General features: G+C 66.7%; 53 protein-coding genes (2 of these 53 only partly in view). 16 read left to right on the top strand and 37 right to left on the bottom strand.

What is annotated here, in order from left to right; all coding sequences use genetic code 11:
* On the top strand, positions 1-1208 hold the 3' portion of the coding sequence (locus EPL00_RS15225; protein WP_135853567.1) for a PQQ-dependent sugar dehydrogenase. 694 nt of this gene lie to the left of the window's left edge; 1208 of the gene's 1902 nt are visible here — the last part of the coding sequence; its start codon lies off the left edge, out of view; it ends in the stop codon at positions 1206-1208.
* 148 nt (positions 1209-1356) lie between these two features.
* Here the strand turns inward: EPL00_RS15225 and EPL00_RS15230 are convergent, their stop codons facing one another.
* The gene (locus EPL00_RS15230; RefSeq protein WP_135853566.1) at positions 1357-3222 is read right to left on the bottom strand and encodes a cation:proton antiporter domain-containing protein; all 1866 of its coding nucleotides are present in this window, start codon (positions 3220-3222) and stop codon (positions 1357-1359) included.
* Between the two features lie 183 nt (positions 3223-3405).
* On the opposite strand from EPL00_RS15230, the gene EPL00_RS15235 reads away from it, so the two are divergent.
* The gene (locus tag EPL00_RS15235; RefSeq protein WP_135853565.1) at positions 3406-5790 is read left to right on the top strand and encodes a DNA methyltransferase family protein; all 2385 of its coding nucleotides are present in this window, start codon (positions 3406-3408) and stop codon (positions 5788-5790) included.
* A 25-nt stretch (positions 5791-5815) separates the two neighbouring features.
* A complete protein-coding gene (locus EPL00_RS15240) occupies positions 5816-6538 on the top strand; it encodes a hypothetical protein (protein ID WP_135853564.1) in 723 nt (240 codons plus the stop codon).
* A gap of 111 nt (positions 6539-6649) precedes the next feature.
* Here the strand turns inward: EPL00_RS15240 and EPL00_RS15245 are convergent, their stop codons facing one another.
* The 4 genes from EPL00_RS15245 to EPL00_RS15260 all read right to left on the bottom strand — a co-directional run bounded on the left by EPL00_RS15245 (position 6650) and on the right by EPL00_RS15260 (position 12504).
* Positions 6650-7516, bottom strand: coding sequence for a halocin C8-like domain-containing protein (locus EPL00_RS15245; protein ID WP_202932656.1), 867 nt, complete (start codon positions 7514-7516; stop codon positions 6650-6652).
* A gap of 250 nt (positions 7517-7766) precedes the next feature.
* On the bottom strand, positions 7767-9755 hold the full coding sequence (locus EPL00_RS15250) for an AMP-dependent synthetase/ligase (RefSeq protein WP_135853563.1): 1989 nt from the start codon (positions 9753-9755) through the stop codon (positions 7767-7769).
* Positions 9756-9846: 91 nt separating this feature from the next.
* Positions 9847-11124, bottom strand: a complete 1278-nt coding sequence (locus EPL00_RS15255; protein WP_135853562.1) for a Gfo/Idh/MocA family protein — start codon at positions 11122-11124, stop codon at positions 9847-9849.
* 465 nt (positions 11125-11589) lie between these two features.
* Positions 11590-12504, bottom strand: a complete 915-nt coding sequence (locus EPL00_RS15260) for an MBL fold metallo-hydrolase (protein WP_135853561.1) — start codon at positions 12502-12504, stop codon at positions 11590-11592.
* Positions 12505-12956: 452 nt separating this feature from the next.
* On the opposite strand from EPL00_RS15260, the gene serS reads away from it, so the two are divergent.
* Positions 12957-14315, top strand: coding sequence for a serine--tRNA ligase (gene serS / locus EPL00_RS15265; protein ID WP_135853560.1), 1359 nt, complete (start codon positions 12957-12959; stop codon positions 14313-14315).
* 22 nt (positions 14316-14337) lie between these two features.
* On the opposite strand, the gene EPL00_RS15270 is transcribed toward serS, so the two are convergent.
* Positions 14338-14511 (bottom strand): hypothetical protein, encoded by a 174-nt coding sequence (locus EPL00_RS15270; RefSeq protein WP_162224237.1) that lies wholly within the window; start codon positions 14509-14511, stop codon positions 14338-14340.
* Between the two features lie 50 nt (positions 14512-14561).
* Positions 14562-14981, bottom strand: coding sequence for a nuclear transport factor 2 family protein (locus tag EPL00_RS15275; RefSeq protein ID WP_135853559.1), 420 nt, complete (start codon positions 14979-14981; stop codon positions 14562-14564).
* 108 nt (positions 14982-15089) lie between these two features.
* Here EPL00_RS15275 and EPL00_RS15280 point away from each other — a divergent pair, with 108 nt between their 5' ends.
* Positions 15090-16166 carry a DNA primase large subunit PriL gene (locus tag EPL00_RS15280; RefSeq protein WP_135853558.1) on the top strand — a complete coding sequence of 359 codons (1077 nt, stop codon included), beginning with the start codon at positions 15090-15092 and terminating at the stop codon, positions 16164-16166.
* A 436-nt stretch (positions 16167-16602) separates the two neighbouring features.
* Here EPL00_RS15280 and EPL00_RS15285 read toward each other — a convergent pair whose 3' ends face one another.
* Entirely contained in the window at positions 16603-16803 is a 201-nt protein-coding gene (locus EPL00_RS15285; RefSeq protein ID WP_135853557.1) for a DUF7472 family protein, read from the bottom strand.
* A 494-nt stretch (positions 16804-17297) separates the two neighbouring features.
* Here EPL00_RS15285 and EPL00_RS15290 point away from each other — a divergent pair, with 494 nt between their 5' ends.
* A complete protein-coding gene (locus EPL00_RS15290; RefSeq protein ID WP_135853556.1) occupies positions 17298-17993 on the top strand; it encodes an SWIM zinc finger family protein in 696 nt (231 codons plus the stop codon).
* Positions 17994-18293: 300 nt separating this feature from the next.
* Here the strand turns inward: EPL00_RS15290 and hjc are convergent, their stop codons facing one another.
* A complete protein-coding gene (gene hjc / locus EPL00_RS15295; RefSeq protein WP_135853555.1) occupies positions 18294-18788 on the bottom strand; it encodes a Holliday junction resolvase Hjc in 495 nt (164 codons plus the stop codon).
* 164 nt (positions 18789-18952) lie between these two features.
* Here hjc and EPL00_RS15300 point away from each other — a divergent pair, with 164 nt between their 5' ends.
* Entirely contained in the window at positions 18953-19798 is an 846-nt protein-coding gene (locus EPL00_RS15300; protein ID WP_238398215.1) for a formate/nitrite transporter family protein, read from the top strand.
* 11 nt (positions 19799-19809) lie between these two features.
* Here EPL00_RS15300 and EPL00_RS15305 read toward each other — a convergent pair whose 3' ends face one another.
* The 10 genes from EPL00_RS15305 to EPL00_RS15355 all read right to left on the bottom strand — a co-directional run bounded on the left by EPL00_RS15305 (position 19810) and on the right by EPL00_RS15355 (position 30767).
* Positions 19810-20778 (bottom strand): alpha/beta fold hydrolase, encoded by a 969-nt coding sequence (locus EPL00_RS15305; protein WP_162224238.1) that lies wholly within the window; start codon positions 20776-20778, stop codon positions 19810-19812.
* Positions 20779-20904: 126 nt separating this feature from the next.
* The gene (locus tag EPL00_RS23600) at positions 20905-22062 is read right to left on the bottom strand and encodes a hypothetical protein (protein ID WP_202932657.1); all 1158 of its coding nucleotides are present in this window, start codon (positions 22060-22062) and stop codon (positions 20905-20907) included.
* Between the two features lie 218 nt (positions 22063-22280).
* On the bottom strand, positions 22281-23564 hold the full coding sequence (locus EPL00_RS15320; RefSeq protein ID WP_135853553.1) for an adenosylhomocysteinase: 1284 nt from the start codon (positions 23562-23564) through the stop codon (positions 22281-22283).
* Between the two features lie 225 nt (positions 23565-23789).
* Positions 23790-24071 (bottom strand): hypothetical protein, encoded by a 282-nt coding sequence (locus EPL00_RS15325; RefSeq protein ID WP_135853552.1) that lies wholly within the window; start codon positions 24069-24071, stop codon positions 23790-23792.
* 129 nt (positions 24072-24200) lie between these two features.
* A complete protein-coding gene (locus tag EPL00_RS15330; protein ID WP_135853551.1) occupies positions 24201-24671 on the bottom strand; it encodes a DUF7384 family protein in 471 nt (156 codons plus the stop codon).
* A gap of 428 nt (positions 24672-25099) precedes the next feature.
* Positions 25100-25543, bottom strand: a complete 444-nt coding sequence (locus tag EPL00_RS15335; RefSeq protein ID WP_135853550.1) for a GNAT family N-acetyltransferase — start codon at positions 25541-25543, stop codon at positions 25100-25102.
* Positions 25544-25622: 79 nt separating this feature from the next.
* A complete protein-coding gene (locus tag EPL00_RS15340) occupies positions 25623-27434 on the bottom strand; it encodes an LEA type 2 family protein (protein WP_135853549.1) in 1812 nt (603 codons plus the stop codon).
* Between the two features lie 136 nt (positions 27435-27570).
* Positions 27571-28602, bottom strand: coding sequence for an ABC transporter ATP-binding protein (locus tag EPL00_RS15345; RefSeq protein WP_238398216.1), 1032 nt, complete (start codon positions 28600-28602; stop codon positions 27571-27573).
* Between the two features lie 28 nt (positions 28603-28630).
* The gene (locus tag EPL00_RS15350; RefSeq protein ID WP_135853548.1) at positions 28631-29683 is read right to left on the bottom strand and encodes an ABC transporter permease; all 1053 of its coding nucleotides are present in this window, start codon (positions 29681-29683) and stop codon (positions 28631-28633) included.
* Between the two features lie 4 nt (positions 29684-29687).
* Positions 29688-30767 (bottom strand): substrate-binding domain-containing protein, encoded by a 1080-nt coding sequence (locus tag EPL00_RS15355; RefSeq protein WP_135853547.1) that lies wholly within the window; start codon positions 30765-30767, stop codon positions 29688-29690.
* A gap of 66 nt (positions 30768-30833) precedes the next feature.
* Here EPL00_RS15355 and EPL00_RS15360 point away from each other — a divergent pair, with 66 nt between their 5' ends.
* Positions 30834-31550: a TOBE domain-containing protein gene (locus tag EPL00_RS15360; RefSeq protein WP_135853546.1), complete on the top strand. Its 717-nt coding sequence runs from the start codon at positions 30834-30836 to the stop codon at positions 31548-31550.
* Between the two features lie 259 nt (positions 31551-31809).
* Here EPL00_RS15360 and EPL00_RS15365 read toward each other — a convergent pair whose 3' ends face one another.
* Together EPL00_RS15365 and EPL00_RS15370 are read right to left on the bottom strand one after the other, a co-directional pair.
* A complete protein-coding gene (locus EPL00_RS15365; RefSeq protein WP_202932658.1) occupies positions 31810-32910 on the bottom strand; it encodes a hypothetical protein in 1101 nt (366 codons plus the stop codon).
* Positions 32911-33117: 207 nt separating this feature from the next.
* The gene (locus EPL00_RS15370) at positions 33118-34416 is read right to left on the bottom strand and encodes an amidohydrolase (RefSeq protein ID WP_135853545.1); all 1299 of its coding nucleotides are present in this window, start codon (positions 34414-34416) and stop codon (positions 33118-33120) included.
* Positions 34417-34555: 139 nt separating this feature from the next.
* Here EPL00_RS15370 and EPL00_RS15375 point away from each other — a divergent pair, with 139 nt between their 5' ends.
* A complete protein-coding gene (locus EPL00_RS15375; protein ID WP_162224240.1) occupies positions 34556-35191 on the top strand; it encodes a CPBP family intramembrane glutamic endopeptidase in 636 nt (211 codons plus the stop codon).
* Between the two features lie 4 nt (positions 35192-35195).
* Here the strand turns inward: EPL00_RS15375 and EPL00_RS15380 are convergent, their stop codons facing one another.
* The 8 genes from EPL00_RS15380 to EPL00_RS15405 form a co-directional block, all read right to left on the bottom strand.
* On the bottom strand, positions 35196-36455 hold the full coding sequence (locus EPL00_RS15380; RefSeq protein ID WP_135853543.1) for a YcaO-like family protein: 1260 nt from the start codon (positions 36453-36455) through the stop codon (positions 35196-35198).
* Positions 36452-37549 carry a TOMM precursor leader peptide-binding protein gene (locus EPL00_RS15385; RefSeq protein ID WP_162224241.1) on the bottom strand — a complete coding sequence of 366 codons (1098 nt, stop codon included), beginning with the start codon at positions 37547-37549 and terminating at the stop codon, positions 36452-36454. The genes EPL00_RS15380 and EPL00_RS15385 overlap by 4 nt, the downstream gene beginning before the upstream one ends.
* Positions 37550-37747: 198 nt before the next feature.
* Positions 37748-37894, bottom strand: coding sequence for a hypothetical protein (locus EPL00_RS15390; protein ID WP_162224242.1), 147 nt, complete (start codon positions 37892-37894; stop codon positions 37748-37750).
* 87 nt (positions 37895-37981) lie between these two features.
* Positions 37982-38107 carry a hypothetical protein gene (locus EPL00_RS24090; protein ID WP_274381003.1) on the bottom strand — a complete coding sequence of 42 codons (126 nt, stop codon included), beginning with the start codon at positions 38105-38107 and terminating at the stop codon, positions 37982-37984.
* An 87-nt stretch (positions 38108-38194) separates the two neighbouring features.
* Positions 38195-38320, bottom strand: coding sequence for a hypothetical protein (locus EPL00_RS24095; RefSeq protein ID WP_274381004.1), 126 nt, complete (start codon positions 38318-38320; stop codon positions 38195-38197).
* A gap of 95 nt (positions 38321-38415) precedes the next feature.
* Positions 38416-38553 (bottom strand): hypothetical protein, encoded by a 138-nt coding sequence (locus EPL00_RS15395; protein ID WP_162224243.1) that lies wholly within the window; start codon positions 38551-38553, stop codon positions 38416-38418.
* 89 nt (positions 38554-38642) lie between these two features.
* A complete protein-coding gene (locus EPL00_RS15400; RefSeq protein WP_135853541.1) occupies positions 38643-39518 on the bottom strand; it encodes a SagB/ThcOx family dehydrogenase in 876 nt (291 codons plus the stop codon).
* A gap of 405 nt (positions 39519-39923) precedes the next feature.
* Positions 39924-40988: a phosphotransferase family protein gene (locus EPL00_RS15405; protein WP_135853540.1), complete on the bottom strand. Its 1065-nt coding sequence runs from the start codon at positions 40986-40988 to the stop codon at positions 39924-39926.
* A 136-nt stretch (positions 40989-41124) separates the two neighbouring features.
* On the opposite strand from EPL00_RS15405, the gene hisG reads away from it, so the two are divergent.
* Positions 41125-41991, top strand: coding sequence for an ATP phosphoribosyltransferase (hisG, locus tag EPL00_RS15410; RefSeq protein ID WP_135853539.1), 867 nt, complete (start codon positions 41125-41127; stop codon positions 41989-41991).
* Between the two features lie 27 nt (positions 41992-42018).
* On the opposite strand, the gene EPL00_RS15415 is transcribed toward hisG, so the two are convergent.
* The 3 genes from EPL00_RS15415 to EPL00_RS15425 form a co-directional block, all read right to left on the bottom strand.
* Complete coding sequence (locus EPL00_RS15415; RefSeq protein ID WP_135853538.1) at positions 42019-42363, bottom strand: DUF7473 family protein; 345 nt, start codon at positions 42361-42363, stop codon at positions 42019-42021.
* Positions 42364-42479: 116 nt separating this feature from the next.
* Complete coding sequence (locus tag EPL00_RS15420) at positions 42480-43202, bottom strand: hypothetical protein (protein WP_135853537.1); 723 nt, start codon at positions 43200-43202, stop codon at positions 42480-42482.
* Between the two features lie 162 nt (positions 43203-43364).
* Positions 43365-43925 carry a TATA-box-binding protein gene (locus tag EPL00_RS15425; protein WP_115797963.1) on the bottom strand — a complete coding sequence of 187 codons (561 nt, stop codon included), beginning with the start codon at positions 43923-43925 and terminating at the stop codon, positions 43365-43367.
* A gap of 149 nt (positions 43926-44074) precedes the next feature.
* Between EPL00_RS15425 and EPL00_RS15430 the strand changes: the two genes are divergently transcribed.
* The gene (locus tag EPL00_RS15430) at positions 44075-45109 is read left to right on the top strand and encodes a methyltransferase domain-containing protein (RefSeq protein WP_135853852.1); all 1035 of its coding nucleotides are present in this window, start codon (positions 44075-44077) and stop codon (positions 45107-45109) included.
* 1 nt (position 45110) lies between these two features.
* Here the strand turns inward: EPL00_RS15430 and EPL00_RS15435 are convergent, their stop codons facing one another.
* The 5 genes from EPL00_RS15435 to EPL00_RS15455 all read right to left on the bottom strand — a co-directional run bounded on the left by EPL00_RS15435 (position 45111) and on the right by EPL00_RS15455 (position 50414).
* The gene (locus EPL00_RS15435; RefSeq protein WP_135853536.1) at positions 45111-45548 is read right to left on the bottom strand and encodes an acyl-CoA thioesterase; all 438 of its coding nucleotides are present in this window, start codon (positions 45546-45548) and stop codon (positions 45111-45113) included.
* 82 nt (positions 45549-45630) lie between these two features.
* Entirely contained in the window at positions 45631-46284 is a 654-nt protein-coding gene (locus tag EPL00_RS15440; protein ID WP_135853535.1) for a DUF7504 family protein, read from the bottom strand.
* Positions 46281-47177 (bottom strand): GAF domain-containing protein, encoded by an 897-nt coding sequence (locus EPL00_RS15445; RefSeq protein ID WP_135853534.1) that lies wholly within the window; start codon positions 47175-47177, stop codon positions 46281-46283. The genes EPL00_RS15440 and EPL00_RS15445 overlap by 4 nt, the downstream gene beginning before the upstream one ends.
* A 114-nt stretch (positions 47178-47291) precedes the next feature.
* On the bottom strand, positions 47292-48308 hold the full coding sequence (locus EPL00_RS15450) for an AAA family ATPase (protein WP_135853533.1): 1017 nt from the start codon (positions 48306-48308) through the stop codon (positions 47292-47294).
* A 222-nt stretch (positions 48309-48530) separates the two neighbouring features.
* Positions 48531-50414 (bottom strand): DUF7282 domain-containing protein, encoded by a 1884-nt coding sequence (locus EPL00_RS15455; RefSeq protein ID WP_135853532.1) that lies wholly within the window; start codon positions 50412-50414, stop codon positions 48531-48533.
* 224 nt (positions 50415-50638) lie between these two features.
* On the opposite strand from EPL00_RS15455, the gene rnz reads away from it, so the two are divergent.
* The 5 genes from rnz to EPL00_RS15480 form a co-directional block, all read left to right on the top strand.
* On the top strand, positions 50639-51565 hold the full coding sequence (gene rnz, locus EPL00_RS15460; RefSeq protein WP_135853531.1) for a ribonuclease Z: 927 nt from the start codon (positions 50639-50641) through the stop codon (positions 51563-51565).
* A gap of 179 nt (positions 51566-51744) precedes the next feature.
* Entirely contained in the window at positions 51745-52374 is a 630-nt protein-coding gene (locus EPL00_RS15465; protein ID WP_135853530.1) for a PKD domain-containing protein, read from the top strand.
* Between the two features lie 133 nt (positions 52375-52507).
* Positions 52508-54604 (top strand): bifunctional metallophosphatase/5'-nucleotidase, encoded by a 2097-nt coding sequence (locus tag EPL00_RS15470; protein ID WP_135853529.1) that lies wholly within the window; start codon positions 52508-52510, stop codon positions 54602-54604.
* Between the two features lie 110 nt (positions 54605-54714).
* Complete coding sequence (locus tag EPL00_RS15475) at positions 54715-56724, top strand: DUF460 domain-containing protein (RefSeq protein WP_135853528.1); 2010 nt, start codon at positions 54715-54717, stop codon at positions 56722-56724.
* Positions 56725-56837: 113 nt separating this feature from the next.
* Positions 56838-57671, top strand: the 5' portion of a protein-coding gene (locus tag EPL00_RS15480) for a tyrosine--tRNA ligase (RefSeq protein ID WP_135853527.1). Its footprint extends 147 nt past the window's final position; 834 of the gene's 981 nt are visible here — the first part of the coding sequence; the start codon lies at positions 56838-56840; the stop codon falls past the right edge of the window.

The raw sequence follows: 57671 nt of genomic DNA on the forward strand, positions 1-57671 counted from the left end.
CGCATCCGCAGTACAACCACGACGCCGGACCGATGGCGTTCGGTCCCGACGGCTACCTCTACGTGCCGATGGGCGACGGGGGCGGCGCGAACGACAACATGTACGGCCACGTTCCCGACTGGTACGACCGGAACACCGGCGGCAACGGACAGGACATCGTCCACAACCTGCTGGGCGACATCCTCCGCATCGACGTGGACAGCGAGGGCGAGAACACGCCCTACGGCATCCCGGACGACAACCCCTTCGCGGGCGACGCGCCGGGCCGCGACGAAATTTACGCCTACGGGTTCCGCAACCCGTTCGGCATCTCGTTCGACAGCGACGGCAACATGTTCGTCGCGGACGCGGGCCAGAACCTCTGGGAGGAGGCCGACGTGGTAGAGCGCGGGGGCAACTACGGTTGGAACGTCAAGGAGGGCACTCACTGCTTCAGCACGGAGCAACCGGGGAGCGCGGACGCCATCACCGACTGTCCGCAGAACGCGCCCGACCAACCGCACGGCGGCGGCCCGCTTCTGGACCCCGTGGTGGAGTTTCCCCACCAGTACCAAAACGAGTGGGTCGGCATCACCATCGTCGGCGGGCATCGCTACGAGCAATCGACCATCTCCGGGATGCAGGGCAAGTACGTCTACGGCGTCTGGACCGAGGACCCGACCCGACAGGAACCGCAGGGCCGGATTCTGACCGCGGACCCGCCGGAGGACTTCGGGCAGGGCGGCGGGACCCAGACGACTGCGGCGGCAGAAGAGACCACTACGGCAGGAAACGAAACCACCGCGACGGGCGAACAGACGACGACCCAAGAGGCCGCACTCCAAGACCAGACCACGACCGAGGGCGGCGAGACGACCACGGCGGACGACGGGCAGGTCGTCCCGCGCGACGAACTCTGGGAGATGCGAGAACTCCGGATTACCGGCGGATTCGACTGGTTCGTCCGGCAGTTCGGACGGGGTGCCGACGGGGAAATCTACGTCCTCGTGAGCAAGCGCGGCGTCCCCGAGGGCGACACCGGCGCGGTACTGAAGTTGGTGCCGCCGGGCGAAGGCGACGGCGAACAGACGACCACGGGAGGCGGCGAGACGACTACGGCCGCCGACGAGACCACGACGGTCGATACCGACGAGACCACCACGGTCGATACCGGCGAGACCACCACGGTCGATACCGGCGAGACCACCGCGGCCGCACAGGACCGCTAAACCCAGTCGTCACAGAGAGCGACGGTCGTCACGTAGGGTGACTGTCGTCACCCGAGACCGGCAAGTGCTACGCGGAACCGGAAAATGACCGCACTCGCGGTCACGCCGCGAGCGCGGGGAGGAAAATCGGCTGTCGCCTCGACCGGCGTCAGGCCCGCGGGTGACACCGATTGATGGCCTGCCGGACCGACTCCTTCCGGCCGAGGAAGGTGATGTGGTCGCCGTGCTGGAGGGTGAACTCCTCGTTCGGCACCTCGCTCTCGCCGTCCCGGCCGACCAGCGCGATGAGGACGCCGTTCGGGAGTTCGTCGTCGAGTTCCGCGATGGTCTTGCCGACCATGTCGTCGGCCGTGACCTCTATCTCCTGTACGTCGCCCGACCGGCCGAGTTCCGTCATCCAGTCCGATAGCGCCGGGCGCTCGATGACGTTGTCGATGGCCCACGCGGTCGCCGACGAGGCGTCGATGGTCTTCACGCCGAGGTCCTCGAAGGCGTCGACGTTGTCGGGGTTGTTGGCCCGCGCAATGACAGTCTCGGCGTCGAACTTCGAGTTCGAGAGCTGTGCGACGAGCAGGTTCGCGTCGTCGTCGCCCGTCGCGGCGACGACGATCTTCGCGTTGTTCGCACCCGCGCTTCTGAGGACTTCGGTGTCGGTTCCGTCCCCGTGATGGACGGTGAAGTCCTCACTGCGGGCGAGCTGTACCATCTCTTGGTCTCTCTCGATGATGACCACGTTTTCGCCGCGATCTTCGAGGCGTTCGGCGAGCGAGCGGCCCACCTTCCCGCCTCCTACGATGATTACACGCATGGGTATCACGTCTAAGTACTCCGCGATGTGTCGAGCGAATCCGCCCTCGAACACGACCGTCGCCAAGATGACGAGGAAGACGGTCCCGACGAGGACGTTCGCAGTTTCGTTCAGGCCCTGATTCTGCAGTTGGACCGCGAACAGCGTGGCGACCGACGCCGGGATGATGCCCCGCGGTCCGACCGCGCTCATGAAGATGCGCTCGTTGATGGTGTAACGGTCGCCGGTCGTCGAGAGGAGGACGCCGAGCGGCCGGATGAGGAGCGCCACGGCCGCGACGACGACGAGGCCGCCGAGTCCGAGCGCCAGCAGGTTCTCGAACTGGAGCAGGGCCGCCAGCGCGATGAACACGAACGAGAGGACGAGCAGGGTGATGTCGCCCTTGAACGCCTCGATGTCCTCCTTGTACGGAACGTCGGCGTTACCGAGGACGATACCTGCCGTGGCGACCGCCGCGATTCCGGCCTCGGCGGCCAGCGTGTTGGCGCTGCCGAACGCGACCAGCGCACCCGCCAGCGTGATGAGTCGCGCGTTCTGGGGGGCGTTGGTCGGCGAGAGGTCCACGTACCGGAGCAGGTACCAGACGATTGCGGCGACGACGAGGCCGACGAGGACGCCGATGCCGAGCCGTCGGACGAAGTCGGAGACGACTGCGTTGACCGTCGGGTTCTCGAGGACGACTACCTCGAACGTCACGACCGCCAGAATCGCGGCGGTCACGTCGTTGACGACGCCCTCGGTTTCGAGCGCGATTTCGACGCGGTCGCGGGCGGGGACCACTTCCAAGATGGGCGTGATGACCGTCGGACCGGTCGCGACCAGCAGCGACCCGACGAGCATCGCCACGTCCCAACCGACCCCGAGCGCGAACCGGACCACGGCCGCGGTGCCGACCAGCGCGACGATGGCACCGATGGTCACGAGTTTCACCGTCTCCCGAGGAGCCTCACGAAGCTTCTCGACGGTGAGGTGGAACGCTCCCTCGAAGACGATGATTGCGACCGAGAGGCCGACGATGGCCGACAGCGCACCACCGAACGCTTCGGGCGTGATTATCCGTAGACCCTCGGGGCCGATGATGATACCCGCGAGGATGAGAAACAGCACGCTGGGCACTTGAAAACGGTCGGCTAAGACCTGCGCTCCCACACCGAGACCGATGATTGCGGCGACGATCGGGACAAGTGCGCCACCTTCTGCTGCCACTTTGTAATCCTCCGTATCCGTGTAAAGTGGCGAAGGGTGTTTAAACTGGTCGGTCGCGGCCGATGCTGGCGGTCGAGTTCGTCACTGTCGATAGTTGAGTTTCGGTCGGTTCGGTAGTCGGCCTCGTATCGGAGCGTCGAACCAGTGTATAAATAACCCGACCGCCCGACCGTCCCATCAGTAATGACGGACGCCGGACTCGCCGAGCGGTGGGGCCGCGAGAGCGCGCTGTACGAGGAGTACCGCGACGCCGCACTCGACCTGCTGGCGACCGACGAGGAGTTCCGGGCCGCCCGGTCGGAGTGGGGCCGGTTCTTCGTGACCAGCCACGGCGACGCGCTCGCGGACGGAGACCGACCGAACGCCGGGAGCGACCGGTCGAACGCCGCGACCGACCGGCCGACCGCCCCGAAAGACGAACTGTTCGTGGACTCGCTGTACTACGACTTCGTGGTGGACCGCATCGTCGCTGTCGCCGAGCGCGAGTTCGAGTTCCGACTCGTCAACCGGGAACCGCGGGCCAACACCGACGCGCTCTCGTTCGCGTTTCGGGCGTTGCACGACCGCGTGGCCGACGAAATCGACTCGCTCGCCAGCGACGCGCGAGCCGCTGGCGAGCGCGGAGCAGAGACCGACCCCATCGCGGCGTCGCTCACGGCCGCCGACCTCCGGGCGGCCGACGCCGACTTCCTGCGGACCCTCTACGAGAACGTCGTCTCCCGCGAGTTGCGACTCGCACTCGGGGAGTACCACACGCCCCGAGGAGTCGCCCAACTCGCGGTGGACGCCCTCGACGTGGCCGACTACGAGGCCGCGACGTTTCTGGACCCCGGATGCGGGTCGGGGGTGTTCCCCTCGGTCTGCATCGAGCGGAAAATCGCCGCGATGGAAGACACCCACTCGCCCGACGAGATACTGGCGAACGTCACCTCGACCGTCGTCGGCATCGACTTGAACCCCGTCGCGGTCACGAGTACGAAGTTGCACTACCTGCTGTCGCTGGTGGACCTCCTCGACGCCGCCGACGGTCCCCGCGAACTCGAACTGCCGGTCTTCCTGACCGACGCGCTCGGCCTGACCCGCGAGGACCCGATTCGGTTCCGGGGCGAGGAGTTCGACCCCGACGCCGACCACCTCGTCGGGAACCCGCCGTGGATTCCGTGGAGTCGCCTCCCCGAGCGCGTGAAGGCTTGCTGGCGCGACCGCGACGCCGACCCCGACGCGCCCGACCTGCTCCCCCACGACGGCGCGGCGTCGCGCCTCGGGTTCGCCAACGACGACGTGTCGCTCCCGTTCGTCTGGACCTGCATCGACCGCTACCTGACCGACGGGGGCGGCGCGAGTTTCGTCCTCAAGCGCGCCGTCTCGAAGGGTCCCGCCGGGAAACTCCTCCGGACGCTCCGCGTGGGCGACCGACCGCTCGCGCTCGAACGAGTCCACGACTTCAACGGTCTCCGGCCCTTCGGCGAGGAGGTCGGGGCGAACGCCGCCGTCTACGCGCTCCGGGCCGACGCCGACCACGAGTTTCCCGTCGAGACGACTTCGTGGACCAAATCCGAGGAGACCGACCGCGCGCCCGACTTCGCCACGCGCGAGGCGATGGCCCGGAGCCTCGACCGCGAGGAGACCGCGCTGGTCCCGGTGGACGAGGCCGAACCCGCGTCGGCGTGGGTCCGCGCGGACGCCGAACGCGCCGCGCTCGGCGACTGCGCCCACGAGATTCGCCACGGGGTCAAGGACGACGCCCAAGCCGTCTTCTCCATCGACCGCGAGCGGGTGGCCGACCTCGAAAACGAGTTCGTCTACCCCTACGTCAAGTCGCGCCACGTCGTCAAGTACGGGCTGTTCGGCCACGAGTTGCGCCTCGTGCCGCTCCGGAAGGCCAACGAGGACAACGAAGCCGAGTTGCGCGAGGAGTGTCCGAACACCTACGACTACCTCGAATCCCGCCGCGACGAGTTGGAAGCGCGCTCCTCGTCGTGGCTCGACAAGGGGCCGTTCTACAACGTCTTCGGTCTCGGCGAGTACACGTGGAGCGAGTACAAGGTCGCGTGGTGTCGCCTCGGGTTCAAACCGCACTTCGCGGTCGTCTCAACCGTCGAGGACGACGACTTGGGCGAGAAGCAGGTCGTTCCGGGCGACCACTTCATGTTCGTCGCGGCCGACAGCGAAGAGGAGGCCCACTTCCTCTGTGCCCTGCTCAACTCCGCGCCGTACCAGCGGTCGCTGAAACACGTCGCCTCCGAGGGGAAGGCAAGCCTCTCGAAGTCGGTCGTCTCGAACCTCGCGCTCCCCGAGTACCGGGGCACCGAGAGCCAGCGACGGCTCGCCGACCTCTCGATGCAGGCTCACCAAATCGTGCCCGAACACACCGACACCTCCAAGCGCGCCTACAATGCGACGACGATTCCGGAGTTAGAGTCGTTACAGGCCGAAATCGACCGGCTCGTGGAGGAGGAGCTGGCCGAGGCCGACGGCGGGAGCGAAGCGGACGACCGAGAAGACTGGGGCGACCGGACCGAGGACGACCCGACCGCCGGGACTTTCTTCCAACCCGAACGTTCTTGAGACGGAGGGGCGAACGCTCGCGTACGTGCTACTCTCGATACTCGGCGGCGTCTTCCTGCTCGGGGGCGTCGCGTTCGGCTGGTACGGGCTCCGACCGCTCGCGGTCGTCCCGCGTCTGTTGGGGACCGAGGTGGACGGTCCGGCCACGGTGAGTTCCGACGACGACTTCGTGGTCTGTCGGGGGCATACTCAATCGGTCGGCGAGACGCTGAACGCGCCGTTCTCCGGCGCGGAGTGCCTCGGTCTCGAATACGAAATCGGCGAGCGCCAGCTCACGGCCGACGAGATTCCGCTGACGTGGAGCCACCTCGACGACGGCGTGGCGACGGTCCCCTTCGAGTTGCGCGACGACGGCGGTCGAATCCGGGTCGAACCCGAGTCCACGCACTTCCGTCTCGACACCGAGAGCGAGACCGTCACCGTCCCGGCTGGCGACGACCCGCCGGAGCGAATCCGGTCGTTCATGGAGTCGCGCGGCGAACTGTCGCCGACCGCGGGCGGATTCCTGTCGTCACTCGGTATCGGGACGCGCCGGTACACCGAGCGCCGCGTGGACCCCGAGGAGTCCCACGTCGTCGCGGGCCGACCCGAGTACCGGGACGGACGGGTCGTCCTCTCGGACCCGGCCGTCATCGCCGACCGGTCGCCGCGTGGGGTCGTCCGGCGTCGCCTGCGCGCGGCGGCGTTCCCGCTCGTCGCGGCGCTCGCGTTCCTGCTGGCTGGCGCGGGACTCCTCGCGCTCGCGTGAGTGTCCGCGCTCGCGTGAGTGTCCGCGCTCGGACTGCTCGCGCTCGTGTGGCCGGTCCGACCGTCGTCCGCGTCGAAAAAGTACTCGACAGGTCTCGGCCGCAGGCTCCGGTTACAGATACGGAATGTCTACGTCTACGATGTCCCCGGAGGCGTCGTCGTCGCAGACGTTCAGGCCACCCTTACAGATGGTCGCGCCGAGGTCGTCGCCACAGCCGCTGACGTAGTTGACGACGTAGCAGACCGCCTTGACGAAGGTGACACAGGAGACGGCACCGACGACGGTGACGCCGAGCGCACCGCAGGCGAAGGCACCGACCGTGCTACAGAGGAGCCGACAGGTCTTGTTCGCCGCCCAGTAACAGCCGCTACAGTAGCTGATGTTCAGGAAGTCGGGGAAGTCGGTCCAGTCCGCGGCGCTCACGTCCTGCCGTGCGAACGACTTGAGCGCGTCGCCGTCCGGTTCGATGGTGGTGTGGGAGACGCCGCTGTCGGTCGTGGCCGCGCCGAGTTGGGTCGCCTCGACCGAGGTCGCCGCCTCGTACCGCTCGGTCTTCTGGTAGACGCCCTCGTCGTCGTACTGCTCGAAGTCGAGTTGCGCGAGTTCGACGTTGCGCGTATCGAGGTCCCGACCGACGACGACCGCCGCGCGCTCGCCGTCGGCGGTGTCGAAGTTGTACGCGACCAGTTCCCGCCGGAAGTCGCCCGCTTCGACGCGCGCGGCGTCGAGGTTGTCGAGGTGCCACGAGAACTCGTAGCCCTCCTCGTTGGCGACTTCCATCAGGGTATCGAACTGCTCGGTCCGCGCGAGGTCCCGCGCGAGAGCCATCTTCCGGCCCTTCTCCAGCATCGTGATGGGGTCCTCGTCGGGACCCTCCGCCGCCGCGACCGACGCCGAGAACATCCCCGCGATGCCGGTGACGCCAGCGCCGCCCATTCCTTTCAGTACGCTTCGTCTACTTGGTCCGTTGTCAGACATACGATTTTTCAGAACTACTACGATAAAATAAATCTTGATATTTTATATTTTATTTAATATAGAGAATACGTAATATATTCGGGTCGGTTCGCTCGGCGGCGCTATCGGCGCATCGGCTACGAGTGAGTTACGACCACGATGTCACCGAAAACAGGACCGTCGAGAACGACGGACGGTCGAGGGGAAACGAGGACCGTCGAGAAAAACGAAGACCGTCGAGGAGAACGGCGGACCGCCGCGAGCGCGCCGGTCAGGCGCTCTCGTACTCGCGCTCGTAGATCTCGTCTATCTCGTCGGCGAACCGCTCCAAGATGTTGCGGCGCTTCTTCTTCATCGTCGGGGTCAGCAGGTCGTTGTCCTCGGTGAACTCCTCGCCGACCACACGGAACTGCTTTATCTGCTCGTGGGACTCGAACCGTCCGTTGACCGACTCGACTTCTTCGTCCATCCACTCCCGGACCGTCTCGTTCCGAGTGAGTTCCCGGTCGTCGTCAGGCAACTCGATTCCCTCGCTGTCGGCGCGCTTGCGGACGCCCTCGAAGTTCGGCACGACGAGCGCGGAGACGAACTTGTGGCCGTCGCCGACGACGACCACCTGCTCGACCACCTCGCTGGCCGCGAAGGCGTCCTCGATGGGACCCGGCGCGACGTTCTTCCCGGTCGAGAGGACCAGCAGTTCCTTGGCGCGCTCGCGGAACTCGATGTAGTCGTCGGGCCGCAGTTCCACGATGTCGCCGGTCCGGAACCAGCGTTCCGACGAGTCTTCGGCTTCGGTAAACGCGCGGTCGGTCGCGTCGGGCATCTCCCAGTAGCCGTCGGTGACGTTCGGTCCGCGGACGAGCAACTCGCCGACCTCACCCTCCGAATCCTCGAAGGTCTCCGCGGAGACGACCGAGCTATCGACCCGGACCTCCTCGTCCACCACGGGGGTCCCGATGGTGCCGACCTTGGGCTCCTCGGGCGGGTTGACCGCGACGACCGGGGCGGTCTCGGTCAGCCCGTACCCCTCCAGAATCGGCAGGCCCATCCCGTGGTACAGCGCACAGAGGTCCGGCGAGAGGCTCCCGCCGCCGCTGATGAGGAAGTCGATGTTCCCGCCGAGTCCGTTCCGGACCTTCCGGAAGACGAGTTTGTCGGCGACCGCGCGCTTGGCTCGCAGTCCGAGACTCGGGGTCTCGGTCTCGAAGTACTCGCGGCCGACCTCGGTTGCCCACTCGAACAGGCGCTCGGAGACCGGCGAGGACTCGGCCTGCTCGCGGATGGCGTCGTACATGCGCTCGTAGACGCGCGGGACGCTGGTCCCGGTGGTCGGTTCCACCTTCTGGAAGTCCTCCTGTAGGGTCTCGGGGTCCTCGGCGTAGGCCACCGTCGCGCCCGCGGCGAACATCAGGAAGTGGCCAGCGAGTCGTTCGAGGACGTGGGCCAGCGGGAGGAACGAAACCGTACTGGCGCTCTCGTCGATGACCGGCAGGTCGCCCTTGTCGGGCCGGGGACCGAACCGCTTGTAACACTGATTGACGTTCGCCCGGAAGTTCCAGTGGGTGAGTTGGACGCCCTTCGGTTGGCCGGTCGTGCCGGAAGTGTAGATGAGCGTCGCGAGGTCCTCGGGGTCGCGCGAATCGAGCCACGACTCGTACTCGTCGGGGTCGAACGCCTCGCTCCCGCGGTCGTAGAGGTCCCCGAGCGTGTGGACCTCGAAGGCGGCCTCGTCGGCGGTAGCTTCGCCCTCTCGGCCGAGTTCGTCCATTACAACCGCGAATTCGAGGTCCAGCGAGTCCTGCACCTGCACGACTCTATCGAGGAGTTCGCCGTTCTCCACGACCACGCCGTCGGCGTCGGGGTCGCCCAGCAGGTACTCGACCTGACGGGGCGACGACCCCCGGTAGACCGTGGTCACGACCGCGCCAGCCGCCAGCAGGCCGAAGTCCGCGTGCGCCCACTCCATGCGCGTGTCGGCGAAGATGCCCACGCGGTCGTCCTCCTCGACGCCCAACTCGCGGAACCCGGCCGCCAGTGACCGGACGATATCGCGCGTCTCGGCGTACGAGAGCGAGCGAAACTCCCCGTCGGCGGCCGCGCTGATGGCCGCCCCGACGAGCGACCGGTCGTACACCCCGCCCTTGTACTGCTGGGCCGGACGGTTCTCGTGTCGGGCCGCGCTCTCCTCGAACAGCCGCGACATCGTGGACCGGCCGACCACTTCGTCCTCGTACTCCCGTTCGGCGTCACGCCACTCCATACCATTCCATCAGAAGCCCGTGACATTAAGGTACTCCCGAACTTCGAGGGCGTTGAACCGCGTTTATTCCGGGCGTTCGAGACGTAATTTCTCACTCCTCGCTCCCGTCGGGCCGCGTTATCTCGTCGCGGGAGACCTCCCGGCCGAGGTCCGCCGAGCGGTAGATACCGTCGAGGAGAACCATCGACTCCAGCGCGATGTCGGCGGTCGGCGGAGCCTCGCGGTGGCCCAGCAGGTCGGCGACCCAGTGGTAGAGCGGGTCGGCCCACAGTCCCGCGTCGTAGGCCGCTTCGCCGCGCTCGCCCCGCAGATACTGCTGGCGAAAGAGGTACTCCTCCAAGTCGGCGCTCGCCGTCATCTCCACGTCGCCGACCGTCGCGTAGTACTCGAAGGGGTCCAAGCGGACGCCCCCGCGAGTGCCGACGAGGGCACTCGACTCTCCCTCCATGTAGCGCGACCAACTCGCCCGGACCGAGAGGACCGACCCGTCGGCGAGGGTGGCGAACGCGACCGCCACGTCCTCCACGTCGTAGTCGGTCTCCTCGATGCGGCGTTGGTACTCGGTTCCCTCCTCGAATCGGTCGGGCACGGTCCGGAACGTCTCGGCCCGGACGCGCTCGACTTCGGGGAGGTCGAGAGACTGGGGGTGGCTCGCGGGCGGCCCGTCGGCGCGCGGCGGGTCGCTCACCGGCCCACCGCGCGCCGACTTCGCCGCCCCTAGCAGGTACAGCAGTTGCCCGACGGTGTAGCTCCCCAAGTCGAGGACGACGCCGCCGCCCGCGGCCTCCTCGTCGAGGAAGGCGGGCGAGCCGTAGCCGTCCACGTAGGGCGTGCCGCGGCGGCGCGCGCCGAGGGGCGTCTCCTCGGGCCAGCCCTCGCCGGTGAACGCCAGTCCGGGCGACCGGGCCGCGGTGGCGTGGTAGACCTCGCCGAGCGCGCCCGCGTCGGCCAGCGACTTCGCGGCCAGCGTCTCCTTGGTGTAGAGCAACTGGTTCTGGACCGCGAGCGGGTTGCCGGTCCGGTCGGCGGCGTCGGCGATGCGCTTCGCCGCGGCGTAGTCGTCGGCCATCGGCTTCTCGCAGAAGACGGCCGCGCCCGCTTCGAGGGCGTCTACCGCGATGTCGGCGTGGAGGGTCGCGTGGACGCAGACGTTCACCGCGTCGAGGGCCGCCGCGTCGAGCATCGCGCCGTGGGCGGCGTAGCTCTCCGCGCCGCACTCCTCGGCGAGTGCCTGCGCTTTGGGTTCGTCGATGTCGGCGACGGCGACGACCTCCGCGCCGGGAATCCCGTCGTAGCGCGCCGCGTGATTCTGGCCGCGATTGCCCGCGCCCACGATGCCGATTCGGACTGGCTCGGTTTGCACTCCCATCGAAGAATCAACGAGTCGGACGATGTGAGCGCGTAAATTGCTGGTGGCTACTCGGGATTCGTGGGAGAGCGAGGGCGATTCTCTCGACAAACCGCCGCGACGCGGAGGTGACCTTTTGCAACCCGGCGCGTGCTGGCGCGGCCCGTCAGTGGCCGCGCCAACTCGCGCGAGGGATGAGTAGCGCAGGTCGGAGCGAAGCGGAGACCGAGCAACGCAATCGGTTGGGGAGGACGTGGCTATTGCTGTGCGGTGGCGGGGCGGTGACTCCTCGTTGTCGGCGATAGCGCGGTTCGCGGTCGCGGTGCTGTCGGCGGTCACGGTACGGTTCGCGGTCGCGGTGCTGTCGGCGGTCACAGTGCGGTTCGCGGCCGTAAGTCGTCACCGAACCCGTTACAGTAACTCGGCTGAAAAGGCAATCAAACCCGTTCTAAAACAATTGTACTTCGGTCTCAAACAATTCCATACCTATTCTTTCTGCCGGTCGAGATAGGTCACGACGCCCCGGACGTTCAGGCGGGCCTCCTCGCTGGCCTTCCGCTCGCCCCACACGTCCACCAAGTCAGCGTTCTCCGCGAAGTAGTCCTCCACCGCTTCCGCGTCACCCAGTTCCTCGTACTTCTCCTCGACCTCCGCGACCCACTCGCGCAACACGGCGGCGTACTCGTCCATCGCCTCGTCGTCGTACTCCCGCGGGCCGAAGTGCGGATAGAGGAGGGCGTCGGGGTGCAGGTCCCGAATCGTGTCGAGGTCGGCCAGACACTCCTCGAGGTCGAAGTTCGGCGGCGGGGAGGTCTGGCGAATCTCCTCGACGGTCGGCACCCAGATGCCCGCCGCGTCGGCGGTGAACACCGCGTCGTCGTCGCGGTCGTGAAAGAGGACTTGGTGGGGCGCGTGGCCCGGCGCGTGGTACACGTCGAGGTGGTGGTCGCCCAGATTGATAGTGTCGCCGCCGTTGAGTTCGACCACGCGCTCCTCGGGGACGGGCTTGGGTTCGACGTAGAACTCCCACTGGTCGCCGACCGCGGCCTTCGTCCCTTCCACGAGTCGTGTGGGGTCCACGAGGTGCGGCGCGCCGATTTCGTGGACCATCACCTCGGCGTTGGGGCAGGCCTCCGCGAGGTAGCCCGCGCCGCCCGCGTGGTCGAGGTGGACGTGGGTCGGCGCGATGACCGCGACCTCCTCGGGGGCGATGTCCAACTCGTCCAAGGCGTCGAGGAGGACCTCGTGGTGGGTCCCGATGCCGGTGTCCACGACGGCGGGCCGAGCGGCGTCGTAGATGTACACCGCGCCGTACTCGTCGGTGTCGTACATCCCGGTATCGACGTAGTAGAGGTCCGAACAGTCGCCGACCGTGACTTCCCGGAGGTCTCCTCGGGTCATGGTTGGTGGGTGGTCTCGGCGGGGTAAAAGGTGTTCGGCGTCGGAAATTTGGGTTCGGAAGGAGGAGCGGTTCGAGTCCGGTACTGGGGTTCGAGAGCGTTCTACCGTCGTAGGTGTCGGTCAAAGCGGGGCTAGCTCATGCCGACTCGAAGGAGTCACCGCACCGCTCCGCACAGCATCAGCCTCACACCTCCCCAACCGCTTGCGCTACTCGGCCTGCGGCCTGCGTTGCTCATCCCTCGCGCGCTGATGGCGCGACCACTGGCGGGTCGCGCCAGCGCGCGCCGGAGTGAGAAGTCGATGCGAACGCGTCGAGATAGAACGCCCGGCCTTCGCTTCGACTCGAACGGGCGTCGGGTTCGTTTCTCCCCGATCCCCGACTCATCGCCCTGCCAACCACTGCCCCACGAACGATACGGTTTTTTGCCGGGAGCAGAATTGAGAGAGTAGGAATGCTAGACCGGAACTACATCCGCGACAATCCGGAGGAGGTCCGCGAGGGACTCCGCGAGCGCGGGGCCGACGACGTGGACCTCGACGTGATTCTGGAGAAAGACGAGGAGTGGCGCGACCTGAAAGCCCGTGGCGACGACCTACGCCACGAGCGCAACGAGGTCAGCGACAAAATCGGCGAGTTGAAGCAGGCCGGAGAACACGAGGAGGCCGACGAGGCCATCGAACGCTCGCAGGAACTCAAAGAAGAAATCGAGGAGGTCGAAGACCGCGCCGCCCAACTGGAAGACGAACTCGAAGACGCCCTGCTCCGCGTGCCCCAAGTCCCCCACGAGAGCGTCCCCGAGGGCGACGACGAGGAGGACAACGTCGAGACGCGCCGCGAAGGCTTCGAGGACCTCCGGAACCTCCCCGACGAGGTGACGCCCCACTACGACCTCGGCGAGGAGTTGGACATCATCGACGAGGCCCGCGCCGCCAAGACCACCGGGAGCGGCTACTACTTCCTCAAGGGCGAGGGGAGCCAACTCGAACACGCCCTGATGCAGTTCATGATGGACGTTCACCGCGAGCAGGGCTATCAGGAGATTTTCCCGCCCATCCCCATCAACAGCGAGTCGATGACCGGGACGGGCCAACTCCCGAAGTTCGCCGACGACGCCTACAAACTGGAGGACGAAGACCTCTGGCTCTGTCCGACCGCCGAGGTGCCGGTCACGAACATGTACCGCGACGACATCCTGCTCAAAGACGACCTCCCGCTGAAACATCAGGCCTACACCCCGAACTTCCGGCGCGAGGCGGGCGAACACGGCACCGAAACTCGTGGTATAGTTCGTGTCCATCAGTTCAACAAGGTCGAGATGGTCAACTTCGTGGAACCCGACGAGAGCTACGACCGACTCCACGAACTGCTGGACGAGGCCGAAGAAGTTCTCCGACGACTCGACCTGCCCTACCGCGTCCTCGAACTCTGTACCGGCGACCTCGGGTTCAAGGCCGCCAAGCAGATCGACCTCGAAGTGTGGGCACCCGGCGACGACATGGACGACGGTCCCGACGAGGGCGGCCGCTGGCTCGAAGTCTCGACGGCCTCGAACTTCGAGGACTTCCAAGCCCGGCGCGCTGGCCTGCGCTACCGGCCCGAGCGCCACGAATCGACCGAGTACCTGCACACGCTCAACGCCTCGGGACTGGCCCTGCCTCGCGTGATGGTCGCGGTTCTGGAGTACTACCAGAACGACGACGGCACCGTCACCGTTCCCGAAGCCCTCCGGCCCTACATGGGCGGGAAAGAGGTTATCGAAGGCCACGAACCGGTCGGCGAGAGCGCGCTCGGCGCGGGCGAGAAGGAGTAGTCGGCCGGAGACGAACCGCGTTCTACGCTTCGAGTGCAACTACGTCGTTGCCGTTACACTCCGGACAGGTCTCCGGTTCGGTGAAGAACCGCTCGCCGCAGTCCCGACACTCGTGGCTCGCTTCCTCGTCGGCCGCGGCCTCGGAGGCCTGCTTGAACTCCTCGACTTTCTTGCCGAGGTCTCGAAAGAGGCTCATCGTGCATACGACTAGCAGAGTAGCGGGATAAGTCTTGGTGACGGCTCGATTCAGTTCGTGTACGTTCTGATTCGAGCGATTCGCCTGCGCTCGCCCTCACTTCCGCCGTCGCGCTCGAACTCGAACGCGTCCACGAACCCGAACATCCGGTTCCCGCCGGCGTCGCGCAGGCGGCCGCGAACCGCTACCTTCGGACCCGCTTCACCCGGACCCGCTTCCCCCTTACCCGTTTTCCCCGCGTCGCGGTCCTTGACGTAGACCGCCTCGATTTCGTGTGACGTGTCTTTGTTCGGCCTGCCGTCGCGCACGAACTCGACCAGCGTCTCGCGGCCCTCAAAGGTCCGGTCCGGGCGCTCGTGGACGACGTTCGCCCCGAGGAGGTCGGCGAACCGCTCGAAGTTCTTCGCGTCGATGGCCTCGTAGTAGGCGCGAGCGAGGTCGGTCGCGCCGGGTTCGGTCGCGTCGGTCATGGGCGGGGCCACGGGCGGCGGCCGTATCAACCCCGGTGGACTCCGCCCGCGTCTCGGCGCTCCGTCCGATTCGTCGCGTTTATCGGAGTCGGCCGAAATTGGGCGAGTATGGACCCGCTTCACGCCCGGTATCCGTTCCTCGACGGGGCCCGCGAGAGCGTCCGCGAGGCCGACATCGGTCTCGTCGCCGTCGTGACGGGCGACGAGCGCCACCCCGCGGTCGAACGCGGCGTCGAGCGGGTGCGCCGCGCGCTCGTGGACGGGACGGTCCGGCCGGACCCCGACGACGAGCGACGCTGGGGGACGCGCGCGGAACTGCTCTCGTACCCGGTCGCGCGCGTCCTCGTGTCGCTCGTGGACGCGCCCGGCGCGGTCGAGAAGTACGCCAGTTCGGAGGCCGACACCGCCTTCGAGCGGTTCACCGACGACTTCGAGAACCCCGACGACGGTCTCAAATCCACCGCGGACACCGCCATCTCGCTCGACGCCCTCCTCGCGGAGTTCGACCTCTCCGGGTCCGTGCGGGAGACCGACGCGGGCGACGGCTACCGCGTCTCCGTCGGGCGCTATCTCGCACTCTCGTCGAATCTCGACGGCGAGTCGTGGTCGCTCGCTACCCGGCAACTCGCCGACGGTGCGGTGAAAGTTTCGGAGTCGGAACTCCACGACCTCCTCCGGGAGGCGGTCCGCCAGCGCGTCGCCGCGGGCCTGCCGACCGAGGTGCCCGACGAGATTCGCGCGGGCCTGACCGACGAGGTCGCCCAACTGCAGGACACCTTCTCGGAAATCGACATCTCGCGTGACATCCCGATTCTCGCGCCCGACTGCTTCCCGCCGTGTGTCTCCTCGCTGGTCGAGCGAGCGCAGGACGGCGAGGAGCTGAGCGACCCCGCGGAGTTTGCGCTGGTCGCGTTCCTCACGAGCGCCAACGCCGACACCGACGAACTGCTGGCGCTCTGCGGCGTCGATAGCGACACCCGCGCGAAGTCGGTTCGCTACCGGGCCAACCGGGTCGGCGACGAGTCGGGTGCCCAGTACGCGCCGCCCTCCTGCGAGACGATGGCGGCCTACGGCGAGTGCCCGGTCGCCGACGACGAAGACCCGACGACCGACGCCCGCTGTGACTCGATTTCGCATCCGTTGGCGTACTACGAGGAGGCACTCGACGACACAGAGAACGTCTGAAATCCACACTTCAATCGGTTTCTCGCAGACCCCACAGACTACCCGGCGTGCGCTGGCGGCTCCTCGTGGGCCGCCGACACGCGCGAGGGACGAGGCTTGCGAGACGCGACGCGTCTCGCCCATCTTCGAACGTCGTTCGCAGACATCGCAGCGAAGCGAGTAGCGCAATCGGTCGGGGAGGACGAGGTGCGGCGCGGTGCTGTGCGGGGCGGTCTGATAGGAGTCGGCACCAGTGCGATTCGCAGTTGCAGTGCGGTCTGCTATTGCGGTGCAGGTTGGATGGTGTCGGTAGTAGCTAGCTTCGTTTCACTTTCGCTACCTCCTCGCGTCCCGCATTCTCGCAAAATCGGTCTCTCACCGAGCTATCACTCGACAAGAATCAAAACCGAAACCGCCAACGACCAGAGAACGAGCGACCGCCGAACTCGATTCCAACTCAGTACTGCCGCGACATCCAGAGACCGACACCAGTCATCAACAGCACGAACAAGACGATGACGCCCACGACCGCCAACGCGCCCGTCTGCGTGAGTCCGCCGTTGCCGTAGGTCATGCCCACGCCGACGAGGAGGGCGATGAAGACGCCGACGGAACCCGCACCGACGAGAATCTCGCGGCGCGTCTCCTTATCTACCATGGCCGACGATTCCGAGGGTATCGGCAAAAGGGCTTCGGAACGACCTTTTGCTGCGCTTCGCGGCGCGGCTCCGCCGCGCCGCTCCGCTGGCAAAAGCTCGACCAAAAACACGGCGGTCGTCCCGCCGCTCGCTGCGCTCGCTCTCGTCCTCCCTTGGTCCGCTCGCTCGTCGCGTCGCGCGGCGCTTCGCGCCGCGTCTCGCTCCTCGCTCGCGGGACGATTGCTGGTGCGCGAGCCGTCGGCTCGCTGAAATTCTGGTGGTCGAATCGAGCGCGCGGTGGCCCAGATTAATTCGTGCTTTCATTTCTCGAATTTACACGTTATTGGCCTATTAAACTCCTCTCACGTACGTCTAGCTGTACTGGTAGATGCAAAACTTAGGAGCGTCCAGCCCCTATCTATTCGTACGCGGAACCGGCCGACAGAGCGCGGGCGAGACGTTGAGACGCCGATTTCGGTAGTCGTCGGTCGGCCGCACACAGAGAGGGAAGCCAATGGCAAACACAACAGCTTCCGAACGAACGCGCGCATCGCTCCCGCCCGTCGAGGGCGTGACCGACCTGCGGTCCCAGCGCGCCCGGATGGAGCGCATGGCGGTCACGCCGCTCGGCGGCGGCGTCTACGAAGTCGAGAGCCAGAGCGGCCACACCTACTCGGTGGACCTGCCGGGCGGGCGCTGTACCTGCCCGGACCACAACTTCCGAGGAGTTCGGTGCAAGCACATCCGGCGAGTGGCGATTGAGGTCACCGAGGGGCGCGTCCCGCCGCCCGGCAAGCAGGCCGTCGCGTGCCGGAACTGCGGCGACGAACTGTTCGTGGGCGAGACCGAACCCGGCCCGCACTTCTGTCCGGAGTGCAGGCTGGAACCGGGCGAGACCGTCGTGGACCGCGAGACCGGCGACCTGCTGGTCGTCGTCCGGACGACGCCCCGGCGGGCCGACGAGGTCGAGATTACCGGCCACGACTGCACGGTTGCGGCGTACGCGACCAACGAGGCGTATCGCCCCGACGACGTGGTGGTCGAAGCGATGTACCCGGTTCCGGCGGGCCTCGCTTCCGACGAGATGAAGCCCCACCACTTGCGGCGCTACTCGTTCCCGCGAGGCCGACTCACTCGCAGGCGCGAGGAGGCCCGCCCGGCCGAGCGCGAGGACCAGTCGGCGCTCGGCGACTTCGAGGCGAGCGTCTGAGGAGTCGAGTTCCGAACGGACGAGCCGAGAAGTGGGTGTCGTGACGAGTGAGCGGTCGCGGCGGTCCGGCCCTCCGATGGCGTGCCCCGCCTCCGGACCGCCGCGGGACCCCGCTGGACGCTCCGAAATTCGGAACGTGTGGTCAGTTGCAATGCGACGGTCGGTGACGTAGCCCACGGGAGACACTCGACCGAAACCCGACTGCGCCACCGACAGTGGTATAATAGTCACGATTGCTGATATAGCTTTTCATACCAGTTGGTGAGTGTATCGAAGTCCCACAGCGACCGGACCGAGAAACTACTCCAGCATCGCCGCCGCCTCGTCGGGCGAGAGGACGCCCTGCTCGACGGCGTGCAACACGTCGCGGATGTCGTGACCGTCGTCTCCGTCGTCGTCCTCGTCGCTCTCCCGGAGCGCGTCGAGGGCATCGCCGTCTTCGAGCGCGGTCTCTTTCTTGACGCGGTAGTTGCCGCCGTCGGTCTGATGCACGTCCGCGGGATGGAAGAAGAACCAGTCCTCGCGGTCGAACCGCACGCCGATTTTGGGCTTCGCGCCGAAGTTCTGCGAGAAGTACACCAGCGCCTCTACCTCCTCGCCGGTCAGGTAGATGGGGTCGCCAGAACTCGATTTGGCCTCGATAGCGTAGAAGACCGTCCCGTCGCCCGCCAGCACGTCCGGGAGTTCCCGCTCGGTGGCGCTCCCGCTGGCGGGCGCGCGCATGACCGCGAACCCGGCCTCGTCGAGTCGGTTGACGAGTTCGCGCTCGCGCCTGTCACCCTTGGCGTTGGACATCGGCCACCCCCGAGAGACCCGTCGTGTCTGGCATAGTCGGTACTGCTTCCTTCGGCGTGTTAAGTTTCTCGGGAGCGCGGTGGAAGTGAACCGGGCGACCGCCTGCGTCCGCGGCCGCGCGGGCGGCCAGCGGCTTTTTGTCCGGCAGTCCCACTCACTCTGTCGTGGCCAAAGAGGAACTCGACCAGCGCATCGAGACCGAGCCGCCGGGCGAGGGCCAGAAGTCCAAGCAGGAGATTCTGGCCCAAGAGATACAGGAGGGGTTGGAGGAACTCGAACGCCCGGCCGACGGGCTGTTTCTCTCGGGCGTCTCGGCCGGACTCGACATCGGCTTCGGCCCGCTGTTCATGGCGGTCCTCCTCACGCTGGTCGGCGGGACGTGGGGCGAACCACTGACGAGAATCGTCGTCGCCAACGCCTACGCGCTCGGATTCATCTTCGTCATCGGCGGCCGGTCGGAACTGTTCACCGAACACACCGCGCGCGCCAGCCTGCCCCTCCTCGACGGCCGGGCGAGCCTCGGCGAGTTGGCCCGGCTCTGGGCGCTGGTCTACGGCGGGAACATTCTCGGCGGGAGCGTCTTCGCCGTCTCGATGGTGTACTTCGCTCCGGCCTACGGCATCGCCGAGTCCGCGGCGTTCGGCGAAATCGCGGCGAACGTCGCGGGCCACGGGCCGTGGCTCCTGCTGGCTGGCGGCGTCGTCGCCGGGTGGCTGATGGGCCTGCTCTCGTGGTTGCTGACCGCCGCCAAGGAGAGTATCTCGCGCATCGCGGTGGTCTGGCTGGTCACGACCAGCATCGGACTCGCGCACTTGCCCCACTCCATCGCGGGCAACGTCGAGGTGTTGGCGGGGGCGCTGGCCTCGCCGCGCATCTCGCTGGCCCAATACGTCGGATTCCTCGCGCTCGCGACGGTCGGCAACGCCATCGGCGGGTCGGTGTTCGTCGCCCTGCTCAAGTACGGACACGTGGTGCGCGGCGGCGAGGAGTCCGAGTCCGAGACCGAATAACGACGCGGGAGCTACCGCCCGCCCGACCGCTCGGGACCGACCTCGCCAGCCAGAAACTCGACCGCCGCGTCGGTGGCGTCGTCGGTCGGTTCCAGCCACGGCATGTGGCCGTGGTCCTGCAGGGTCACGAAGTCGGCGTTGGCCATCGCACCCGCGACCGGCCGACCGACCGACGGCGGCCAGAAGAAGTCCTCGGTCCCCCAGACGAACCGGGTCGGGAGGTCGATATCGCGGACCTCCTCGCGGAGGTCGAACTGCGGGTTCATCCCGCGGAACGTGCCCAGCGTCTCCATCATCGAGAGGAGGCTCTCGCGCTGGCCGGGCAGGCCCTCGCCGACGACGCTCGGGCGGAAGTAGGCGTCGGGAATCGCGGCGTCGTCCGCGACGTTGATGCGCCGGAACTCCGCGCGGGACTCCGGCACCGTCTCGGTCTCGAAGTAGTCGAAGAGCCACCGACCGACGCCGGGCAGGTCGAAGAGTCGGAAGAGCGCAGGGATGTCCCGCGAGAGTCCGGCGGGCGCGCCGATGGCACAGAGCCGTTCGACGCGCTCGGGGCGGTCAACCGCGAGCGCGAGCGACTGGAACCCGCCGAGCGAGTTGCCCATCACGGCGGCCGATTCGACTCCAACCGCGTCCAGAAAGTCCGTGACGTACTCGACGCCGAACTCCCGGAAGCCCGTCTCGCGGTAGTCCACCGCGGTCGAGAGTCCCCGGCCCGGCCGGTCGGGAACGTAGACGGTGAAGCGGTCAGTCAGCGCGTCGAACATCGGGAGCCAGCAGGTCGCGGTCGCGCCGAGTCCGTGGAGCGCGAGGAGCGCCGGTCCCTCGCCAGCGGTCAGGTAGTGGACGCGCCCGGCGGGGTCGGGGAGGGTCACGAACCGCGATTCGGCGTCCACGTCGTAGTGGTCACAGACTTCCGAGAGGGCATCGACGTACGGTCTCGCCGTCTCGCTCGGCTCGTAGTCGTACTGAAGGGTCACGGTCCGGGATACGGACTCCGGAGAAAAAGCGTTAGCGACCGCAAGTCTCCATCGCACCCACTGCACCCGCCGGTCTCGGCCTCGGAGCCGCGGGGAAGACGCTCTCGGAGTCGCCGGGAGAACTGCTCAGAGCCGCGGCGAGACCTTCCACTGGCTGTCGATGCGCCAGCCCTCCTCGCCCTCGACGAGTTTCGCGTCCACGGCTTCCCAGCCGAAATCGCGGTCACCGTCCGCACCGCGGAGCCGCGCGCCGACGCGGTACCAGCCCGGTTCGGACGGCTCGACGGCCAGTTCGTCGTGGTCGCCGTCGCAGGGGGTGGTCCACTCGACCGGTCCCGCGCCGGGAAGCTCCTCGTCGGTGGCGTCCGGGCCGCCGAGGTAGCCGACGCCGCACCCGACCACGCGGGCGTCGTAGTCCCGGACCCGGTGGCCGTGGCGGTCGTGCCACGCGGCGTAGCTCCCGCCGCGCCACTTGCGTCGGCCGTTCCGCCCGCGAGTGGGACTCTCGCCGCTCCCGCGCTTGCCGGGGCTGGGCTTGCGGCCGCCACTGCTTCCGCTCTTGGACCCGCCACTGCTACCGCCGCTCCCGGACTTCCCGCTCTTGGACCCGCCGCCGCTTCCGGACTTCGACCCGCCGCTTCCGCCCCATCCGCTACCACCGCTCCCGCTTCCGCTACCGCCGCTCCCGCTGCCACTGCCACCGCTCCGTCCGCCGCGGCCGCTGCCTCCTCTGCCGGGACGCCCGGCCGCGACGCCGACCGGGAGGAGTGCGGCCAGCGAGTCGCCGATGCTCCCGAGCGAGGAGGCCGCGGTGTCGGAACCGGTCGTCCGGTTCGCCGTCGCGGTCTCGTTCGTCGTCGCAGTCGCGGTCCCGCTCGTCGTCCCGGTGGCCGTCGCGTTCGCGGTCGTCGCGGTCCGAGTGGCGTTCGCGCTCGCGGTGGTCGTCGCGCCCTGCTCGGTCAGCGACTCCACTACCGGGTTCGACTCGAAGGCGACGCGGAGTTCCGCCTCACTCGCCTCGACGGCCGCGAAGACGGCCGACTCCCGAGGAGGCGCGGTCAGGTCCGCGGGCGTCTCGGTCTCGTCGGTTTCGTCCGTCTCGTCGCGCTCCTCGGGCGTCGTCTCGACGGCATCGGCTTCCACGTCGTCGGTTCGGTCGGTCGGTCGCTCTGTTTCCCGTCGTCGCGTCTGCTGGTCGTCGCTCGAACTCGACAGACACCCGGCGAGACCGACGGTCGCGCCGAGCGTCGCCGCGCTCGTGTGGAGGACTTGGCGGCGTTGCACGAGACGGAGCGTCGAATCGAAGGGGTAAATGTTTGTTGGGAATCGCCCGCGGGCGGAACGACTACGAGTATCGAAGACGGCGAGGAAACCGGTTTCGAGGCCCGGCGGAGTGAGGAGGTCTCATACCTCTTCACGGAGAGATCATCGTCCTCCGAACCGCCCACATCTATATAGTCATTTTAGACTAAAAAGCTTGGTGAAGTAGTGATAGCTTGTGTCTACGTCCCGTGCTGCCAGCTATCCATGTACTCGGCCTGCTCGTCGGTCAGGTCGTCGTACTCGACGCCTTCCGCGTCCAGCTTGATTTCGGCGATTTCGCGGTCCAGTTCGTCGGGCACCTCGTGGACGCCAGCGTCGTACTCCTCGCCGCTCTCGACCAGTTCGCGGACGACGGCGGCCTGCACGCCGAAGCTCTGGTCCATGACCTCGACGGGGTGGCCCAGCGCGATGGGCGACGCGAGGTTGACGAGTCGGCCTTCCGCGAGGACGTTCAGACGGCGGCCGTCTTCCATCTCGTACTCCCGAACGCCGTCGCGGGCCTCGCGCTCGCTCACGGCGAGGTCCGAGAGTTGGTCGAGGTTGACCTCCACGTCGAAGTGGCCCGCGTTCGCCAGCAGGACGCCGTCCTGCATCTTCTCGAAGTGGTCTTCGGTGACGACGTTCTTGTTCCCGGTCGTGGTGAGGAACACGTCACCGACCTCGGCGGCCTCGGCCATCGGCATCACGTCGTAGCCCTCCATGTGCGCCTCCAGCGCGCGGCGGGGTTCGACCTCGGTCACGATGACGTTCGCGTTCTGGCCCGAGGCCTTCTTGGCGACGCCGCGGCCGCAGTCGCCGTAGCCCGCGACGACGACGTTCTTGCCCGCCCACGAGAGGTTCGTGGTCATGGCGATGTTCGCCAGCGAGGACTCGCCGGTGCCGTGGACGTTGTCGAACAGGCGCTTCATCGGCGTGTCGTTCACCGCGAAGACGGGGTAGTCGAGCGCGCCGTCCTCGTCCATCGCGCGCAGTCGGTGGACGCCCGTGGTGGTCTCCTCGGCCCCGCCGACGATGGAGTCGATGAGTTCCGGATAGTCCTCGTGGATGGCCGCCACGAGGTCCATGCCGTCGTCCACGGTGATGGTCGGTTCGTGGGAGATGACCGCCTCGATGGCCGCGTAGTACTCGTCGTCGTCCACCTCGCGCTTGGCGTAGGAGGTGATGTTCGGGTGTTCGTCCAAGGCGGCGCTCACGTCGTCGTGTGTCGAGAGGGGGTTACAGCCGGTGATAGCGACCTCCGCGCCGCCCTCGGCGAGGGTTTCGACCAGCACGGCGGTCTTGGCCTCGACGTGCATCGCCATGCCGATGCGCTGGCCCGCGAACGGTTGGTTTGCCTCGAAGTCCGCCTGCATCGCGGTCAGAATCGGCATGTGTTCGCGCGCCCAGTCCATCTTGCGGTGGCCCTCGGTGCGAGCGGCGTCTACGTCCTCGACCTGCTCGCTTATCGTCGGATACTCTGCCATACCCGAGCAATGGGCCACCGCGCCCAAAACGGTACCGAAGGCCACCGCGACGACCGAGCGGCCGGATTTGGGCGTCCGTCGGTCGTCGGGCGGAATCGGTTCGTCGTCGGTCGGAGTTCGTTCGTCGTCGGTCGAAGTCGGTTCGTCGTCGTCGGGGTCGGTTCGACCTCGCGCCCGGAATCGACTCCTCGTCGCGTTCGGTCCGGTTCCGTTCCCGTCGCTCTCCTACTGATACCGTTCGAGGAGGGCGACCACGACGCGAACGACCACCAGCGGCAGGGCGAACGTCGCGCCGATGGCGGCGACCCACGCGACCAGCAGGACCGGGAGCGTAAGCGACACGAGGTCCGCCGCGGTGGCGAACGCCGCGCCCGTGGCCACCGCCGCGACGACGAACGCCAACAGGGTAGCGGCGGGGAACGTGAACCGGGTCAGTCCCGCGGCGATGCGACCGCGTCGAGCGCGGGTCGAAGGCGTGACCCGCCGGAGTTTCGCGTTCAGTTTCATCGGTCTTTCCTCACGTGTAGATTGGAGTGCCGACCCCTAAAGTGTAATCTGAATAATATTTTTGTAGTCGGCGTTACCGGAATCGAGTTCTGTAAAAATGCTGTCGTTTGGCGCTCGCCGCGCCCGGCGCTACTCTCGGGGGTCCCGGTCCGGGCCGGGGTACTCGCCGCCCTCGACGGCCTCGTAGAGCGATGCGGGGTCGAACAGCGCGGCGAACCCCTCGGGCGTCTTGACGCTGGTGTTCAGCCGCGAGCCGAAGGTCGCGCTCGCCTCGGCGCTCCGGAGGTCGTCGTCGTAGCTCAGAATGTGGGCGGCCTGCCCCCGGTAGGCGCTCGCCAGCGCCGGGTGGTCGCTCGGCGGGTGTTCGACTTCGACGCGCAACTCCTCGATTCGCTCGCGCCACGCCGCCGCGAGGTCGGCGTCCCCGAGCGACCGAATCACGGCTTCGGCGTCGTCGAGGAGGTCGTCGCTGGCGACCAACTCGACCCACGAGTGGCTCCGAATCGCGTCCATCGCCTCGCGGGCAGCCCCGCCGACGAGAAGGTCGGCGGCCAGCACGTCGGCGTCCGCGACGATTCGAGCCGGGTTCGTCTCAGGCATCCGCGTCCTCCTCGTCGGCCGCCCGGCGGTCGGCCAGCGTCTCGCGTATCGTCGTCGCGTCGGTCCGGTACTCCTCGGCGCGCTCGAAGAGGTCGCCCCAGTGCATGCTCGGAGATGGGAGTCGCGCGGTGAAAAGTCTGCTCGACTCCTTCGAGTTGGCTGTCGTGAACTGTGAACTGTGAACTGTTGGGTCTGGAAATAGCTCTCACCGAGGGTGACGAGAAGACGGTTGTAGAAAGCCCCCGCGCGCTCGCGGTCGCTCAGCAGGATATTCCGGGCGCGCAGTTCTGCGCGCCCGGAATAGTGGCCGTGCTGAGACGACTACACTGAACGCGAGCGCGCGGCCCCTTTCAGTCCACCCAAACTGTAGTTCGTGTCACCGAGCGCATCCTCGTGGCTCGTGTTACTGAATCCGAGGAGTCCCGCCCTCACGATTCGTCGTCGTGGGCGTAGGTCATCCGGACGAGTTCCTCCGTGCCGCCCTCCGGCACCTCGAACTCGGGGCCGAACGACTCGAAGCCGACCGACTCGTAGAACGGGACCAACCCCTCCCGACAGAGGAGCGAGAGGCCCGGCACCGACTGCAAGTCGGGGTGGTCGGTGAGCGCGTCCATCACCGCCTCGCCAAGTCCCTCGCCCCGGCGGTCGGCGGCGACCACTACGTCGAAGACGTTCGCGTAGTAGCGGTAGTCCGTCAGGACGCGCGCCGCGGCGACCAGTCGCTCGCCGTCCCACGCGCCCACGGCGACTTCCGTCTCGACGAGCACCCCGCGGACCTCCTCGACCTCGCGGTCTTCCCACCACTCGTACTCGGCGTAGAGCGCGGTCAGTTCCGGGGCCTCCTCGGGCGTCAGGTCGCGCACGTCGGTCATCGCGTCGAACCTGTCGGTCGGCGAGTAAATCGCTACCGGTCGTTTGCGAAACTGTCCCAAAGAAATCCGCGAGGACGACTTACGCGCCGAAAGCGTTCGTCTCGATGGTGTCGGTGTAACTCATCGAGTCCAACTCGACGGTGAACTCGGTCCCGGCGTACTCCACCACGACGTAGTACGACACCGACAGGTCGGTCCGCTCGCCCCGGTTCAGGTGGCTGACCCACCACGCGGGAATCCGGTCGTTGTCGAGGTGGCCCGTCGTCTCGATGCGCCGGGTCGCCTTCCCCGGAATCGTCGTGCCGACCCGCGTCTCGTCGTCGGCCAGCACCACGTCGTTGGCCCGCACTTCGTAGCCGAACGACTTCACCGTCAGCGGGCGACTCCGCTCGTTGGTCACGTCCCCGGAGATATCCATCGGGGTCCGGTCCATCGTCGCGTCGCCCCACGTCGAGTTCATGTCGTGGAGTCTGGCGACCGTCCGCCCGCGGACCGAGACCGGCTGGTCGGTCTCCGAGAAGCCCGCGAGCATGTCGGTCTCGAACGTCCGGTTCTCGCCGGGGAGCGGCACCGGAAGCGCGGCGAACCCGAGGTCCGCGCTCGCACCGCCCGCGGTCGTGAGTCGGGTCTCCTCGCCGTTCTCGACGTGGCTTATCCACCACCGCTTGATGGTGCGGTCGCTCACTTCGCCCGAGAATTCGAGTTCGTTCTCCCCCGGCCCGAGAGTCGTCTGCGTGCCGTCCTCGACCAGCGTCACGTCGTTGAGCGCGACGCGGTAGGTCGCGTCGAGACCGACCTCGCCGAGCGCCGAGTCCGCGGCGTTCGGGTTCTCCACGACGACGCGCGTCGAGAACTCGGTTCCCGAATAGGTCGCCGACCAGTCGCGCTCGACCGACCCGACCCGCGGCGGTTCGAAGCCGAACTCGCCCGCGGAATCGACGGTGCGGGTCGTCGCCTGCCCGCCCGCCAAGATGTCGGTCTCGAAGACCACCCGCTGGCTCAGGAACGGGAGCGGGACGCGCTCGGTGCCCGAGTCGGTCTCGGCGACCGCGAACACCGAGACGTTCAGCCGCGTCGTCTCGTCGTTCCGGAGGTGGCTGACCCACCACTCGTCCAGTTTTCGGTTGTCGAGCGCCGCGTCGATTTGCACCGTTCCGATCGAGTTCGGCGCGATTTCGACCGACTCGCTCGTCGTCCCGTCCGCGACCGTCACGTCGTTCATCGAGACCTCGTAGCCGATTTTCGAGAACTCGACGGGCGCGCCGTTGGGGTTGCGGACCGTCCCGCTGAACCGCAGAGGAGTCTCGTTGTGAGTCGCCTCGCCCCACGAGGCGCTGGTCTCCTCGACCGCGAGGAGGGTCCGACCGTTCACCTCGACCGACTGGCCCGACTCCTGCTCGAACGACGAGAGCATGTCGGTCTCGAAGGTCCGGTTCTGCGCGGGCAGGGCCCGCGAGAGGAGCGCCGCCTTCACCGACGGTTCGACCGAGAGCGTGGTCTCCTCGCCGTTGTTGATGTGGCTGGCCCACCACGCCGGAATCTTCTCGTTGTCGATGTGGGTCCGGAGAGTCACCTCGTTGCGGCCGGGCGACAGCGAGACGCCGCCCGTCTTCCCCGAGGCCATCCGCACGTCGTTCATCGACACGTCGTAGGAGACGCCGACGACGCCGGGGACGCCGACGCCGTTCGGGTTGTCCACGACGACCGTCGTGTCGATGCCGGTCCGCTCCGCCGATATCTCGCCCCACTCGTTGTCTATCGACTCGACGGTCGGCGACTGGAGGCTGACGACGCCCGTCGAGAGGGCCGCGCCGACTCCCGCGGCCGAGACCACCAGACCGACCGCGAGGACCGCCGCGACCTTCCCGAGCGTGCCGCTCACGATGCTCACCGCACCACCCCGCTTCGCTGTTCGCGTGCCATGCGAAGGGGTTTCAAATGCTTCCGTAAGTAGTTTTCTCGCACTCTCGCGGCAGAAAGATTAGCCGTCCGACAGTAGAGCGGTTACTCGTCGGACATCAGGGCAGTCATTCGTCCGACAGCACGGTCACGCGGTCGCGGGGGAGCGCGACCGCGACCGTCTCGTCCGCCGTCGCCCCATCGGTTCCGAACCCGCCGTCGGCCGACGCTCCGGCCGCGTAGGCGTCGAGTCGCTGGCCCGCCACGTCGAGCGCGATTCGGTCCCGGCCGTCCTCGCGGACGACCCGCTCGACGGGGGCCGCGAAGTCGGACTCCTCGGGGTCGAGTTCGACGTGTTCGGGCCGGACCGCGAGGTGAGTCGCGTCGCCCGCCTGCACTTCGCCCTCGCCCTCACCGCCGAACTCCAACCGCTCGCCGCCGGGAACCGCGAGGTCGCCCGCGTCGAGTTCGAGACAGTTCGCGCCCGTGAACCGCGCGACGAAGGGCGAGGAGGGCCGCTCGAATATCTCCTCGCTACTCCCGGTCTGGACGATGGCCCCGTCGCGGATGACCGCCACGCGGTCGGCGATGGCCCGCGCGGTGGTCCGGTTGTGCGTGACGTACATCGCCGTCTCGTCGGCCAGCGCGTCCGCGAGGACCTCCCGGAGCGTCTGGCGGGTCGGCACGTCGAGCGCCGAGAGCGGTTCGTCCAGCAGGAAGGCGTCGGGCCGGACCGCCAGCGCGCGGGCCAGCGCGACCCGCTGGGACTCCCCGCCCGAGAGCGTCGGCGGGTAGCGGTCGGCGAGGTCGGCCACCCCGAACTCCGCCAACAACTCGTCGGGGTCGCGGGTGTCGTGGTACTTCCCGCCGAAGGCGACGTTCTCCCGGACCGACATGTGGGGGAACAGCGCGTAGTCCTGAAAGACGAATCCGAGGCCGCGCTCCTCGGGCGGTTCGTCGGTCAACTCGCGGCCCGACAGCGCGACCCGGCCCTCGTGGTCGTGGAACCCCGCGACGGTCTCCAGCAGGAGGCTCTTGCCCGACCCGCTCGGCCCGAGGACGACCAGCGTCTCGCCGTCGGCGACCGAGAGGTCGGCCGCGACGCGGAACCGGTCGGCACCCTCGGCGGTGAACGTCGCAGACACGTCGATTTCCAACATCAGGGCCACCCTCCGTTGGCTGGTCGCTTCATGGCCACCCTCCGTCGTCGTACGCCACCGTCCGCACGAGCAGGAAGATGAGCGCCGAGAGCGCGAGCAGGAGGACCGCCACCGCGCCCGACTGTTCGAGACCCGACGAGAGATAGGTGTTGTAGATGAAGACGGGCGCGTGCTGGGCGCTCGCGGTCTCGCCCTCGGGCAGGTAGAAGAAGTCCACGCTGTAGGCGACGATGGCGACCGCGCCGAACTCCGAGACCGCCCGCGCCCACGCCAGCACTCCTCCGGTCAGGACGCCGCGCCACGCCAGCGGGGCGGTGACGCGCCGGAACGTCTCGAAGCGGTTCGCGCCGAGGGTCCGGGCGGCCCACTCGACGCGGGTCGGCACCGACTCGAACGCCTCGCGGGCCGCGTTCACGGCGAACGGCGCGGAGACGAACGTCATCGCCAGCACCATCCCGAGCATCGTCTGGAGGACGGTGAATGTGAACGTGAACTCGATGACGGGAATCGTGAACTGCACGCCGCCGAACGCGCCGCCCTTCCCGAAGCCGAACAGGATTGCGAGACCGGCGACGCTGTGGGGGACCACCAGCGGGAGGTCTACCAGACTCTCGACCAGTTCCTGTCCGGGAAAGCCGCGAGCGAGGACGAGCGCGAGCGGAACCCCGAGCGCGACGCTGGCGACCGCGGCGAGGAGGGGCGCGTACACCGAGAGGTACAGCGCCTGCTGGACGCCGGGGTCGGCGGCCATCTCCGCGACCGTGGCGGGGTTCTGGCGCGCGACCATCATCAACAGCGGGAGTCCGAGCGCGACCAGCAGGACGGTGCCGAGCGTCGCCGCGAGGACGCCGAAGGTGCCTCGGTCGCGGGCGACCGCGAGTCCCGCCGCCGAGAGGACCGCGAACCCGGCGTACGCGCCGGGGTAGCCGACCGCCAAGGCGGCCGCGAACGCGACGAGTTGGACCGAGACGACCGCCAGAATCGCGGTTCCGGTGCCGACGCGGCCGCGAAGTCCGGCGGCCGAGGAGGTCGCTCCTCGGGACGTGTGGGCCTCGCTCCCCGTCTCCGTGTCTGTACTCACGGGTCTACAGTTCGAGCGGCCCCACTGAAGTCTTTGCTTCCGCGTGTCTCGCCACACGGTCGGGCACGTCGCCGTCTTCCGTGACGACCGCCGGTTCCTTGGGAATCAGGCCCTTGCTCTTCAGCGCCTTCCGGCCCGGCTCGGTCGTCATGTACTCGACCCACTGGGCACCCCTGACGGGGGCCTCGGCGACGCTCGGGACGGTGATGCCGTAGGCGATGGGCGCGCCGACGTACGTGTTCCCGCCCGCCTCGACCTCGGCCTTCTCGTAGTGGCTGGCGTACTTTTGGTTCAGTTTCGAGAGGTCCACATGGGGTTGGAGGTCCACGTAGGGGAGTCCCGACTGGGAGGCGATGGAGCGGTAGTAGAGCGCGTAGTCGAGTTTTCCGGACTTGAGTTGGCCCTCCAGTTTGGTCTCGGTCCCGGTCGGGACGGTCATGTTGTCCCGAATCTGCTGGTAGGTCTGCTGGTCGTAGAGTCGCTGGCCGTCCATCTTCTCCTTGCCCAACTGCATCGACATGACCGCCCGATAGCCGCCGGGGTCCACCGCCGGGTCGCTGTGGCCGATAGTCACGTCGTCGCGCGAGAGAACTTCCCACCAGTTGTCCGGGCCGATTTCGTCCGCGCCGGGCGAGTCCTCGCGGTACTGGAGCGACATCGCGTTCGTGGCGAAGACGGCGTACCAACTGCCGTACTCGTCGAGGAGCATGTCCCGGATGAGCCGGAAGTCCGAGACGCCCAGCACGTCGGCGCTCCGGCCTTGGGTCGTGATTTTTTTCGTCGAGGCGACCGACCCCTTGGCCTCCCGCTGGACATCGACGCCGTACTCGTCTTCGAAGCCCTGCTCGGCCGCGCCGAACGGCGGCGCGAGACTGCCCGCGTGGAAGATGGTCATCGAGTCCGACGAGGGCGTCGTGCCCTCCTCGCCGGTCGTCCCGCCGTCGGCCGTGGTCTCCTCGGCGTCCGTCGTGGTCTCGGTCGTCCCCTGTCCGCCCGATTCCCCGCCCGTACAGCCTGCGAGTCCGGCGATTCCGAGCGCACCGGTCGCCTTCAGCAGGTCTCTCCGGGAGCGTTGTTCCCTCATAGACACAACCCCGGTTCTCTCGCCCCGGACATAACGGTTTTGCCCGCTCGCGCTCTGGGTCGGGGCATGGACGCCGGATTCGAGGCCCACCTCCGGGCTGGCGAGGTGGAGTTCGACGCCAGCGACGCCGCCCTCCTGCGGGCGGTGGACGACGAGGAGTCGCTCAACCGAGCGGCCGACGCGCTCGGACGGTCGTACTCCCGCGCTCACAAGCGACTGACCGCGCTCGAAGACGCGCTCGGCCCGCTGGTGGTCCGCCAGCGCGGCGGGTCGGGCGGCGGCGGCTCTCGACTCACCGACGAGGCCCGCGACCTGTTGGCCAGATTCGAGCGGTTGCGCGCGGAGTTCACCGGCACCGCCGAGGTCGAGGAGACCGTCTTCGACGGCGAGGTCGTCGCCCGCGACGGCGAATTGGCCACCGTCGAGACCCCGGCGGGGCGCGTCCGCGCGCTCGCGCCGCCAGTCGAGTCCGAGGTCGAGGAGTCCCCGGACGCCGACCCCGAGACCGTGCAGGTCGCTGTCCGGGCCGACGCGGTGACGCTCCACGCGCCCGACGACGCCCCGGCCGCGGCGGCCACCAGCGCGCGGAATCGCTTCTCGGGGACGGTCGCCGCCATCGACGCCGGGGAGGAGGTCGCGCGACTCCTCGTGGACGTGGACGCCGACGCGACCCTCGCGGCGCTGGTCACGATGTCCAGCGTCGAGAAGTTGGGCTTGGACGAGGAGTCGGCCGTGGTCGCGTCGTTCAAAGCGACCGCGACGCGGGCGAGTCCACGGGAGTAACTGAAACAGGAATACAGTTCTCACAGACATCTGAACCAACGCTAAAGAACCCTAAACAATTCCGTGGCGCGTCGAAACTGCGCTACGACCGGAACGCAGTCACGAGGGACGCATCCGAGTCGAATGTCAGGAGAGAGCGTCGGCGAAACCGCACGTCACGAAATCGGTCGCCGAAAGCGAAGCGCCGAGGAGGTGGTCGGAGATGAACCGCCGATAGGGTCGTCAGCGGCGGTGAGCCGTCAGCGATGGTCCGGTCGGATTACTTTCCGTTCCCCTTGCCGTTGTTCCCCTTCTCGCCCTTCTTCGAGTCGTCGTCTTCCTCCTCGTTCTCCTCAGAGTCGTCTTCCTCGTCGGAGTTCTCGTCGTCGTGCTTGTCGTTTCCGGCGTGTTCGGGCGGTCCGCCCGAGTTGTCGTCGTCGGTGCTGTTCTCGGTGTCGTCTTCGCCGTGGGGACCGGCGTGGTCGGGTTTGCCTTTGTCGCCGGACTTCCCTGCGTCGTCGGGCTTGCCCTTCTCACCGGACTTGCCCGCGTCGTCGGGCTTTCCGGCGTGGTCGGGGCGCTTCTCGTCGGCGTTACCGGGGTTGTTCTCGGTCACGAACTCCGAGACGACCTGTCCGATGGGGCCGCCGTCGTCGCCCGCGTCCAGCATCTCGTTGACGAACGACGAGACGAGGTCGCCGAACGACTGCTCGTCGTCCTCGTCGTCGCCCTCGCTCGCGGTAAGCGTGGCCGTCGCGGTACCGGTCGCGTTACCCTTCTCGGCGGTGACCTCGACGGTCACGTTCTCGTCCGGTGCGGGCAGGGCCAGCGTGCCGTTCTCGTCGGTGGCGTAGGTGCCAGCGCCCTCGTAGGTCACGTTCTCGTCGGTGACCGCGACCGTGACGGAGGCGTCGGCGACCGCCGAGTCGTCGTGCGTGACCGTCACCGTGGCACCGTCGTCGGTCCGGTCCACGGCGACCGCGAGCGAGCCTTCAAGGAGTTCGTCGTCGGCGTCGGTCGTGAGCGTGGCCGTCGTCGAACCGGTCGCGTTGCCCTCCTCGGCCGTCACCGCGACGGTCACGTTCTCGTCGGGTTCCGGGAGGGCGACCGTCCCGTTCTCGTCGGTCGCGTAGTCGCCTGCTCCCGCGTACGTGACGTTCTCGTCGGCGACGCCGACCGTCACGCTCGCGTTCGCGACTGCCGACCCGTTCGCGGTCACCGTCACGGTCGCGCCGTCGTCGCCGTGCTGTTCGACCGAGAGGGTGAGCGAATCGCTGGTCTCGTTCGCCGCCGCAGTACTCGCCGCTCCCGCGGTCGCAAGGCTCGACAGGACGAGGAGTCCCGCGAGGGCGACCGCGACGGTTCGTTTCGTCGATATCATGCACTCGTCTCTTTGGGAAATGAGAGATTAAACCCCGCCCGTCGTCCATTCTGTTTTCGCAGTTCAACCGAGGCGATAGAAAGCCTCAGAGACGCCAGTAAAGTTTAAAAATCGTTCTTATCGTTCAACGGAATCGTTCAAGGTCACGTTTCCCGAGCGGAGTCGGCCGAATACGCTCGGAATTCCGGTAGCTCCAGCGTCGAGTCGTTACTCCGCGCGCTCGACGGCCGCCGCGGCGCGCTCTTCGGCGCGTTCCTGTACGTCGTCGGCGTCCATCGTCAGGACTTCGCGGTCGCGCATCAGGACCGCGCCGTCACAGAGCGTGTGGCGCACGTCCGACCCGCGGGCCGCGTAGACCAGATGGCTCACGAGGTCGTGGTGGGGCGTCAGGTGCGGGGCGTCCAAGTCCACGACCGCGAGGTCGGCGTTCGCGCCCTCCTCGACGCGGCCGCTGTCGAACCCGAGCGCCGACGCGCTCCCCTCGGTCGCCATCCGGACGACGCTCTCGGCGGGAACCGCGCTGGCGTCGTTGGCGGCCAACTTGCCGACCATCGCGGCGTCGCGCATCTCGTCGAACAGGTCCAAGTCGTTGTTCGAGGCCGCGCCGTCGGTGCCGAGGCCGACCGTCACGCCCGCGTCGAGCAACTGCTGGACCGGAGCCATCCCGCTGGCGAGTTTCATGTTCGACGCCGGGCAGTGGACGACGCTCGTGCCCGTCTCGGCGAGCAGGTCGATTTCCGCCCCGTCGAGGTGGACGCCGTGGGCCACGAAGTCCGAGGGGCCGGTCATGTCCAACTCGCGGGCGTATTCGAGGGGGCGCTCGCCCGACTCATCGACTATCGGGTCCACCTCGTCTTCGGTCTCGTTGGCGTGGTAGTGGAGCGGAATTCCCTCCTCGCGGGCCTGCGAGACGTACTCGCGGAGGTACTCCTCGCCGACGGTCGTCAGACTGTGGGGCATGAGCGCCGTCTCCACGCGCCCGGCCGCCGCGCCGTCGAACTGCTTGGCGACTTCGAGGCTCTGCTCGCAGTCGTCGCGTGCGCCCTCCTCGTCCTTGCCGACCGTGACGATGCCGTAGCCCAACCGGGCGCGGAGTCCGGCGTCCTCTACCGCGTCCACGACTTCCTCCTCGTGGAAGTACATATCCGCGAACGCCGTGGTTCCGGAGCGAATCATCTCCAGCAGACCGAGGTCGGTCCCGGCGCGCACGTCCTCGGGGGTCAGTTCGGCCTCGACCGGCCAGATGTCCTCCTGCAACCACGCGTCGAGTTCCTTGTCGTCGGCGTAGCCCCGCAGGAGCGTCATCGCGGCGTGGGTGTGGGCGTTGACCAGCCCCGGCATCACGAGACCGTCCTCCGCGGAAAGCGTCTCGTCGCCCTCCGGAACCTCGTCGGGGTCGCCGACCGCAGTAATCGTTCCGGACTCGGAGTCTACCAGTACGTCGGCGCGCTCGACGGTCGCGTCGGGGCGCAGAACCCGCCCGCCCGCGATTCGGAGTGTCGTCATGCCAGCGTCTTCTCCCGCCCGGCGTGTCAATCCATCGGGTTCGGCCACGGTTCGACTCGAAATCGGTACTCGTCGCTCGCCGAGGAGTTCGCGTCCGAACCCCGAACAGCTAAATCCAAGCGCCCGAATGGCTCGAACGATGCTCGACTCCGCGGCGCTCTGGGCGGTCGTCGCCCTCCTCGTCCCGTTCCTGAAGGTGCCGTACTTCCAAGTGGCGAACCGCGCGCTCGGCGCGGTCAGCGAGGCGCTCGGCGACCCGCGGAGCTACGTGATGTACAAGTACACCGTGTTCGTTTCGGGACTCGCAATCGCGTACCTGCTGGCGGTTCGGCCCGAAATCGCGGTCCCGCGCTCTCCCGTCCTCGCCGCGGCGTTCGTCGCCGGACTCGGCCTCTACGCGCTCGACAACGCGCTCTGGCGGGCCATCGCGGACCCCGACCCCGGCGGCACGAAGTTCGCGCTCGTCTGGCCGACGCTGGTCGGCGGGGCCGCCGAGGAGGTCCTCTATCGGGGCGCGCTCGCGGTCGCAATCGGGACCGAGGGGCCGGCGGGCGTCGCGTTCGTCGCCGTCTCGGCGCTCGGGTTCGGCGCGAACCACCTCTCGTTCGGCAAACACGAGGTCGCGTTCAAGACCTTCGACGGCGTCGTCTACGCGGGGTGTCTGCTGGCCACCGGGTCGCTCGTCGCGCCCGTGTTGGCCCACGTCGGCTACAACGTCGCGTTCGTCTGCTGGACGAGCGAGGTCCGCGACCGCGTCGCAGGAGTTTCCGGATAGCCTCTCACGGGAACGGGTGGGGCTTGCGCGCGACCTCCTCGCCGTCGAAGGCGGGATGCTCGGTCGGGACGAGCGCGGGCGGGGTGAGCGGGACCAGTTCGGGCACGACCACCTTCGTCACGCGGAGTCCCGCCGCGGCCACGTCGCGAGTCGTCACGTCCACGGCAATCGGCGTCACGTCGGCGGCGTCGAGCGCGTCGAGGAGGGCGTCGAACTCGTCGGATTGCGTGGCATCGGTGCGTTTCGATTCGAGCGACGCCTCGTCGCCGTCGAGGAAGAACGAGACCTCCTCGAACTGCTCGGTCTGCGAGTAGTAGTAGAGCGCGTCGTCGAACGTGTCGAGTCGCCCGGCGTCGAGGTCCCGACCGCGGTAGCGCGCGGCGAGTTCCTTCGCGTAGGCCCGGACCTGCGCGCCCTCCACGAGCGCGTCGGCGAGCGCGTCCGCGGGGTCGGGGGCCGCACTCGCACAGATTGCGAACTTCGGGGTGCGGTCCCGCGAGTCCACGACGGCGCACCCGACTGTCGGAATCTCGACGGCCCCGTCGAGCGCCAGCAGTTCGAAAGTGGCGAAGTCGGTGTCGAACTCCTCGGCCTTCTCGGCGGCGATGTCGGGGAACGCCGAGAGGTCCACGCGGTCTGGCGTCTCCTGTCGGAGCCACGTCCGCATGAAGGCGTCGCGTTCGACCACCTCACAGATGGACCCGACGAGCGCGTCCGCCAGCGACTCCCCGCAGGCCGCGCCGTTGGTGGTCGTCGGGAGCGCGGGCGTCCGGTCGGCGAGTCCGAGGTAGACCAGTTGGGCGGGGACGAACGTCTCGTCGCCGGTCAGGAGGTTCGTACCCCGAGTCCATCGGAGGTCCGTCTCGGCGGTTATCGGGTCGGCACCCATCGCCGCGAGGAGGCGGTCCCCGTAGAGGTCGAGCGCATCGAGCGCGACGACTTCCCGGCCCTCCTCGCGGAGTTCGCGGTGGGTCGCCTCGGTCGTCTCGCCGGGCCAACAGAGGCAGTAGCGTTCGACCACCTCGCCGACCGCGGAGGCGAAACTCTCGGCGCGGGTCCGGCCCTTGCCCGCGGCTTGGAGCGCCACATCGGCGTCGGCGTCCACGAGCGCGTCGATGCCCGACTCGCGCGGTTGGCTCAACACCACGTCGGACGTGCCGCGACTCCGGCGGTTGACCGACAACTCGGGCACGAGACCGGTCCGCTTGCCCGCGAGTCGTTGCATAGCTCCGGGGAGCGGGCCGGACTCGTCTTCGAGTCTCATCGGTCGGGGGTCTCCTCTCGTCGCTTCTGGCTGGCCTCTCGTCGCTCGTCGCCGCCTTCCCGTCGCGCGTCGCTCTCTCGCTCGGCGAGCAACTGCTCGACGGTGACGTATCGCTGTGGCGCGTCGCGGTCCCGCCCGCAGACCTCGCACCGCGGGCGTTTCAGGACCTCGTTGGACTCGACGCCGAAGTCGAAGAAGTCGAAGTGGAGGACGCTTCCGGCGGTGAATCCGGCGTTGCCGACCAGCAGGTGCGCGGCGTCGAGGGTGAGGTAGCCCGCGACGATTTGGGCGAGCGGTGCCAGCCCCATCCCCGAGGAGTTCGCGGGGAACTCGTCGGCGTAGGCGTCGGTCCGGAACTCGACGTTCGCCAGCATGCGCTCGCGGAAACACGAGTAACAGGCGGTCTCACCCGGCACGACGGTCGGCCCGACCAGTCCGTCGAGACCGTGAATCTGACCGACCAGCCACCGCGTCCCGGCGTCGTGGGCCTGCCGGTTCACGGCCCCGAGGAGACCCGGCCGCGGTCGGTCGAGCGCGCAGACGAGCAAGTCGGCCGACGCGACGACTTCCGAGAGCAGGTCGCGCTCGTCGGGCGCGACGGTCGCGGGGTCCACGCCCATCCCGCGCAGGTTCTCGGCCACGAGGTCGGCCGTGGTCCCGCCGCCGACGACCGCCACGTCCCGCTGGCGTGCCGCGGCGAGGTCCTCGTCGGAGAGCGACGCGCGTACCCTCCCGTAGCGGTCCAACTCGTCCGATGTCCGGCTCTCGGTCGCGCTCTCGTGTGCCTCCTCGTTCCCCTTTTGGCCCGACGCGAGGACGCCCTTCTCGGCGAGCGCCGAGAGTATCGAGACGACCTGCGTTCGCGTCTCGCCCTCGAAGTCGGCGAGGATATCGCGGACCGGCGTCTCGCCGTCGAGTGCGCGGACGAGTCGGCGCACCTCGCCGTCGCCGTCGTCGTCGGCGATGGTGTAGACCGGCCCGCTCCACGGGCCGACGCGGAACTGCACCTCGTCGGGCGACACTTCGACGGGCGTGAACGAGGAGTGAACTGTCGGCTTCGGAACGTCGCGTTCGAGTCGTTCGATGGGATTCATGGCTGGTCGGAGTCTCGGAGTCGCGTTTCGTTCGGCGTCTGATGCGGTTTGCTGAACGTGGGGAGGCATCCGAAAAGTAGCTTCCGTTCCGAGTACTCGGTGCGGGAAAAACGGACGTTGCACGTCGCGCCAGTCGCCGCGGGGCCGACTCGCGAATTCGGTCGGCGCGACGGAAGTCGGTCGAAACGGGGTCGCCGGTTACAGGAACCGCTGGAGCGAGTCGAACGACGCCACGAGGCAGTTGGGGAGGTACGGACCACCGGGATACGGCGAGGTACCGCCGCCGCCACCGCAACCCGCGTTCATCTCCTCGGTCGTCTCGTCCGATGTGGTATCGTGTTCCATTGTAACTAACACCACGAACACGTAGCTTCGGCTTTGATTTAAATTTTACTGATAGAAAACGGAATTATCGCGGTCGGGTGCGCCGCTTCAGAAGAATTTGGCGAATAGGTTGTACTCCGGGGGAATGCAAGCGTCGGGGTAGTAGGGGTTGCCGCCGCCACAGCCAGCGTTCATCTCCTCGGTCGTCTCGTCCGATGTGGTATCGTGTTCCATTGTAACTAACACCACAAGCACGTAGCTACGGCTTTGACTTAAATTTTACTGATGCAAAACGAAATTATCGCGGTCGAGTGCGCCGTCTCAGAAGAATTTGGCGAACAAGTCGTAGTACTGCGGCGGAATGCAGGCGTCGGGGTAGTATGGGGCACCGCCACAGCCAGCGTTCATTTCTTCGGTGGTCTCGTCTGACGTGGTATCATGTTCCATTGTAACTAACACCAATGGCAACATACCCCCCAAATATATTTAAATTTAATCGTTTAGGTCTGTTCGGGAAAACTGCGACAGTCAGACGACTGCGTTCAGAAGTCGGGCACGATAGCCGACAGGGACTGACACTCGTAGCCCCAGATGGGGTAGTCCGTGCCGGAACAGCCGCCGTTCATCTCCTCGGTCGTTTCGTCGGTTTCGGTAGTGAGTTCCATGGTAATGGCCTCCATACTCACGAACGAGCTTTTCTTACTTATATTTTCTGTAGTAGATTATGTAGGTTTATCAAGTAGTCTTCTCGGGATTCGAGGGAAAAAAGCTATCTACCGGGGTCTCCAACGACGAGCGCGTACGTCGCCGCCTCGTTGACGCCATCCACGTCGAGCGCGTCGTTGAGCGCGTCGTCGTAGAACCCCCCGACGCCGACGCACCCGAGACCGAACGCCGAACACGCCAGATAGACGTTCTGCGCGACGTGGCCCGCCTCCAAGAGGGTGTACCGGTAGCCGCGGGGACCGTACTTCGCCTTCGAGCGCCAGAACGCGCCGGTCAGCGCGACCACGGCCCCGGCGTTCGCCACGTCTATCGCGTCGCCAGCGAACGCCTCGCGGAGTTCGTCGGCGACGGACTCGCCGGTTCGGAGGACTCTGAGCGCGTGGGCGCTGGGGTGGTAGTAGTAGAGTCCGGCATCGAGGTCCTCGCCGTCGAGGAGACCGACGTAGGTCTCGACGGGGAACATCGCGCCCGCCGAGGGGTGGGTCCGGAACTCCTTGCCCGACTCCGGGTCCTGTCGGGTGACGCCGCAGGCCGACCACAGGAGCTTCGACAGGGTAGCCTGCGAGACGGCTTCGCCCGAGAACGACCGGACGCTCTCGCGCCGAGCGAGGAGTTCGCCGAACTCACGGTCGGTCGAGAGGTCGGGGTCGGGCAGGTCGATTCGCTCGCGCTCGGCGTAGTCGGGCGCGATGCGAGCGTGGGCCTCGGTGGCCGGGCCGTCGCTGAAGACCGACGACGACCGGTTCAGTTTCTCGCGAGCGGTCGGGGTGAGCCGGGAGTTCTCGTGGAACCGTTCGGCAACGTCGCCGTCCTCGAACTCCTTGCGGCGGAACTCCTCGAAGAACGTCTCGCGGTCGAACGGTCGCTCCGCGGGCGCGTGCTTGCCCACCATCGCCTCCCGGAGGTCGTCGAGTCTCACCGCGACCGCCCTCCTGCCGGGCGTGTGTCGGCGCATCCACGGCCTGACGAGTCGGTGTGCATCTCGCTCGATGGTCGAACCCGAGGCTCAAAGATTTTTCTACCGGGTCACGTCCGTACTGGAAAAAGGTCAGTCGGGCGTTAGCGCCACGGGACGAGGAAGTCTACGGAGCAGACGTAGCCGCCGGGGTGGCCGGTGGACGAACAGCCGCCGTTCATCTCCTCGGTCGTCTCGTCGGAGTCGTTGACGTTGAGTTCCATCGTGAACCATCGAGAACATTGTTACCGACTGCCATATAATTTTTGGTGCGTAGAGAGTTGTTAAATTATCTCGGGGTCGAGTTCGTGTTGCGTCGAACTGCACGCCGTCGAGTTCCGGCCCCTCCGACCGAACACGGTCGCGCCGTCAGCAGTCGAGGAGGTCCCGCAGGTCGGTCTCGATGCGGTCCATCACGGCGGACTCGGTGCCGTCGGGCAGGTCCAGATGGTGGAAGTCGTTCATGATGCGGACCATCGCCAGCGCCTCGTAGAGCGGTTCGGGGGGAGCGACCGCCTCCGCGAGGTCTGGGTCTGTCGCTCGGTAGCCGGACAGCATCTCCTCGCGGACGAAATTACGGCGATCCGATACTTCGGGCAGACCGGCGAGAAAGGCCCCGCTGTAGAGGTAGACCGCGAACTCGAAGTCGAAGGCGGCCGGGACCGCGAGCGTGTACCCCCAGTCGACCATCGCAGTGATGTCGCCCGTCTCGGGGTCAAGCAGGAGGTTGTGGAGTCCGTGGTCGTTGCGCCCCAACACGGCGTCGAACGGGCCGTCCAAGGCGTCGATTCGCGACTCGACCCACCGCTCCAGTTCGGGCGTCAGGTCCGCGAACCGCGAGTCGGCGTGGCGGTCGAGTTCGCGGGAAGCGTACTCGCGCAGGTAGGTCGGCCACTCGTCGCGGGGGTCGCCGACGGTCAGGGTCGCCGGGTCGCCGCCGGGCGGTTCGTCGGTCAGTTCGGGACCGTCGTGGCGGACGTGCCCGAAGCGTTCGACCGCTGGCACCGCGTGGAGTTGCGCCACGTACTCGCCGGTCTCGCGCGCGAGTCGGCCGAGGGCGTCGTCGTCGAGTCGAGCCACCCGTTCGTAGGCGACCTCCTCGCCGGGGAGTGCGCGCATGAGGTAGTACGGCGTCGGCCGCTCGTCGTGGTCGTCGGTGACGCCGAGGACTTCGGGAACCGGAATCGACGTGTTCTCGCGGAGGACCGCCTGCAGTCTGGCCTCGGTGGGAAGCCCCCACGTTTGGCCGTCGGGCGAGGCCTTCAGGTAGAGTTCGCGGGACTCCTCGTCGTCGGCGACCGAGAGGCGGTAGACCGAACAGAACCCTCGCTCGGCCGGGGCCGCCTCCCGGAGTTCCCACTCCGGTTCGACCGACCGGACCACTTCTCGGAGCGTCGCGTCCGGAATCTCGCGCGCCTCGGGAATCTCGTCCATACCCCGGCTACCGCTCCGTCCGTGAGAATCGTTTCGGTAGTGTGGTTCGAGGTGGCACAGGCTACTCCGAAGAGGACCGACCCGGACGACGGAGATGACGAAAGGTAGTTCCCCCAAGAGCGCCAACACCGCCAGTATGAGAATCGCCGTCCCGAACAAGGGCCGACTCCACGACCCGGCGATGGAACTGTTAGAGAGCGCCGGACTCCACGCGGTAGACGGTGCCGACCGCAAACTGTACGCCGACACGGTGGACCCCGACGTGACCCTGCTGTTCGCTCGCGCCGCGGACATCCCCGAGTACGTCAGCGACGGCGCGGCCGACGTGGGCATCACGGGGTTGGACCAAGTTCGGGAGGCCGACCCCGGCAACGTCGAGGAGATGCTGGACCTCGAATTCGGCCGATGCCGACTCGTCCTCGCGGCCCCCGAAGACGGCGACATCCAGTCGGTCGCGGACGTGGCGGGCAAGACCGTCGCCACCGAGTTCCCCCACGTCGCCGAGCAGTACTTCGCGGAACAGGACGTAGAGACCGACATCGTGGAGGTCAGCGGCGCGACCGAACTCACTCCGCACGTCGAGATGGCCGACGCCATCATCGACATCACCTCGACCGGGACGACGCTGAAGGTCAACAGCCTCGCGGTCGTGGACGAGGTGCTGTCGAGTTCGGTCTACCTGTTCGCCCGTGACGACGTGGCCGACGACGAGAAAGTCCAGCAGGTCGTGATGGCGCTCCAATCCGTCCTCTCGGCGGACGGCAAGCGCTACCTGATGATGAACGCGCCCGAGGAGCGCCTCGCGGAGGTCCGGGACGTAATTCCCGGACTCGGTGGTCCGACCGTGATGAACGTCGAGAGCAAGGACGGTGGCGAGAAAGACGGCACCGTCGCGGTCCACGCCGTCGTGAACGAGCGCGACGTGTTCGAGACCATCAACGAACTGAAGTCGGTCGGAGCGAGCGGCATTCTGGTGACGGAGATCGAGCGATTGGTCGAGTAATCGGCGACTGGAGAGCGGATTCTCTTTTCAGGTTGGCGCGGTCGAGAGCAGGCGAACGATATTCAGAATCGTGATTCCCGCAATCGCGCTCACGGTGTAGTGGACCAGTGTGACCAGTCCGGCGGTCCGGAGTTGCAGGCGGTAGATGCCCCGAATGGCGAAGAAGTCCGCCGAGGCGCTGACGAGGATGACCACCAGCGGTCCGTAGGCTTGCAACGCGAACGAGATGGCCGCCGGGACCAGACCGACGGCGAACGCGCGGACTATCGGCACGTCTCCGAGGACGTACCGGGCGGCGATGTGGGCCGTGATGCCGTAGAACAGCACCGCCAGCAAGAACGTGCCGACCAGCGCGACGACTGGAACTGCCATAGTTCGACGTTACGGCGACTGTCGTTTGTGCCTGCCGGTTCGAAGCGTCGAAAAGAGCGCCGAACGGGAACTACCGGACCGGGCCGGTGGACCGGAGGTGCCGGACCGAGGAGCGCTCAGATGTCGTCGCAGGTGCAGGAACAGACGTACCGGGTGTCCGTGCAGTCTTTGGTCTCGTAGTTCGGGCCGTAACAGCAGTAGCGCTGTTGCTCGGTGCAGGACGGCGGGTCGCCGGTCTGGCAGATACTGCTACTACAGTACACTCGCTCCCATCCGCAGTCGGCCGAGATGGTGACGCCGTCGCCCACGTCGTGGACGTAGAAGCCGCCGTCGTCGGTCTCGACCTTAGCGTAGGTGTTGTCGAGTTCCGGCTGGCGGTAGAGCGCCACGCGGTGGTCCTCGCTGGCGGTCGTCGCCATCAGGTGCGCCGACACGCCCCGGTCGGCGTGTTCGATGGCCGTGACGCCAGCACCGCTCGCGGCGTCAGTCGGCACGAGGAGGTCCTCCTCGCGGACCTCGCCGAACTCGAACGCCGAGAGCGTCGCGGATTCGAGGACGCCCTCGTCGGCGAGCGTCTGTAGAATCGGGTCGGCATCGTCGCGGAACGCCGCTTTCAGCGACTCGGCGTCGGCGTACCGCCCCACGAGTTCGGTCCTCGTGGGGTCGTCCACGTCGGTCGAAACGTCCGCCGCGAAGTCGTGGAACGGGTCGGTCTCATCGGCGTCGGCGTCGCGTGCGGACGCCGCCGTGGCGGTGCCGAAGAAACTGACGGACATCGCCGCGGTTCCCATGCCTCGAAGCACCGAACGTCGGTCGAATTTCTCGTTTTCGTCGGACATCGCATCGTAATTTATTACGAGTATGAAATAAGTAATTTTTGTACAGTATATCTAGAATAAATAGTCGGTGGCGTGGTCCGTCGCGATACAGACTGGCGAGTCGTCGCGTCGTCGAGAGTCCCGTGCTGGGAAAGAAGGAGTCGCCGAGTGCCGAACGCGGACTTACTCCAGCAGGCCGAGTTCTTCGAGGCGCGAGACGATCTTATCGACCGCCTGCTCCGCGTCTTCGGGTTTCTTGCCGCCGGTGATGACGAGTTTGCCGGAGCCGAACAGGAGCGCGACCACTTCGGGTTCGTCGAGTCGGTAGACGAGACCGGGGAACTGCTCGGGTTCGTACTCGATGTTCTCCAGTCCGAGACCGATAGCGATGGCGTTGAGGTTGAGATTTCGGCCGAGGTCCGCGGACGTGACGATGTTCTGGACGACGATTTCGGGGTCCTCGTTCACGTCGATTTGGAGTTCTCGGAGCTTGTCGAAGACGATTTCGAGGCTTTCGTGTACGTCGGCCGTACTCTTCGCACCAGTACAGACGATTTTGCCAGACCGGAAGATGAGCGCCGCGGACTTGGGGTTCTGGGTCCGGTAGACGAGACCGGGGAACTGCTCCGGGTCGTAGTCGGCCCCCTCGAGGTCCATCGCCACGCTCTGCAGGTCGAGTTCCTGCCCGATACCGGTGGAGGCGACCACGTTTTCAATGTTGATGGTCTCCTTTGGGTCGGTCATGTGCGACTTAAATGTCGTATTTAAGGTTTATAAAGGTTGGTACTCCCGGCTGACAAGTGACGAACGGGTTTTTATGCTTTCAGGGGTCCGGCGACGCGACTCGGCCCGCAGACGAAACCCAAAAGAGCCACCGACGAGTCCGGTACACCGTGTACGCGCTCGAACTCGGCGGGGAGGACGACCGATTCGCGGCCGCGGAAGCGGCGAGCGCCGCGACCGGCGTCGAAGTCGTCGCGCCCGGACTCGCCACCGCGACCGCGATTACCGACCGCGTGGAGACGCTGGCCTACACCCACCGCGCCAGCGAACTGGTCGGGCGAACCGACGCGGGCGTCGCGTCCGCTCGGGCACTCCTCGACGCGGCCGGAATCGACCGCGAAGGGACCGTCGCGGTCCGCGCCCGCGACGTGCGCGAGACGGCCGAAATCGACACTCAGAGCGCCGAGCGAGTCCTCGGTGGCGTGCTGACCGACCGCGGGTTCGCGGTGGACTTGAACGACCCCGACCACGAGCTTCGGGCGCTGTTCGCCGACGACACCTGCTTGCTCGGCTGGCTCGAAACCGAGAGTATTCGGGACTTCGGCACCCGGAAGCCGACCGACAGACCCTTCTTCCAACCCGGCGGGATGGACCCCTTGCTGGCCCGCGCGCTGGTCAACCTCGCCGGTGCCCGGCCGGACGCGACCGTGTTGGACCCGATGTGTGGCACCGGCGGCGTCCTCATCGAAGCCGGACTGGTCGGCGCGTCGCTCCTCGGGGCGGACGCCCAGCGCAAGATGGCTCGCGGTGCGGCCGAGAATCTGCGCCACTGCTTTGCGGCCGACGAGCGAGCGACTGGCGACTGGGCGACCCTACAGGGCGACGCGACCCACCTGCCGCTCGCGGACGACTCGGTGGACGCCGTGGTCTTCGACGCGCCCTACGGCCGACAGTCGAAGATAGCCAACCTCGACTTGGACGACCTCGTGGCGGGCGCGCTCGCGGAGGCCCGGCGGGTCGCAAGCAGGGCGGTCGTCGTCGGCGACCGGTCGTGGGCCGAGGAGGCCCGCGCGGTCGGCTGGACGGTCGAAGACGAGTTCGACCGGCGAGTGCATCGCTCGCTGGTCCGGCATATCGTGGTGCTGGCCGACGACGAGACGCCCGACGTGACGCCGGGCGAGGCCGACTCGTTCGGCGACGAATGAGTCAGGTCTCGGCCTCGCGGGCCGCCTCGCGCAGGTCGCGTTCTTCGTCCGTCTCGACGGTGAGTTCGGGGACCGGGACCGGGGTGCCCTCCTCGCCGAGCGCGACGAAGGTGAACGACGAACCGGTCGTGCGCTCGGTGTCGCCGGTCCGGGGGTCCTCGCGCTGTGCCCGAATTCGGACCGTCACGCTGGTCGTCCCGGCGTCGTAGACGTACGCCTCCACGAGCGCGATGTCGCCGACCGGGACCGGCCGGTGAAACGAGATGTCCTCGACGCCCGCGGTGACGCAGGTCTCGCCAGCGAAGCGCATCGCGGACATCGCCCCCAACTCGTCCATCCACTTCATCAACTCGCCGCCGTGGAGCGTCTCGTAGTTGTTCGCGTCGTTCGGTTGGACGCGGTAGCGGTTCCGGATGTGGGTCTCCGAGAGCGTGGGCATGACAGTGACTTCGCGGGGAGCGCAGAAGAAACGTCGGTCGAAAATCTACGACGGGGTCGCCGAAAGTCGGTCGGCGCGGCGATTAGAGCGACACGTCGATGCTCTCGTCGTCGCCGAGGCCCGAGACGTGCAGGGTCGCGCTCCCCGCACCGGTGGACTCGACCTCGATGCTCGCCGAGAAGGAGGTCTTCATCCCGGCGACGAGGCTCTTGGTGTTCGTTCCAACATCGACGCTGGTGTCGAGCGCGCAGACGCCGATGGCCTCGTTGCGCCGGAGTTGGCTGAGGAGGTTCGAGTTGAGGAACCGGAACACCGACCGGGTGTCCTCTATCTCCCGGCAGATGCTCGAACAGAGCAGGATGCCAGCGCGGAGGCGGGGCGCGGTCGTCTGGGTCTCGGCGACCAGCGACGAGAACTGCATCCCGAGACCGGTTAGGTCGCCGATGTCGTCCACCGACGAGACGTTCTCGCCCGCGTCCGGTCCCTCGCAGGTCAGGACTGTCGCGCGGTCGCTCGCGCCGGGTGCGGCGTCGTCTAACGCGCGGTTGACCGCGCGGCCCTTCGAATCGGTCGCCAGCACGAGCGCGCTCTCGTCGGGCGTCGGACTCATCAGCCGGTAGAAGACGGTTTCGAGCGCGTCGGCGTCGTCGCCGGTCAGCAGGATGGAGGTTCCCTCCTCGATGGGGTCCATCGAGAGGTCGGGGACCTCGAAGTCGGGAGTCTCCGAGAGGCTCATGCTTCGACCTCCGTCTTCTGCGCGTCGAGGAGTGACTGGCGGAGTTCCAGAATCTCCATCGCGGTCTCGGCGAACTGCTGGAGTTCGGCGCGCTGGTCGGCGTCGTACTCGCGGCGCTCGTGGTCGATGAGACAGACCTGTCCGATGGTCTCGCCCTCGGGGGTCGTCATGTTCGCTCCGGCGTAGGAGACGATGCCGAGGTCACGGAGCTGTTGGTTCTCCGCGAACCGCTTGTCTTCGTCGATGTCTTCGACTACCATAACGTCTTCTTGGAGCATGCTGTGGGTGCAAATCGTGTCTTCGCGAGTGAGCGAGTCCCAGTCGGCACCGGTGCAGGCGAGGAAGTTCTCCTCGTCGCGCTCGATGAGTCCGATGAACGCGACGGCAGCGTCGAAGTGACTGGCGATGAGGTCGGTCAGTCGGTCGAAACTCTCCTCGATTGGGAGTTCGTCCACGTCGTAGGCCTCCAGCGCGTCGAGTCGGGACTCCTCGTTGTCGGGGACGAGGAACCCGACCTGCGCGCTGTGGGCGATAACGTCGTCCACGACGAAGCCGAGGCGGTCGGCGGCGTCGGGCAGGTCGCGGTTCAGATACTCCACGATGTCGTTTTCGAAGGAACTCGTGTCGATGTCGGCAGGACTCACGTCGGTAAAGAGAACGCAGGGCGTCTGGGGCGCTCGCTCTCGAATCGTCCCGACCACGTCCAGTCCGGTCCCGTCGGGCAGGTCGTACTCGGTCACGACGCAGGCGACCGACTCGGTTTCGAGGAACGCCGCGGCGTCGGCGACGGAGGTTCGCGTCACCGGGTCGAGGTCCGGGTCGTCTTCGAGGGCGTCGGCGAGTTCGCCGACTTCATCTTCGGTATCGACGCAAAGAACTGTATGTGCTACCATCCAAATACGTCTTGGCTTCGGCTACTGTAATTGTTTGGTCCGATTATCAGTCCCGATAGTTACAGTGAAAACAGCATGTTATTATAAATTAAATTTCATAAACCGGGGGCGTCGTTACGCCTCGCCAGCGCCGAGTTCGGCCAGCAAGTGGCCGATGTGGACCCGGTCGTTCGCGCCCTCGGCGAGGTCTGCGTCTATCTCGCCCGCGAGACGCGTCAACTCCGCGAGTTCGTCGCCGGAGTAGCGGCCCGAGTGAGCCACGTCGAGAATCTCTCCGAGGACCTCCTCGCCGCTGTACCCCTCGTCCACGAGGAGGTCGTCCAAGGTCTTGCGGGCGTCCGAAAAGTCGCCCGCCTCTGCGGCGTCCAACATCGACTCGATTTCGGCCGCGACGCCCACGTCGCCCAAGACCTCGTAGGCGGCGTTCATCGTCACCTCGCCCTCCTGCTGGGCGGTGGTCTGGGCGCTCAGGATGGCCTTTCGGAGGTCGCCGCTGGCGTAGCCCGCGACGTATTCCAGACCGTTCTCGTCGTACTCGATGCCTTCGGCCTCCACGATGCTCTCCAGTACGGCCACGATTTCCGGGACGCTCGGCGCGCGCATGGCCACGGGGAAACAGCGGGACTTGATGGGCGGGATGAGTTTGGTCGGTTGGCGCGTCGTGACGACGAACTGGGTCGCCTCGTGGTGGCGCTCCATCACCCGGCGCAGGGCCTGCTGGAAGTCCTCGCGGATGGCCTCGGCGTTGTCCAGCACGACGGTCTTGTACGTCCCCGAGACCGGCGAGTAACTCGCCGACTCCTTGAGGACGTGGTTGATGAGGTCGGCCTTCGACGAGTTGCGGCGGCGCTTGCTGTCGATGAACGACGCGAACCGCGGGTCGTTGGCGATTTCCTTCTTCGTCATCCCGAAGAAGTCCGCGACGTTGATCTCCACGAGGTCGTTGTCCGGGTCGGCGTGGGCCTCGCGGGCCAGCGCCCGCACTGCCGCGGTCTTGCCCGCTCCGGCCGGGCCGTGGATGACGAGGTTGATGGGCTCCTCGACGGCCTTCTGGAGGTAGTCCCGAACCTCCGCTTGGGGAAGGTCGGCGAGGTCGGGGGCGTAGCGTTCGGTCCACAGCGGCGCGTCCATTAACGGTCGGTAGGGCGCGGGTCGGTAAGAATCGGTCGGTCCCGAACGGTCGGACTGCGAACGAGTGCGGCGCGGAGGAGTGCGTCCGGACACCGACGCTCGTCGGGATATTCACAGATACGTCTCCCGTGTTTTCGTTTCTCTTGGAACGGCGCGTATTTCTCTACCGGAGAAGTGGCAGGTAAAAAGTGATTCATTCGGGCCGGAGCGTCGGGACCGAGACTACGCGGCGGCGGTGGTCGTCTCGTTACCGGCGTCGGCGGCGGTGGTGGTCGTCTCGGCGCTCGGGTCCTCCAGCACGATGACTCCGAGTTCGCCGAAGTTGCGGGTGTACACGCCGTGGATGTACTGACCCGCGGGCACGCCTTCGGTGTCTATCTCGAACTCGGCGGTGGTCTGCTCACCCGCGTCGAGCGTGACGCTCTGGCGAGCGACGACCGTCCCCTCCAACCGGAACGCGACCTCTTGGGTCGCCTGCTGGTCGTTGGGGTTGCTGACCGTGGCGCTCACCGTGATGGTGTCGCCGGTCGTCGCGCTATCGGGCGCGTCGAGTTCCGAGACCTCGAAGGAGTTGACCTCGGCCGCAGTGGTCTCTTCGGTGGTCGTAGTCTCTTCGACCTCTTCTTCAGTCGTCGTGGTTTCCTCGACTACTTCTTCGGTCGTGGTTTCCTCGACCTCTTCTTCGGTAGTCGTCTCTTCGACCACTTCTTCGGTCGTGGTCTCTTCGACTACTTCTTCGGTTGTCGTGGTCTCTTCGACCTCTTCTTCGGTAGTCGTCTCTTCGACTACCTCTTCGGTCGTGGTCTCCTCGACCACCTCACCGTCTTCTTCGGTGGTGGTGGTCTCTTCGACCTCTTCTTCGGTAGTCGTCTCTTCGACTACCTCTTCAGTCGTGGTCTCCTCGACTTCTTCTTCGGTAGTCGTCTCCTCGACCACTTCCTCGGTGGTCGTCTCCTCGGGTTCCGCCGTCGTGGTCGTCATCGGCGGTTCGGGCATCTCGATGTCCTCGGGAGCCGTGACGACGAACGTCACGTTCTCGACGTTGACGTTCTCGATGATGTAGCGGACGGTCTGGATGTCCTGCGAGAGGTTCTCCTCTATCATCTCCTCGGCCTGCTCGGGACTCACCGTCGTCACCTGACCGGCCTCCTGCTGGGCCATCGACCCCTGCCGGAGGAGTTCGCTCAGGTTGATGGTGACCCGGCGGTCGGAGATGGTGAGGTTGCCGACTCGCTCGGTCCGGTCGGGCGTCTCCTCGTCCCCGACGACGAAGGACCAGCGGTCGATGTTCATCTGCTCTATCTTGAAGACGAACTGCTGCATGTCGGCGGGCGGCTCTTCGGCCACCGTCGTCGTCTCGCCGACTTCTGCACCGTCTTCCTCGGTCGTGGTCTCCTCGACCATCTCGGTCGTGGTCTCCTCGACCACTTCGTCTTCAGTTGTCGTCTCTTCGGCGTCTTCCGCTTCAGTCGTGGTCTCCTCGACCATCTCGGTCGTGGTCTCTTCGGCTTCCTCCTCGGTCGTCGTGGTCGTCTCCTCTGCGACCGTCACGTTGCCTTGGTCGATGAGAATCTCGTTGTCCACGGTGTACGGACCGTCAACCTCGCCGGTCGAGAGGACGAAGTCGTAGACCTCGTTGTCGTTCGTGTCGAAGTGCGGCATCGCGACGAGCGTCTGGCTCTCGGTGATGGGCCGGGCGAGCGTGATAGTCACGTCTTCGTGAGTGCCCGGTTCGAGGTACACCGAGTTGCCGAGGACGCTCGACAGCGGTGCCTCGGCGACCGACGAGTCGTGGATGGCGATAAACCCGCCTTCCGGCAGGGTCGCCGACTCGACGACGACCTGCTCGCCGTCGCTCTCCTGCTCGTCGAACGTCACGCTCGCTTCACCGTCGGCCGGTGCGTCGGCCTCACGGGTCGTCTGCTCGTCGTCTGCGACGGTCGTCTCCTCGCCGTCCGCGGCGGTAGTCGTCTCCTGAACCCCCACGGCGTTCGTCCCTGCATCTGTCGGACTCTCCGTCACGGCGAGCGATACGGCCGTCCCGCTCGCCAGTACCAGCAACACCGCCATGAAGACGGCGCTAAGTGTCTTTGTGTCACGTGTCATTTGTAACCCCCAATCGGCAGAATAAGCGACGGTGAGACCGCGAATAAACGGGCGCGACCGTTCACGGGCGTAACAGGTAGATACGGCGGTTTAGGCCCGGACTATCCGCGCCTCGTCGGATTCCGTTTCGGGTCGTAACCCGCTGTTTCTCCGACGGTAACGGGGCGTACTTCTTTCGGGATTTCGAAGGCGCTTTCCCGGCCGCTCTCCGAGTGTCACCGAGGATGTCGATGCGCGTGACCTTTCTCGGAACCGGCGGGGCAGTGCCGACGACAGAGCGAAACCCGAGTTCGGTGCTGGTCAACCGGGAGGGCGACAGGCTGTTGTTCGACGCTGGCGAGGGGACCCAGCGCCAGATGATGCGCTACGGAACCGGATTCACTATTTCCGAAATCTTCGTTACGCACCTCCACGGCGACCACGTGCTGGGGATTCCCGGCCTGATTCAGACGCTCGACTTCAACGACCGTGAGGAGGCCCTGACCATCTACGCGCCCGCCGGTACCGAGAAGGAAATAGACCAACTCGTCCGCGCCGCCGACAACCGGCCGTCGTTCCCGGTCCACGTCTACGGCGTCGGTCCCGACGAGGCCGCGGTCCGGCGCGACGACTACGAGGTCCGGACGTTCCGGACCGACCACGACACCAACTCGCTGGGCTACGCGCTGATAGAGGACGACCGCAAGGGCCGGTTCGACCGCGGGAAGGCCGAGGAGTTGGGCGTCCCGGTCGGCCCGAAGTTCTCGCGACTCCACGAGGGCAACGCCGTCGAGTTGGACGACGGGACCACCGTCGAACCCGACCAAGTGGTCGGCGACCCCCGGCCCGGCCGCCGGTTCGTCTACACGGGCGACACCCGGCCGAGCGCCACGGTCGCCGAAATCGCGGCCGACGCCGACCTGCTCGTCCACGACGCGACGTTCGCCGACGACCGGGCCGACCGCGCCGCCGACACCGCCCACTCGACCGCGCGACAGGCCGGAGAAATCGCAAGTCGAGCGAACGCCGAGCGCCTCGCGCTGACCCACGTCTCCTCGCGCTACGCGGGCGACGTGTCCGCCCACCTCGCGGAGGCACGCGAGGTCTTCGACGGCGAGGCGTTCGTCCCCGACGACGGCGAGACGCTGGACGTGCCGTACCCCGACGAGTAGGCGTTCTCCTCGGGCCACGCGACGCCGGTTTTGGTGTCCGATACCGTCAGTTGTCTTTTGCCACCCGATACCGTCGTTCGTTTCCATCATCGCGTTCCGTCGTTGTCTCTTGTCACCGACCCGCTAAACCGACGTGAATAGATAGAAATTTAATACACCAGACTTCAGATTAAATTGCAATGTCCGAAAGCTCGAACTTTACTCGGCGAAACGCGCTCCGACTGACCGGCGGCGTCATCGCGGGGTCGGCGATGGCGGGCACCGCGGCGGCCGAGACCACCGTGGACATCGTGGCGAGCGACGAGACTCCGGCGACCGGGGATAACGTGACGTTCGAGGCCGCGAACTTCGAACCCAACAGCGACTACGAGCAGTACAGTTGGGGGATTCAGGACTCCAACGGAAACTTCATCTCTAGCGACAAGTGGGGCGAGACCATCGACTTCACCTTCGAGGCGGCGGACACCTATACGATTTCGGTCATCGCGGCCAGCGACTACGACGCCGCGCGAACGACCGCCCAGACCGAGATTACGGTGGACGAGAAGGTGGAAATCGTCCCGAGCAACGAGAACCCCGACGAGGGCGAAGTCGTCACCTTCGAGGCCAAGGGCTACGACCCCAACAGCGATTACGAGCAGTACAGTTGGGGCATCCAAGACGCCGACGGGAACTTCGTCTCCAGCGACAAGTGGGGCCAGACCATCGAGTACCAGTTCTCCGAGCGCGGCGTCTACACCGTCTCCATCATCGCGGCCAGCGACTACGAGGACGACCGTGCGCTCGACGACGTGAAAATCGGCGTCTGACGGGGTCTCCGAACTCGTCCGGTCAGGTATCCGGATTTCCTGTCCGAATCGTTCGGGAGGCAACCGTGAGACACTTTAACTAATAATCGAAAATAGCTAGTTTTATCTCTTATTTCCCCGACCAAACTCACGCATGCGAACGTTCGTATCGCTGTTACTGATTCTCTGTCTCGTCGTCTCGGGCGCGGTGTCGCCCGTCGCGGCGAGTACGTCCGACTCGCACAGTCAAACCGGGTCCGCACCCGCACCGGCCGCGGCGCAGGCCCCGACGAACAACTCGTCTGCAACGACAGTGACTATCCTGTCGTACAACGACGTGCAGACCGCGGCGGCCGAGAACGCCACCCTGCCGCGGATGGTCACGCTCCTGAACCAGCGCCGGGCCGCCCACGACAACCCGACGGTCGTGGTCGGCGGCGGTGACGAAGTGAGTCCCCACTCGCTCTCGCCGCTCAGTCAGTGGCGGACGCCGGTCGAGGTACTCAACGTCATCGACCCGGCCGCCGAGAGCATCGGAAACCACGACCTCGACTACGGGTTCGACGCCGTGGGGAACTTCAGCAACGCCTCGGAGTTCCCGTGGCTGATGGCCAACGTCGTTGACTCGGAGACCGGCGAGCCGATTCCCGGCGCGACGCCCTACACGGTCGTCGAGCGACAGGGCGTGAAAGTCGGCATCGTCGGCGTGGCTGACGAGAAAATCAAGTCCAAGACCGCGGTTGACTTCGAGAAGCAAGGCTACGAACTCGAAAACTACTCCGAGACCGCGAGCGAGTACGCCACGATGCTCAAAGACGAGGAGAACGTGGACGTGGTCGTCGCCTCGGCGCACCTCGGCGTCCCCGTGGCCAAGACCCTCGCTAACACGACCGAGAACGTCGACGCCATCGTGGTCGGCGACGACGAACGGGAGTACCCGCCCGCAGAGACCGGCGGCGCGGTCATCATGGAGGCCGAGGCCCGCGCGGAACACGTCGCGGAACTCAACCTGACCGTCGAGGACGGCGACGTGACCTCGTGGAACGGTCGGCTCCTCGACGTGACCGAGAACGTCTCGAAGAACGAGACGGCCGCCTCCATCGTCACCGACGCGCGGAAAGACGAACTCTCGGAGGTCGCCGGGGAGACGGAGGTCGAACTCGACGCGCGGTTCTCCTCGAACTACCACGACGAGACCGCCTTGGGCAACCTCGTCGGCGACTCCTTCCGCGCTCAGACCGGTGCAGAGGTCGCCATCACTAACGCGGGCGGCATTCGCTCGAACAGCGTCTACGGTCCCGGTAATCTCACGGTCGGCGACGTGTACAACATGCTTCCGTTCCAGAACACGCTCGTCACCGTCGAACTGACCGGCGCGGAACTCGAAGAGGTCCTCGCCAGCCAGATAGTCACCCTCGAAAGCGACGAGGGCCAGCAGTACGGTGCCGAGGCCAAGCTACAGGTCAGCGGCGTCACCTACGAGTGGGTCGGCCACAACGACACCGACGACCAAATCCGTGACGCGTGGGTCGGCGGCGAACCGCTGGACGAGGAGACGACCTACAACGTCACCGTCAACTCCTACATGGCGGGATGGGACGGCTCGCCGCTCCAGAACGCGACCGTGACCAGCGAGTCACACATGCTCTACGGCACGGCCCTGCTGGAGTACGTCCAGCAGAACGGTCCGGTATCGCCGACCGGCGAGAACCGCATCCGGCGCGTGGACGCCGAAGTCGAGACGGAGTCGGTGAGCGTGACCGACGGGACCGCGACGGTCGAACTCGCCGCGCCCAACGGCATTCAGAACGTGAGCGACCTCTACGCGACCACTGGCGACGCGGGCGACCGTCTCGCCGCCGACTCGGTGTCGCTGTCGAACGGCACCGTGACGGCCACGTTCGGCGTCGCCGACCTCCGGGAACTCTCGGCGGGCGACCCGGTCCACATCTACGGCGATTACAACACCTCGGCCTACCAGCGCGTCTACTTCGAGAACTCGGTGCTGAACGCGCAGGTCGCGGCCAGCGAGGTCGGAGCCGAGACCACGACCGAGACCGCTACTCGAACCGAGACGACGACCGGTGACGAGACCACCGAAACCACCGCGGAGACGACCGAGAAGGCGGTCGGCGACGAGACCGAGACGACGACCGCGGACGAAACGTCCGGCGACATCCCCGGCTTCACTCCCGCCATCGCAGTCGTCGCGCTCGTCGCGGCCGCACTCCTCGCGCACCGCCGCGACTGACCCCCGACGACGGCGCACTCACAATCGAAGATTCGCTTTTTTCTCTTGCACGCGAGACGGCCAGAGCCACCCGCGTCGGATTTATATCCGCCCGACGCCTACGACTCGGCGTGAACGCCCGCACGAGTGCCCTCGACACGCTCGTCTTCGGCGTGGACATCCAGAGCGGGGATGTTCGCGGCGACGCACCTTCCTACGCACTCGTCGCGTTCGATGGCGAGAACATCGACCGCGACGTGGTGTCACACCGCAAGCTCCGCCGCCTCGTGGACCGCGAGGAGCCCGCGTTCGTGGCGACCGACAACATGTACGAGTTGGCCGCCGACAAGGACGCACTGGTCCACTTCCTCCGGGAGTTGCCCGACGGGACCCGACTCGTGCAGGTGACGGGGGCCGAGCGCCCCGAACCCCTCTCCAGAGTCGCTTCGCGTCACGGCGTGCCGTACGGGAAGGAGCCGATGAAGGAGGCCGAGGCCGCCGCGCGACTCGCGGCCGGAAACGTCGGCTACGAGGTCTCTGCCTTCACCAACACCACCGAAATCAAGGTCTCTCGGGGGCGCTCGACCGGCAAGGGCGGCTGGAGCGAGGACCGATACACCCGGCGCATCCACGGCTCGGTCAAGACCAAGACGCGCGAAGTCGAGAGCGAGCTAGACGCCGCGGGCCTCGACTACGAGCGCGACGCGACCGAGAAGTACGGCGGGTTCTCGAACGCCGTCTTCGAGGTCGAGGGCCGCCCCGAGGAGATACCGGTCTCGAACCAACGGTCCGGCGACGTGCGAGTCGAGGTCGAGCGCGTCCGCCGGGACGGCATCGAGTTCGAACCGCTGGCCAAGCGCCGCGACCACGTGCTGGTCGGCATCGACCCCGGCACGACCACCGCCGTCGCGGTGGCGGACTTGGACGGGAACCTACTGGACGTGCTGAGTACCCGGACCGCCGACACCGCCGAGGTCATCGAGTGGATAATCGAGCGCGGGCGACCGGTCGTAATCGCCGCCGACGTGGAACCGATGCCCGAGACCGTCGAGAAGATTCGCCGGAGCTTCGACGCCGAGGGGTGGATTCCGAACTCGGACCTGCCGGTAGACGAGAAGCAACACCGGACCCGCGAGTTCGACTACGACAACGACCACGAGCGCGACGCGATGGCGGCCGCACTCTACGCCTTCGACGACCACGAGGACCAGTTCGACCGCATCGCCGAGAAGGTGCCTCCTCGGATGGACCGCGGCGAAGTCACCGCTCGCGTCGTCGCGGGCGAGGACTCGGTGGAGACCGCACTGGCCGCCCTCTCCGACGACGACGAACCCGACGACGAGGAGACCGAACACACCGAGCGCGAGTTGACCGACGACGAGAAGCGCATCAAGCAGTTGGAGTCGCAGGTCGAACGCCTCGAAGCCCACGTCGAGGAGCTAAACGACACCATCGAGAGCAAGGAGGGCCGAATCGGGCAACTGAAAGGCGACCTCGAAGCCGCTAGAAGCGAGGAGCGAAAGGAGGTCCGCGAGCGCCGGGAGGTCTCCCGACTCGAACGCGAGAACAGCAGGCTGGAGCGACAACTCGACGAGCGAGACGACCGCATCGACGAGTTGGAGGGCAAACTCGCGCGACTCAAGGAACTCTGGAAGCTCGACCACTCGAACTTCAGCGACGTGTCCGAAAAGAAAGCGGGGCTGACGCCCGTCAAACCCGTCTCGAAGTTCACCAAAGACGCCATCGCCGACGCTCACGACCGGTTCGGGTTGGCCACGGGCGACGTGGTGTATCTCCGGGACTCCTCGGGCGCAGGGCGCTCGACCGCCGAGCGACTCGCCGAGGTAGAGCCGAAAGTCGTCCTGACCGGCGAGGGCGGCCTCTCGGACGTGGCCGACCGAGTCCTCTTCGAGAACGAGATTCCGGTCGGCCCGGCCGACGACGTGACCATTCAGGAGGTAGACGAACTGGCCGTCACCCGCGAGAGCGAGGTCGAAACTGTCATCGAGGACTGGGAGGAGCGCGCCGAAGACCGCCGCAAGGAGCAGAAGGCCGAGCAGTTGGACCGCCTCATCAGCGAACACCGCGCGGATAGGAAGTACGACGCCGGGTCGTCGGAAGCCAGCGGGCAGAGTCCGTGACACAAATTTCGAGTTTTTCTATGTAGATAAATACCGCGAGAACCGCCGACGTACGCCCGAGCCGTTGGCACGGTCCCGGAACGCTAAAGCACCGCGCGGAACACTGACCGCGTATGGACGCCTACGAGTTGATTTCGCGGAACGTCGAGGAGGTCGTGACCGACGAGGAGGTCGAAGCGCTCGCCGAGGACCCCGAAGGCAAGCGCGTCTACGTCGGCTACGAGCCGTCGGGAGTCCTCCACATCGGGCACATGCTCACGGCGAACAAGCTCATCGACCTGCAGGACGCGGGCATGGAGGTCGTCATCCTGCTGGCGGACGTTCACGCCTACCTCAACGGGAAGGGGAGCTTCGAGGAGATCGAAGCGACCGCCGAGAAGATGCGCAAGCAGTTCCTCGCGTACGGACTGGACGACGAGCAGACCGAGTTCGTCTACGGCTCGGAGTACCAGTTGGACGACGACTACGTTCTCGACCTGCACAAACTGGAGTTGGACACGACGCTGAACCGCGCCCAGCGCGCGATGGCCGAGATTCAGGGCGACGAGACCGCGAAGGTCAGCCACGTCGTCTACCCGCTGATGCAGGCGCTGGACATCGAGTATCTCGACTTGGACCTCGCGGTGGGTGGACTCGACCAGCGCAAGGTCCACATGCTGATGCGCGAGGAGCTACCCGAAATCGGCTACGAGGCCCGGCCCTGCCTGCACACGCCCATCCTCGCGGACCTCGGCTCCGGCGAGGGCAAGATGTCCAGCAGTTCGGGCGTCACCATCTCGATGGAGGACTCCACCGAGGACATCGAGGAGAAGGTCAACTCGGCGTTCTGCCCGCCGACCCGCGACCCCGAGGGCGACCTCGAAAATCCGGTGCTGGAAATCTTCCAGTACCACGTCTTCCCGCGCTTCGAGACGGTCGTCGTGGAGCGTCCGGACGAGTACGGCGGG

Source organism: Halorussus salinus, assembly GCF_004765815.2.
In the GTDB taxonomy this organism is placed as follows: Archaea; Halobacteriota; Halobacteria; order Halobacteriales; family Haladaptataceae; genus Halorussus; species Halorussus salinus.

Coding starts and splice junctions, on each gene's coding strand:
- EPL00_RS15235 (WP_135853565.1), top strand. CDS start 3,406: ATGACGGACGCCGGACTCGCCGAGCGGTGGGGCCGCGAGAGCGCGCTG.
- EPL00_RS15245 (WP_202932656.1), bottom strand. CDS start 7,516: ATGTCTGACAACGGACCAAGTAGACGAAGCGTACTGAAAGGAATGGGC.
- EPL00_RS15250 (WP_135853563.1), bottom strand. CDS start 9,755: ATGGAGTGGCGTGACGCCGAACGGGAGTACGAGGACGAAGTGGTCGGC.
- EPL00_RS15255 (WP_135853562.1), bottom strand. CDS start 11,124: ATGGGAGTGCAAACCGAGCCAGTCCGAATCGGCATCGTGGGCGCGGGC.
- EPL00_RS15260 (WP_135853561.1), bottom strand. CDS start 12,504: ATGACCCGAGGAGACCTCCGGGAAGTCACGGTCGGCGACTGTTCGGAC.
- serS (WP_135853560.1), top strand. CDS start 12,957: ATGCTAGACCGGAACTACATCCGCGACAATCCGGAGGAGGTCCGCGAG.
- EPL00_RS15270 (WP_162224237.1), bottom strand. CDS start 14,511: ATGAGCCTCTTTCGAGACCTCGGCAAGAAAGTCGAGGAGTTCAAGCAG.
- EPL00_RS15275 (WP_135853559.1), bottom strand. CDS start 14,981: ATGACCGACGCGACCGAACCCGGCGCGACCGACCTCGCTCGCGCCTAC.
- EPL00_RS15280 (WP_135853558.1), top strand. CDS start 15,090: ATGGACCCGCTTCACGCCCGGTATCCGTTCCTCGACGGGGCCCGCGAG.
- EPL00_RS15285 (WP_135853557.1), bottom strand. CDS start 16,803: ATGGTAGATAAGGAGACGCGCCGCGAGATTCTCGTCGGTGCGGGTTCC.
- EPL00_RS15290 (WP_135853556.1), top strand. CDS start 17,298: ATGGCAAACACAACAGCTTCCGAACGAACGCGCGCATCGCTCCCGCCC.
- hjc (WP_135853555.1), bottom strand. CDS start 18,788: ATGTCCAACGCCAAGGGTGACAGGCGCGAGCGCGAACTCGTCAACCGA.
- EPL00_RS15320 (WP_135853553.1), bottom strand. CDS start 23,564: ATGGCAGAGTATCCGACGATAAGCGAGCAGGTCGAGGACGTAGACGCC.
- EPL00_RS15325 (WP_135853552.1), bottom strand. CDS start 24,071: ATGAAACTGAACGCGAAACTCCGGCGGGTCACGCCTTCGACCCGCGCT.
- EPL00_RS15330 (WP_135853551.1), bottom strand. CDS start 24,671: ATGCCTGAGACGAACCCGGCTCGAATCGTCGCGGACGCCGACGTGCTG.
- EPL00_RS15335 (WP_135853550.1), bottom strand. CDS start 25,543: ATGACCGACGTGCGCGACCTGACGCCCGAGGAGGCCCCGGAACTGACC.
- EPL00_RS15345 (WP_238398216.1), bottom strand. CDS start 28,602: ATGTTGGAAATCGACGTGTCTGCGACGTTCACCGCCGAGGGTGCCGAC.
- EPL00_RS15355 (WP_135853547.1), bottom strand. CDS start 30,767: ATGAGGGAACAACGCTCCCGGAGAGACCTGCTGAAGGCGACCGGTGCG.
- EPL00_RS15360 (WP_135853546.1), top strand. CDS start 30,834: ATGGACGCCGGATTCGAGGCCCACCTCCGGGCTGGCGAGGTGGAGTTC.
- EPL00_RS15365 (WP_202932658.1), bottom strand. CDS start 32,910: ATGATATCGACGAAACGAACCGTCGCGGTCGCCCTCGCGGGACTCCTC.
- EPL00_RS15370 (WP_135853545.1), bottom strand. CDS start 34,416: ATGACGACACTCCGAATCGCGGGCGGGCGGGTTCTGCGCCCCGACGCG.
- EPL00_RS15375 (WP_162224240.1), top strand. CDS start 34,556: ATGCTCGACTCCGCGGCGCTCTGGGCGGTCGTCGCCCTCCTCGTCCCG.
- EPL00_RS15380 (WP_135853543.1), bottom strand. CDS start 36,455: ATGAGACTCGAAGACGAGTCCGGCCCGCTCCCCGGAGCTATGCAACGA.
- EPL00_RS15385 (WP_162224241.1), bottom strand. CDS start 37,549: ATGAATCCCATCGAACGACTCGAACGCGACGTTCCGAAGCCGACAGTT.
- EPL00_RS15390 (WP_162224242.1), bottom strand. CDS start 37,894: ATGGAACACGATACCACATCGGACGAGACGACCGAGGAGATGAACGCG.
- EPL00_RS24090 (WP_274381003.1), bottom strand. CDS start 38,107: ATGGAACACGATACCACATCGGACGAGACGACCGAGGAGATGAACGCT.
- EPL00_RS24095 (WP_274381004.1), bottom strand. CDS start 38,320: ATGGAACATGATACCACGTCAGACGAGACCACCGAAGAAATGAACGCT.
- EPL00_RS15395 (WP_162224243.1), bottom strand. CDS start 38,553: ATGGAGGCCATTACCATGGAACTCACTACCGAAACCGACGAAACGACC.
- EPL00_RS15405 (WP_135853540.1), bottom strand. CDS start 40,988: ATGGACGAGATTCCCGAGGCGCGCGAGATTCCGGACGCGACGCTCCGA.
- hisG (WP_135853539.1), top strand. CDS start 41,125: ATGAGAATCGCCGTCCCGAACAAGGGCCGACTCCACGACCCGGCGATG.
- EPL00_RS15415 (WP_135853538.1), bottom strand. CDS start 42,363: ATGGCAGTTCCAGTCGTCGCGCTGGTCGGCACGTTCTTGCTGGCGGTG.
- EPL00_RS15420 (WP_135853537.1), bottom strand. CDS start 43,202: ATGTCCGACGAAAACGAGAAATTCGACCGACGTTCGGTGCTTCGAGGC.
- EPL00_RS15425 (WP_115797963.1), bottom strand. CDS start 43,925: ATGACCGACCCAAAGGAGACCATCAACATTGAAAACGTGGTCGCCTCC.
- EPL00_RS15435 (WP_135853536.1), bottom strand. CDS start 45,548: ATGCCCACGCTCTCGGAGACCCACATCCGGAACCGCTACCGCGTCCAA.
- EPL00_RS15440 (WP_135853535.1), bottom strand. CDS start 46,284: ATGAGCCTCTCGGAGACTCCCGACTTCGAGGTCCCCGACCTCTCGATG.
- EPL00_RS15445 (WP_135853534.1), bottom strand. CDS start 47,177: ATGGTAGCACATACAGTTCTTTGCGTCGATACCGAAGATGAAGTCGGC.
- EPL00_RS15450 (WP_135853533.1), bottom strand. CDS start 48,308: ATGGACGCGCCGCTGTGGACCGAACGCTACGCCCCCGACCTCGCCGAC.
- EPL00_RS15455 (WP_135853532.1), bottom strand. CDS start 50,414: ATGACACGTGACACAAAGACACTTAGCGCCGTCTTCATGGCGGTGTTG.
- rnz (WP_135853531.1), top strand. CDS start 50,639: ATGTCGATGCGCGTGACCTTTCTCGGAACCGGCGGGGCAGTGCCGACG.
- EPL00_RS15465 (WP_135853530.1), top strand. CDS start 51,745: ATGTCCGAAAGCTCGAACTTTACTCGGCGAAACGCGCTCCGACTGACC.
- EPL00_RS15470 (WP_135853529.1), top strand. CDS start 52,508: ATGCGAACGTTCGTATCGCTGTTACTGATTCTCTGTCTCGTCGTCTCG.